The sequence below is a fragment of the Serratia sp. YWN4 genome (assembly GCF_055790845.1).
This window is the reverse complement of sequence record NZ_CM147696.1, coordinates 4,025,687-4,081,625: the sequence shown is the minus strand read 5'-3', so window position 1 is coordinate 4,081,625 and position 55,939 is coordinate 4,025,687. Positions and strand designations below refer to the sequence as shown.

The following is a 55,939-nucleotide window of genomic DNA, read 5'->3' as shown; positions in this document are numbered from 1 at the left end:
CATAAGGGCTTTGAGTACCATATCCGGGCGGCGGGGATGCAATTAAAGAGTGAACGCGTGGAGCAGCAGGAACGGAAAACGCAGCCAGCCTCGCCCTATGGATCGGATGAGCAACTTAACCTCTGGGTGCAACTGTTCAAGACCATGAAGCCAAGTTCACGCGATAGGCTGTTAAAACAGGCATTGGAGCAAGTAGCAGATGATCTGATGTTAACCAGCAGCGTAGAGCCAGAAGTGATGATGTTGGCCCGTCAGTTAATGACACTTTCAGAAGCACAGCGCCAACAACTTCTGGACACCCTTTCACCCGCCAGCTAATAAGGTCTGAATAACTATTTCAGACCCAACTCCAATCATTATTTAATTAATAGTTTCTCGGTGAAACTATTTGCCATGTATTATATTATTTGATAAAATGTCATTGTGGCAAAGTGACTATATTCAGCCAATCAACACGCACTCAATTTAATTAATCCTTAACGGGAGGAAGCACTGTATTTAAAAATCGGTCAACTGTTTATCCGTATTTAATTCAAAAGGAACGCTATGAGTAATATCATCCACCAGGAAGGCTATCGGCTTCCCGTTAATCAACAATTGATTGACCTGCTGTGTAAGGAAATGAGTGAAATACCGCCTATGCGTCATAAATTAATGGGCGTATGTATCATCTTTCGAGATGTGAGCTACACAGCGTATAGAGGTGGTTATCACCCCGTAGAAATAAGACTCTCGTATGATAATGAGCAGTGGTATTTCGATTACATTACCGATCTTGCCTATATGGGAAAAGTATATCCTGAGTTGGAAAAGGAAATTGATTTCTGCTGGCCGCAAAAGTATGCATTCCAAGCTGGATTAGGTGATCTCAATTATAAGGCCAGTTGCGAATTATTTACCCTGTGGCAATCCAACTTTATCAGTTATCACAGCATGGGCGTTTATGACGTAACCATCGTCTGGCAAAATTAAATAATTCGGAGAAGTATTGTGAGTCAAGAACGTGATGTTCGTCCGGCCATACAGGGCGAGTTAGACTGCCTATGCGGTGTTTATAGCGTGGTGAATATGATGAGCTACCTGTTTGATGGCAAAGTCAGGAGGGTGCCACTGGTGCGCACGTTGTTGCGGGAATATCACTGTGAATGGTCGCTGGAGGACTGGTTCGCTCACGGCCTTGACCAACCCCGAATGGATTACCTGATTGACCGGGTACTACGGCAGGGGTACTACCAGAAGCATTTCCCCATCCAAATCAGCCACCCCTTCCGAGAACGCAAGAGATTGACCACACAGCGCGTTCTCACCGAAATGACCGAATACCTTAACCGTCCTGACTTCTCCCGCCTTATCTTGATTAGCGACCAGCGCCATTGGTCAGTCATCACTCGCATCGATAGCCAATACCTCTACTTTTTTGATAGCAGTGGGTGGCAAAAATTAACCCGCAAAAGTTGGTCACTCAAAGCCGATACGGCGCACCAACTGTTACCCGACAGCATTTACTTTGTTGAACGGGAGTTCTGACATGACTCAGATTGACCGCTGCAATGAAGACTTCATTATTCAACAAGCGCAAACCATCATCGAAAACCGCTATATCCGGGGGCAACGTCTGCTCTCAGTACAAGAGGTACGGGATTACCTGATGCTTACACTGGCACCACTGGAGCATGAAGTGTTCGGCTGCATCCTGTTGGACAACCAGCAACACGTTCTCTCATACCAACAACTGTTCAGGGGCACTATCAACAGCGTTAGCGTCTATCCTCGTGAAGTAGTGAAGTTAAGCCTCGCTCATAACGCAGCAGCACTGATCCTCGTCCATAATCACCCCAGCGGCTCACCGGAACCCAGTCAGTCAGACTTGGCCATTACCGAAAGGCTAAAAACCGCACTTGAGTTGGTTGATGTGCGGGTTATCGACCACTTTATCGTTGCGGGTACGCAAACCGTCTCAATGGCCGAGCGTGGGCTGCTGTAGACGGCTCAGTTACTCAATATTATTGTCTGGCAAACTTGTAGTAATATTATCACATCGAATCCCTTGATAAGATGTGATAACATAAAATATGTCGTATGAAAATGTAGTACCAATTCTATCGAAAATTAAAAATGAGGAGAACTCATGTCTATTTCTGGATAGTACATCCTAATATAGGAAATCAGATCGCTATATGAACAAGAAAGTTCTAATTTTAAATTAGATATATCAATCTCTATCAAACTCGCTTTATCAAATGGCAATTCTTTTGTATTAAAATAACAGTAGTGTGCATCATTTGCACCACCGAATACTTCAATGCGAAAGCCATCGTATTCAATGTGTCCATTTAATATGAAAGAAATTTCATTATATGCAAATATGAATTTTTGAAAATAATCATTCAAATTTTTATCGTTCAGTGGATAACTGGATGGCAGGTCTTTTAATATATTTTCGAACTGATCCTCAAACGTAAGAAAATCAACATGAAATCTATTGGGAAGATCATCTAAATATGAACGAACTCGAAGGAATGGAGTGTAGTGGAAATACGAATTAAGAAAAAAGATGTCTGATTGTCTTTTAGTAAAAGCAAACGGAGAGAAATCCGTAGAGTCCGCTATAAATCTTTCGTGCTCATTCTTAATAGACTTTAGCTTTTCTACTGTATAAAAAGAAGGGTCATTGTCGACTCTGATGTGATCATTTGCACATAACAAGATAAGATTATCATAAGAATTGTTATTTGAATTTAATTCATCCCCTCTAGTACCACTGGGGCTTTTAGCAATAACGTGAGCCATCTGGCCAATATGCACTTCGCTTTCGAAAAGTATTATTTTACAAATATTACACTTTCCAGCCGATAAACCATACAATTTTTTAATAACAGTACTAGTAATATGATTACTCATTTGGCACCTCTTAAAAAATGTGTGCGAATAAAATACCATTGTTATATTTAAAAATCTATAGCCGATTAACTTGAAGATGCTTGCTTCAGCACCTGAAAATTATCATTAAGCCGGGATGATAAAGAGCCCGCCATCTCATGCCGTAAAAAAGTTAAAGATAGCCGCGCGAAAATCTCGCTTGTTGGCAAAGTAACGGTTATTCCTTGCACACTCGTGCATCAACTTCCATAACCGTTCGATGGGGTTCAGGTTGGGACTGTAAGGGGGCAAGTAGTGCAACGTGATATTGCAGATAAATGCCCAGTCTTTGACCAGGTTTGCTTTGTTATACCCTGCGCCATCCAGAATAATATGAATTGGCTGGCTATAATCCGGGTAAACCTTCCTTATCTCATTGAAAAACTGGCAAACACTGTAGTCATTAATTGTTTCATAATCATCAATGACCGGATGTGCAGCATCGTTCAGAGCCAGTGCACCCAGGAGGTTCATTCGGGTACGGCTGCCCGTTGTTTCAACAGCCTTTTTCTCACCTGTTCTTATCCAACCGAAGCTCAGTTTGGTTGCTTGAGTAGGATGCACCGCATCCAAAAAAAGAATAGGTTCATCGCCCGCATCCATCTTTAATTTTTCATAATATTCAATAAATTGTTGCTGCTTCTCTTCACTGAATTTATGAGGTACGCCAGAGGGTTTCTTATAGCTGAAGCCATGACGGTGCAGCCATTTATTCATCCCAGGGATACTGTATGTGATCCCCCAGGTTTGGGCGACATAAGCCACAATCTGGAGAGTGTGATGAAATAAATATTGAGAAAGATGGCGGATAAGTTGCTCGGTTTGTTCAGCGTTGAGCATTCCGTCAGAACCGCCATTTTCAGGCTTAAGCTTGCCTTTATTCAGGTATTCACGGATGTGGTGATCAACCGTTGTTTGGTGCAGGCGCAAAGCCTGAGCAATCATCACAGAACTCCAGCCTTCAGAAGCGAGAAGGACTGCTTTTATGCGATCACAAACGAGCTTATCCCTACTGGAATCATGTAGGCGTTCGAGTTCGATTTTCTGTTCCGCGGTGATAAATATCTTCATGGTAAAAAGCATGATCCTCGTAGCGAACAAAATCAAGCGTTTTCAATGATCACGGGTATATTCGGTATATATAGTACCATGCATTATATTATCTCTTCGTTATTTTTGGCCCAATATAAACGACTACCAACTTATCCATTTTAGCCGAAAATGGATATTGGAAATGAATTCTAAACTCTTGATGTTTTATTTTTCCATGCCACGAGCAAAGTTCAGGTTCACCATTTATATTAAATGTCATTTCCTTTCTAAAGTCATTTATATTTGTACTTGATTCATCAGTGAAAGGAGCCTTGTCGCCACTAAAAAAATCCCTTATTAATTCATTTGTGATATATGTCCTTCTTTTACTCTCATCATGACTTTCAACATATTTATTGAGTATGTTCATTAAGGCAATGACTCTGTCAGAAATAACAACGCTAAATGGATATCGAGATATGCAACCAATGATATCGTCATGAAAAAGTAAATTTTTGAATGTGTTTTTTAAATAGTCAATAAGCTCTGACCAACTTCCTGGCCTCCGAACCCAAGTATTGGCAATAGTGGAAATTTGATCCTCACTCCAGATGTTATCTATATGCAAGACATCTGAAGATACATTATCAGTATAGTTTATAATTAATGGAGTATAAGAAAAGTCAGGGTTGCTTTTATCGAAACTATAAGTTTTCGCCTCCTCATTTCTATATATTTTTGATGCTACGTTCTCTATTACGCAATCTTCTATTAATTCCCCATTAAACTCGCACAAGATTTTACCATAATCTTCATCATCATGTTCTAGAAATGGCCCCGCCTTGTCTAACCAATCAAGAACTTTATTTGTGAAGTCCCTGCTTTTATAATCTAATACGGTTTGACGCAAAGTTTTTCCATTACAAACTATTTTTTCAGATATGCCTCTCGGACAAACAAATCGATCACCAAAGTTCTCGTTTTGTTTTCTTAGCTTCATAAGGAAAATCAAATGTTTTATGAAATCAGTTGAACTATTAAATTGATTACTCATAGATAATTCGTTCACAAATATTCGCATAAATCACCATCCCATCAACGTACTTAAGTCTTTCTCTGATTGATCAAAAAAACCATCTGGCCATTCACTAAGAGAACCTTCATTATCAATTTTTGGTGATACTATTAATAACTTTTTCTTATTATCTCCATCATCAACTCTCTTAAAGAAATGAATAGATAAATCATTACTCTCGATTATTTTGCTACTTACAGAAATTCTCACACCGTTGAGTACGTGATCACTGTGCGTCTCAATGATCACCTGAACACCGGAAGCGCTCACATGAGCCAAAAACATTCCAATTCTAGATTGCCCCATCGGGTGAAGGTGAGCTTCAGGACTATCAATCACCAATATTTGTCCTGGCTTAGCTAGTAAACCAGCGACTATAATAGGAAATACGTAAGTCAGTCCATAACCAATATTAGCTGGTCGTCTCCATGCACTTACACTAGAATTTTTAAACTGTAATTGAATAAAACCCGTATTATCAACAGATAATGTATTCGCCTCAGCACCAGGGAAAATATAGCCTAACCATGCATTCATTTGACGCCGTAGAGTAACAGCTTCTTTTTCATCAGGGAAACGGCGGTTTTCTGGAATATCTTCATCACTGTAATTTTCAAACCACCACGGTGCATACTCACCTTGGCTACCAACATCTGAATGAGATATTTGCTCATCCTCTGGGGATGGAAATAGATCTTGGACACCTAGACGACTCGCGCCAATAAAAATTAGATTTTTTAATGCTAAGATTATGTCTAAAAAATCCCCTTTTATACCAGTAGGAATGATCCCACCAAAATCATCTTCATATAGCAGGTTTGCATTACAACCTTCTTGAGTAACTAAACGAACAACTTCCAAGTTATTTCTATTTTTTTTCATTGGTAAAAATGACCATTTAATAAATCCAGAGTTATACGACATCCCTAAACTTAACTCTTTCTTTTGATTTACCAACGACTCATCTGACTCATGTAATATATCGGTAGAGCTTCCTAACTTAACTAAGCATCCATTAATAGAGATATAGTTGCAGCTAATGTTTTTACGCAATGCTTGGGATAACAATAGTAAAGACTGCAAAACTGTTGACTTACCTGAGGCATTGAACCCAGTAAGTAATGTTAATTTATTCATAGGGAGAGTTAGTTCGTTAAAACATTTAAAATTGTCTATATGAATACTATTAATCATTGTATTACCTCCTTTAGGGTATCTTCTGCCATTAAAAATCTAGTTATAACTTTCTTCTTACTGTTAGTACTAATAGAGATACTATCATTAAATTGATAATCATTTATAAGAGTTGAGAAAGCATTAATTAATGCTTCCTTTTCTATTGAAATATCCGAGACGTTAATATCACAAAGAATAACAGAAAAAACATCAAATAATGAAACGTTAATGACTGACCTATTGGAATTAACTTGCTTGTTTGCCAGTGACTTCCTGAAGGAATGACCACCGAAAAGTAAGAAATTATTTTCCATTGCTCTAATAAATTTCTCTTCTAATAAATATAAATCACGTTCAGAGTAGCGATTCATCATCTCTAATGCTTTGGCTAGGAAATCATCCATATCACCACGATACTGATCGTGTCCTATGAGAAGAAAAGCACAGAACCTATTTATAACCTCTCTATCTCTCATTGTCTTTGAATCGAGCCCTTTTCCCGTAACCTTCAAAAACAAATCACTTTTTGCCATTTTAGCTAAAAAACGAGTACCTGCACCATTAAATAAACAATTTCTCATTTGTTGACGAGTAATAGATTCACCACCATTTACTCTATCAAAAATATCTAACTTTGCTCTTTCTGGTGCTTTTTCATCAAGTATGTACAATGTTAACTGTGTATCTTCAATTCTTTCTTGCAGTTTGATTGGTAATTGACTAAATTTCGCACCGTGAATAGTTGACTCACCATGAGGGTCACCTACTGCGGTCAATGCGAATTGATCGGTCAAATATCTATGAAAAGTAGTTAGCCTTTGCAAACCATCAACCACAATTATTCCGCCATCTTTTGCTTCGGCTACATAAAAGACAGGCAATGGTATTCTCATCAAGCAAGATTCAATAAGCTTCGACTGTTTATCGACGGGCCAGATAAAATCCCGCTGAAAATCAGGATCTAATTTATACCTCCCCTTCTCAATCCGTTTCACAACATCAATAATAGTACGCTGCTCAGTTCTTACAAGAACGGTATTTAGAGGATACTCATCGCCCCAACCCAGAGATCTTGAAACCTCTAAGCTTTCTTTTTCGTAACCTTCGAGTTCTAATTCCTCATCATGCAACTTTTCAATTAAATCAGGGGCATTAGTTGACAAGTCAAGTCTAAAGTTGGGGTAAATATTCCCTATAGCAGTTAATAAAGATGAAGTGTCCTCATCATTAGTCTCATTCACTCTCTGTATAGAGTTATTTCGTGAGCTATTTAGTCCAATTATAGGATAGTCACTAAAGTTGTTATAAAGGATTGGACTTTCCTCTAAAAAGTTTTTCCTATCAATACTTTCAGGAAATATTGACAACACCTCAATTAATAATGAACATTCCGATTGAAAGTTGACTCTATCATTTACTGCTTTAAGACGCCCAAGGGCTCTTAATCCTTTCTTCCACGCAGTAGGTATTCCCTTGTTATTATTAGAGCCGAGATAAATAAAACAATATACTTCGTGCTTATTCAGATCATCAATAATTGTCTCTTCTACCTGTTTACAGTAAAAATAAAACTCAAACGGCAACACAGTTTCTATAGTTGCTGAGTCTATCTTTTCAATTATATCAGTACTATCCTTACCTAATCGAATTACCACGAAGCTCATTTTATTTGTTCTCCTCAAGCTACATTTTTTTTCTTACTTAACTCTACCAATGCATCATGTAGTGGCGGGAATAATGTACGATTCTGATTGGACACTCGTCTCAATATTCCTTCCGCCGCATTAGAACTTATAAAATACCTATCTTCTACGACTTTTTTATCTATGATACTAATCAATTTTTTAAACTTTGGCTTAGCTGGAGCTTCAGATATGTTGATATCAACACAAAATCCATTATATACAACACCACCAGTCATCCATTTTAATCTATTTTTTGACTGTAACGCATCTAAATGCAATTCGGAAATATCTTGACATCTTAACTTATTAATATCGAAGTCTTCATATTCATTGCAAATAGAAAAAGCAATATCTTTATCAGTAGTGAATTTTATATCGGAAATATTTTCTTCTTTTGATAAGATGTGAGATTTTATTTTTTTTGCGATCCAATTAACTACAGGTACTGAGACAGCATTACCTAACGCGTGATATCTATCGCTATCAATATCTTTTGAACAATTAGAATCCAAGGGTAATGTCCACCCAAGTGGAAAACCTTGCACACCTTCACACTCATTAGGAGTCAATCGTCTTACGGCAGCATCATAGGACACATAGGTTCGACTCCAGTCAGTACCTGTATGACGACCAGATGTGGCCGCTAGGCAATAAGATATGTCAGCTACCCGTGCTCCGCTTACTTTGCACTCACTAACATTCATAAAAGCATTTCTCAATCCTTTTACTCTCGCTCCCTTTGCTTTTTCATAAAGCGCAGCAATGGCTAATGCAGGATCCTTTAAAGAGGCGCATATGAATACACGCGGCCTCGATTGAGGCGCACCGTAAAAACGACTATTCATAACACGCCAACAAACCGTGTAACCTATGCTTGACAAGCTTTCAATTATGACTCTAAAGTCCTGACCATTATGGGAACTTAACAACCCAGTAACATTTTCTATCAGTACCACTTCTGGCTGTTTAGCCTTAATCAACTCTAGATATGGATAAAACAGCCCTGAATTTTTGCCTTTAAGTCCCTGACGTCCCTTCGAGCCCCTTGCAACAGAAACATCTTGGCACGGAAACCCTCCACACCAAATAGTAGCATCGGGAATTTCATCCGGCATTAAACTCATAATATCAGTATGTTGTATGACATCTGGCCAATGCTGAGATAAAATAGAGAGGCAGAACTGGTTCACTTCACACTGAAAATTAGTTTTTATTCCTTCTTGTTCAAAAGCAAGGTCAAAGCCACCAATGCCTGCAAAAAAGGAATTCATAGTGAGTTTCGGACGATTTTTATTCATATGACATATCTGGGTTATTGTTTAATATCAAAACGATATATTCCACTTGTACAAAAAGTGATTGAATGGCAAATATCGACCATAAACGTTAGATCATAACACCTTCATCTGAAATTTGCAGTGTATAAATGAACAGTGAAATCTGGTTTAGCGGCTAACAGGTTAAAACTATAGGTCAATTGCCGTACTATTCTCCCCGAACTACTACAATTTCTAGTTTAACTATATATTTCATAAAGGCTTTTCGATGTCAGGTCGTTACACATAGTCGTCATATGAGATATCGGATATCACAACATTTATGAACTTACTCAGAAAAGTTACCCGTCTACACCATCAAAACCCCGCAACACCAGTATGGCTGCGGCCTGCGCAGGTGCTACCCTAAAAAAGCGACTACGGGGTAGCCCCACAGTGTTCAACTTGCCAAATGTCTCGGCAGCCCTTGGGGGACAAGGGATCACTGTTAATCAGCCCAATCCTCAGGATCTTTACCATCACTATCAGCAGCAGCTTGTGAGGAATATTGATAACCATCCTCATTCAGCTTTTTGATAGCCTGACTTATCACCTGACGCTTACGAAGTGCCTGGATCTCAGCGGTTGACCACTGATCTTCATCATCGCCATAGTCTGCCTCTTCAACATCATCATGAGCCAGATCCAACTCCAGATCTAGTGCCTGCTCCAGATCCCAGTCAGAGAACGCAATATTCGCCTTCACGTCATTAGTATGCGGGAAGTAAGGGACACCGCGCTTATCCGTATAGTTGAAATCATCAACGATATCCCCGGCATCACCAGCCTGCGCCATTTGGTAATAGCGATACAAACGCTGACCTTCTGGCATATTGACAAACCTCTACTTTCATGAACGTTGGTTAAGGTTTGTTTAGTCGTTGTCTGCATACAAACAATATTAGTGTCTGAGTGTGAATTTTTTAAGATATTAATCAATGAGTTAATGGATTTTTCCCGCAAAGTTACAACTGTTTTCGTAAAATTTCGATATTCAAAATTTTTTCTTAGATAATTAGCGCCACTCAGTAACGAAGAGAGGTAATTGATAATGACTAGCAAATATGGAATCAAGATTGTAACAATGAGTGAGGTGATGGAGATGTTGAATTATAAGACAAGGAACTCTATTTACTATCTGGAGACTAATGCCAATTTCCCGCCACGAATAAAGATAGGCATACGTCGTGTTGGGTATGACTTAGAGGCTGTTCAACAATGGTTAAAGTCTCGCACTATGTTATAAGTAGAGTTTAACAGAACCTTAGATAATATCGGTAATGATTTGCATCTATACCTTTTTATATTGGGGGAATTAAGGTCTGCCATGCGTTTTAAACTAAAGAGAAGGGGGGGAATAGCTCTGGACAGATGAGTTCATAATTATAAATAAGGGGTTTAATGAAGAAACACCGAAGAATACCCTTGGCAATATTGAGTAATGAGCTTGAGGAACTCGCTGAGACAATACCAAAATTTGAAACAGCAAAGGAGGTACGTGCCGAGAGGCTTTTCAGAATAAATGCATTACGGGAACTCAAAGACAAAATCTACCAAACACTATTTAAGAAACTGAACGCATGTGAACCACTCGATCCTTGTGGTAGTGCCGCATGTCCTGAATGTTATCGGCGTCATCGATTAATCATGATCAAGGAGGTATTAAATTTATGTAAGAAAAAAAAGAAATGGCGAAGCGTTACATTAATCTTCTATCAAGATGCGCTGAATGATAATGAACTGCTTGAATGGAGGCCAGACGCTTTAAAGGCACGTCTTCGACGCTGGTTAAAAGAAAGTGGTTTCAAAGGAATGGTCATCGGTGGGTTTGAAATGGACTTCCACACAGATATTAAAAAGTGGATGCCGCACTTTCATCTCATTATTCCTAATGATAAGGAGGCCATTAAGAAACTGCGCATTAAGATGAAAAATGCAAGAAACATGAATACACGCATTGGAGTAGTTAACCGCCCAATGCTGTCAAGTAAGTTGAAAGCGCTTGAACGTCAGATAAGTTACCGATTTAAAGCTATTTGGTGGCGGGTGGAATCTATTCAATATAATGACGTTTATATGCTAAATAACCGCGAGAGGAAAAGAAAACGACGGACTATAAAATACAGGCTATTGAAAAAACAACATGCTGATTCTCTGATTATGTTGAATGCCATAGGCATGACGAATTTAACCTTTATGTATAGGGTAAGGAGGTATGGTGACCATTTATTAATGCAATAAACGTCTAAAGGCAATCATCCCTATTCAGGTGAGCTATGCCTACTATTTAATTAAATAACCAGATATCACTACTCAGATTAACTGTGTAGATGACCTTTCACGCACTTAAACAATGAAAATGGTTGGGCAAGTGCGTGACTAATCCTTAAGGAATTAAAAATGAAAAAGATGGTAAAGAAATCAATTAAACCAAAAGCAATCAAACGTAAATCAGCTAAAAAGAAATCTACGGATAAGCCAGCGAATCAACCAAAGTTGTATGTTAAGTTGATCGCTATCGCTAAAATGATCTATTCGTCAGATATTGCTTATCGTCAAGTTGAAGTCTTTAGCGAGAACAGTGGCAAGTATATCTTCATCCTTATTCCCTCTACTGCACTGGCGAATAAGACTGAAACAAAGAAGCATCTGCTGAAAGCAGGACACCGTGCTGATATGCCAAAAGAGTACTGGGATCTGGCACAGGATGAAGTCACTAAACAAACTGATAATTTTATCGTGCTGCGTGATAAACCCGGTTTCTATAACGATGTTTATCTTTGCATTAATGATAAGGTGATTGGTGAAGTTAAAGTGGATAAGCCAGTATTGCACCCTAACGCCAAAAAACATTTGCCTGCTGAGACAACACAAGGAACGCTGGCAGAATGGAAACAACATGTCGCACCTTGTGCATTGCATAGTTCTCGCGTCATGTTGGCACTTTGCTGCTCATTCTCAGGGTTCATGCTTAACCTGTTGGGGATTGAAGGAGGTGGCTTCCATTTGTGGGGTACAAGCAGCATGGGTAAAAGCTCATCTGGCTATACCTTGGCATCGGTAGCGGGCTTCCCAAAATCAATATTCACTTATTGGAACAATACCGATAAAGGGCTTGAGGAAATTGCTGTTGCTCATAATGATGGCGCATTGATCCTTGATGAAAGTAAACTCTTGGATAAAGACCCCATTATTGCAGCCAAAACCATTCAGAGCCGTATTTATACGTTGTCAGGCGGTAAAGGTAAGGTTCGTGCTTCACTCTACGAAAACAACGTAGCAGAATGGCATTTGGTTGTTTTCAGCACAGGTGAGCTTAGCCTTGCCCAACATGCTGATGCCGGTAAGATTGAACGCTTGGAGGGTGAAAACGTGCGTGTTATCGATGTTCCTGCCGATGCCTTTTGTGGCATGGGAGTCTTCGAATCACTGCCTGAAGGTGTTAGTTCCAGCAATGAGTTGGCTACCACCATCAAAGATGTTACCCATCGCTATTACGGTTCTGCCAAACCTGCGTTCTTGAAGCGCTTGGTTGCTGATATTCAGGAAGACCGTGAAGGACTGAAAGCAAAGCTGGAAAAGAGCATGGAGTTTTTTCTGAAGAAGCATAAGGTCAACCGCAATTCTGGTATTGACGTGCGTATCGCCAAACGCTTTGCTTTGGCCTACGTAAGTGGCTGTCTAGCGATCAAATATGGCATTTTGCCTTTTGAGAAGAGTGATGTAATGCGCGGTATCTCGAAATGCTACCGTGACTCATTGAACATGCCATGTTCACCAGAGCCAACTCTTGCTGAAATGCTGCCCAAGGAAATTACTGACATTTTGCAATCAGATGATATCGTGAACATTCTTGATTCTGATAATTTGTCGGTGGATGATATCAAACAGGAAACCGCCATTATTTGCAAAGTTCAGAAAAAGAAAGTAGTGGCAATTAAAAAAGATTTTGTACACAACTGCTTGATTAGCAAGTCACGCAAGATCTTGCTGACGAAACTGACACAGCAAAAGATCCTGCTGGCTGATAATGATAAGGACTTCAGTACGGTTCAAATTCGCTATGATGGGGATGTAATTGATCGTCGTTACTGCTTTGTCTATGATAAATTGACCGATTTTCTGAATGACTAAATAATGAAATTAAGGCCTGATAATTTCAGGCCTTCTAATTTAATAACCGTTCTTTTCCCTGAACTGTCTAACGGCAGTGTTATAATTATCAATAAGCTCACTTAATAAATTCTCTATACTAATGTTCTCTTTATTTTTATTGTTTTCTTCAATAAACCGATTGAAAAAAGCTTGGAGCGAAGGCTCTAGGCTTTTGTGCTTTTTCGCAAGTAAATATTCCAATGTTTCACGAGGAACGCTGGAGAATTTAGCTTCTGTTGCGGAAATGGCGTTACCGATAGCTTCCTGCTTTTTTAAATCTTTTGTTCTGCCGAAATCTCTGAACATACGTTCAACACGCTCGGCAGAATATGCCACTTTTAAGTTATGCATTCGGGTTTGGGGAGTGGGCGTATCTGGGTAGTAAACCACAACGTTAGTAGCATCTGGGCCAAGAACTCTCTCTTTCCACTGCTTGAATGTTTCGCCTTCAACGACACCAGGTACTTTCTTGCGAGGGGGCGGCCCGTCAAAATCAACGATCACTGAGTGGGTCTTCAAAATTCGATAACAATAGCTGTCTTTCGCTGCCATATTCTTGCTTCCATAATGAGCTGATCCTGATGACATTCTGCCCATAACACTGTGTGTCTGCAACATGGTTTGTTAACGAGGTTTTAGCTAAGATCGGGTTAAAGAAGGGGTTAACTGCTATGTAGATTAGGCAAACCTACAGTTAGATAGCATCTGGCAGTACAAGGTAGATCAACACTACTCAGAGCTTGATACGCAACTACTTTGACGTTTTGGACACATCAAAAAAGTGATTGGGTGATTGGTGGATACCCTTAAACACGGTTCTGGTGGTTGAACACTCTGCTCTTACTTGAGGTTCTGCACTCAGAATCACTTTTGGCGCTCTGGGAAAACACGGTGCCTAAACTGCTGTGTATCGCCATCAACTCGTCTGTTAGACCGCTGAACAGGCAGTGTTATAGGGCGTAGATCTCACTCTCGTAAATACCCATTCAAAAACCGTTATCACCCGCCATCGGTAACCGATCAACTGAATATGTCACGTACCGCTAAAAACCGCTAACCCGCTATTTTCAGAAATCAATGCAAGGCTGCACCTGAAAAATAAACCCTCTTTTGAGGCATTAAACCGGCGAATTAACAGCGTCAATTCGCTGGTTAGACCGTTCAAATCGCCTGTATTTTGATGGCAAATCTGACTCTCGTACATTGGTAGGGGTAAACCTGAGGTCGCTTTTTTTAATTTCATCAGATATTCCACATATCCCCTGTAGATGCGTTAATTCGCGGTTTTGAGCGAAATAGCGAATTTACCGCATGAAACATCAGAAAATTAAGTATGTCTGTAGCCATTATTTAACGGTATTGATCTACATAACTCTACTGTATATGAGTCTATTAGTCGTATTGAGAGGGGTAATACCTAGTACCATTATAAGCTAGCTGTTATTAATCTGGTATATTCGTATAAACTGGGTTTATCTATCTATATATGTTCTATATGGCAGGTTATATAGTAGTTATACCCGTGATCATTGAAGATGCTTGATTTTGTTGATGAAGAGGATCATGCTTTCATCCCATGAAGATATTTATCACCGCTGAGCAAAAAATCGAACTCGAACGCCGGCATGATTCCAGCCGGGACAAACACGTTTGCGATCGTATTAAAGCCGTACTTCTCGCCTCCGAAGGTTGGAGTTCGGTCATGATTGCTCAGGCTCTGCGCCTGCATCAGACCACTGTTGACCACCATATCAGCGAATATCTGAATAAAGGGAAGTTGAAACCCGAAAATGGTGGCTCTGATGGCATGCTCAGCACAGAAAAAACCGAACAGCTTATCAGCCACTTAACTCAACATTTATTCCATCATACTGTCCAGATTGTGGCCTACGTGGCACAAAAATGGGGTGTCATATACAGCGTCCCAGGAATGAACAAATGGCTGCACCGGCATGGCTTCAGCTATAAGAAACCCTCAGGCGTACCCCATAAATTCAGTGAAGAGAAACAGCAACAGTTCATTGAATATTATGAAGAATTAAAAGTTGCCACGAGAGGTGAACCGATCCTTTTTCTGGATGCAGTGCATCCGACTCAGGCGACAAAACTGAGCTTCGGCTGGATAAAAAAAGGGGAAAAAAAGACTGTTGAAACAACAGGAAGCCGTACTCGGATGAACATTCTGGGCGCGCTGGATCTGAATGATGCTGCCCATCCAGTCATTCATGATTACGAAACGATTAATGAATACACTATCTGTCAATTTTTCAATGAGATAAGAACATGTTATCCCGACTATAAGCAGCCAATTCATATTATTCTGGATGGCGCGGGGTATAACAAAACAAACCTGGTCAAAGATTGGGCATTTGTCTGCAATATAAAATTGCATTCCCTGCCACCTTACAGCCCCAACTTGAATCCCATAGAACGGTTATGGAAGCTGATGCACGAATGTGCAAGGAACAACCGTTACTTTGCCAGTAAGCCTGATTTCCGAACGGCTATATTTAACTTTTTTACGACAACGCTCCCTGAGATGGCGGGTTCATTATCGTCCCGGCTGAATGACAATTTTCAGGTGCTAAAGCAAGCGTCTTCAAGTTAATCGGGTATAGATACGTATAACTCTATATAGTGTACGTATGGTTCCCCCCCTCTATAGCCATTATCCAGCATTAGCTATCATGAGGCTTAGCCTCTCTATCATTACCATCATTACCATCATTACCATCATTACCATCATAACTATCATCATTATTTTTTTTGCCTGCGTAATTACAACTGTAAATAAGTGGGGCTAGGTCATAGCCACATTGAACGATTAATCGCAGACTAAATAGGATAGTATATGAAAGCATATCTCACTAAGAATAATATTCTGGTGACAGAAGACACTCTCAAGGTATTTATGAAGCCTATATTCAGTATTCCTTTTGATGGGCCAAAACATTTACGGCGACCATTCTATGGTGATATAGCCCGATTCCTCGAACATCTTATTTGTTGTGCCACAGTCAGTCGGAATACCCGTAAAAGGGCACGTTTCAAAGGTAACAAAACGTGGACGTATTCTGTGCCCTTGCCGAAAGATCTCGGCAGAGAAAAGCTTCCTCATGTGTTTAAGAAAAATGGTGATTTACTGCATACTCGCGCTTTGGAGTTGATTGAGGACGCTGGGTTAATCAAGATCATCAAGCATATTCCCGAAAGTAAATGCAGGGAGTTTGCGGTATCTAAGCAGTTCCTGCGCGACTTATTCACCCGAGATCGTGCCAAGTATCTGCGCCGGACTGACCGCCTGACTTACCTAACAAACATCTTCAATAAACGTAAGTGCATGACCTTCGATGAATTAATCGGGCAGGCGATCAACCGTGGCAGCACAGTGGCTCACCACTGGTCTAAACGTGATATCCCGAACGAACCATTCAGAAACCTCTTGAAAGCCGTGTGGGGCAATCTGGAGCCATTACACATCAATCTTGATGAGTTGCGGCAATACGTGGACACTCACCACTCAGCTAAAAATATGATGTTCTACCGCAATTTCCTGTCTCATTTGGCAGAGGTGGGCGTAGACCTGATCTCAGACAGGCCTTTGGTTGTTGCGTACCGGCAATCGTATAAAGCGGCCAAGATTGGTGGTCGATCGTTCGAAATCGGTTGTGGCTTCCAAAGCTTGCCCTCCAAGATGAAATGGGAGTGTCTAGCCCGTGGTTACAACTACGACATTAAAGGGTGCCAACTTGAGATCCTTCGCCATGAACTACAGTCGATTGGAGTTTCAGACAGCAACCTCCGGCTTCTTGATACAGAAGTGATATGCAAGAAATTAGGGGTAAAAGCATCGTTGGTTAAGCAATTCCGCTACGCTAGTGTGTTCAACTCTGGATATGTTAGCCTTTCCTTCAAAAGTGCGACCACCCGCTTGCTAACAAAGGAGTTTGGACGCTCTAAAGCCCAACGTATTCTCCTGCGCTGGCGCGAGCACCTAGAGCCACTTAAAGATGACCTGGCTAGATTGCTGGACGTTTATGAAGCTACGGCACGGAAAAACCGCTATGGGCGCTGTGTTACAAACGCTGTGGGCCAGACCTTTAACTGCACTTACAAATGCGTAGTGACGGGCAAACATTGGAAGCGTGATGTCATGCGCCGCAAGCTACTGGCTCATATGCTTCAAGGTCTGGAAAGCTTGGCGGTCTACGAGTTTGTACGCGATCATCCAGGGCTGATATGCGCGTTAGAGCACGATGGTTTTGTTTCTTACCGCTTGATCAATGAAAGTGATTGGCAGCATCCATTTTTGAAGATCGTGCTGAAGCACTAATAGCGAAATAGGAATACCATAAGCATCCTTTGTATTTTTAGATAATATAATGTGGAAAAATGGAAAACCCTGTAATATTATGAGATTATTATTTCTTGAGGAGAGATGAGATTAATGTGTTCGCCTAAATTGTTCATTTCGTATAGCTGGTCAAGTATTGCCCATGAACAATGGGTTTTAAATTTAGCTATAGAGCTAAGGGAGTCAGGAGTTGATGTTATTCTGGATAAATGGGAGTTGAAAGAGGGGCACGATACAATATCATTTATGGAGAAAATGGTTTCAGATTCTAGTATTAACAAAGTTGCTATTATATCAGATGAGTTTTATGTCGAAAAAGCAAATGGACGCTCTGGTGGTGTTGGAACCGAAACACAAATTATTTCTAAAGAAATATATGAGCAACAACAACAGGAAAAATTCGTCGCAATTTTGCCAGTAAAGGATCAAAATGGAAAGCCATATCTACCAATATATTATAGTTCTCGAATGTATATTGATTTAAGTGAGCCTGATAAATATTCTGAGAGTTTTGAAAAATTACTTCGATGGATATTTGATAAACCATTGTATATTAAACCTGAATTGGGGAAGATACCAAGCTTTCTTTCTGATGATTCTGGAGTTAGTTTAGGGACGACAGCTTTATATAAACGATGTATTGATGCATTAAAAAATGATAAGTCGTATGCATATGGAGTATTTGATGAATATTGCTCAACCTTTTCCTCTAATTTGGAACGTTTTAGAATATCAAGCTATGAAGGTGAATATGACGAAGCTCTGATTAACAATATTGATTTGTTTATACCTTATAGAAATGAGGTTATCCAATTACTTATATGTGTTGCACAATACTCTCATTCAGAACAGTTCTCGTTGAGAACTCACAGATTCCTTGAGAGTCTTATTGCTTATAAAAATAGACCAGAAAAAATCTCTAGATATAGGCAGTATGATTTTGATAATTTTAGGTTTATAATTCATGAGATATTTATTTATTGTATTGCTATTTTTATAAAATACGAAAGATTTTCATTCGTAAACATTTTATTAGAACAACAATACTTCATTGCAGAGAATGAGGTTTTAGAAAGGAATAAGCTCTCAAGTTTTGGAGTGTTCAGAGAAAATTTAGCCTCTCTTGAAAGGAGAAATCAGCGATTAGGGCTGCGTAGGCTATCTCTGAGAGCGGATTTGCTTAAAGAGCGATGTGCAGGTACTGGCCTTGAATTTAGGCATTTAATGCAAGCAGATTTTATTGCATTTATCAGGGCTGACCTTCAAGCTGAGAGCATGTATGATAGAGATTGGTGGCCTGAAACATTATTGTACCTAGGACATTTTGACAGCTCTTTTGAAGTATTTTCTAGATCTGTATCGAAAAAATACTTCGAAAAATCAAAGCTATTATTAGGCATTGATGGTAAAGAAGAAATTGAAGTTTTATTAAAAAGATACAACAGTGGGGAGTTGAAAGTTCCTAGATGGGATTTTGAAAGTTTTACTCCTAAAAAACTATTGAACTATGATTTGTTAGCGACAAAACCGTGATTATTATCTAAGCTAGAGTATCGATTTATAATCGATACTCTAGTTGCAGTAAAAAAATTATTTTATTAACCAAATCTAATTGGTGAGGTAATTACTTTATAACCCATTAAAAGAGTCGCTTAAGTCGCTGAATAAAGCTCAAACCTTCGTAGTTGACTGATTCTAAATATACTATCTGTTCTTCTAAGTTTTTATTTATTTCTTTCTCTTTATTTAATTCATTTAAAATTGAATCTTTTTCTATTTTTACGTGATCAATGACTTGCCTTAGTTTAGGCAAACTTTCTCTGAAAATTGATAAGTTCTCTTCAAGTGATTCTATTTTTAGATTATGAGATTTGTTTTTATTTACTTCATTTTCTAATTTATTTCTATAGTAAATTTTCTCAGTACTTATCTCGGAAATTTCTTTGTTTTTTGATAAAAGAATGGAGTTATGCTCCTTTAGCATTACAGGGTTGGACAAAACTTTCATATAAACAATATTTGAAAATTTATTTTGCAAAAAATAATAATATCTTTCCATGTCAGACTCATCAATATCAGTATTATTGATTTCGGATCTTAAGCGTAACTTGTCAGATAATGACACTTCAATTATAGGTATATTGTGATCTTGAAAGTCATTTATTTTTTCATAACTACATTTGTGAGTCACTTTAACTTCTATAGCAACTTTCCCTCCCCATTTCTTAGCCAGTTCTTCAGGTTTACTAAAAAATCCCATCAAGTCAGGATAATAAGTCGCTCCATTCTCAAATCTAATTTTTAAATCATCCTTTTTTATCTGATCAAATTCAATTTCATACAATGTGTTACCATCTTGGAATTTTATTACATTCATTTCTGAAAGAACTAAAATTGTAGTTTCATGAGAAAACAGATCAGAATCAGCATCTTGGGGCTCACTGAAGGCTATCGACTCTGATTTATATCGAAAAAAAGCTGTTTTTGATTTTTTAACAGGAGTTAATTCCGAGCGTTTGTTTTTATTAAGCTGTGTGCTCATAAAGGTTAATGTGGAAAACTCTTGAGGGTTTTCTTTTCTAATTTTTAGAGCTTCCCATATAAAAAACAATCTTTCTTTATCAATCTTCTCACTCCAAACGTACTCCTTATCTCCTTTATAAGCATAAGACCATATTTTTCTTCTTGCCATAGCCCCTCCCTAAATTTTCAGCATGTACCCCACAGTTATAAAATAAAGTATATGTGGGGTAATTGTTATTAGACTATCCTAAAATTAACTCTTGACTATCTGATTAAATATCCTTAAGAAGATCATCAAATATGCCATTGTGATGTAAATATTCAATCCAGACAAGTTCAGGATTTATATCATTATACCCCCTGTCTTTATACATTTTCTCACAAATAGATTTAGGTACGCTCATTACAGCAGCATTATCTCGAATGTGCTCAACTTCATCTTGAGTGAGTAAAGTGCCTTTTTTGTCTTGCGCATTAATGAGTATCGCAATCAATGATGGCATAAAAACAAAACCCATTTCTTCTTCCATAACTCATCCAATGTTATTTTTCATATCCCAAAAGGATTTTGTCTATTTCCTTTTGGGAGTTAATTTACCAACGTAACTCTGAGGTAGGCATAAACGTGATGGACTTCACATGTTCCGTAAGATCATAAGACACCTGCATAGTTATTGGGATGTGGAAATCTTCAAGGGCATAAAGCTCCGTCCAGCCTAAAGCTCGCCTCATAACAATTTCAGGTGGAGCACTACGCATGGGGGAACCAAAATTCTCATGCATCCACTGTCGTGACATATTTTTCTGTAAAGGTGATGGTAGTTTGTTAGGTAACTCCCAATTTTTAACCTTGTCATTCTGAATCTTTATTGTCATTTCTTTAAGAATTCGACCATCACGTTTAAATGACAAGAAGACACCTTCTTTTGCCATATCAAGAAACACAAAAGGCTCACCAGAAGACGATTTCGGCTCTGTTTTATAGGGGATTAGCCCGATATCAAGTATATCTTTGTAGGCTTTACCTAAGCTACGTATCAGCGCTTCCACATTTACTGTCATTTGTACAACCCCATTCCACTGTTCAGTTCGTGCATTTTCGCCCTTGCAGCCTCTATCTGAGCTTCGGTAGCGCCATGCTCTTTTAACGCTGGTTTGATGACGTCCAGATTACGATCCACCGCAGATCGCAGATCTCGTGAGTCCAGCTCAACTTGCTCTGCACTATTGCGTCCACCATAGGTTTCACTGATTTTCTGATGTACTTCCTTCGGGATCACAATGGCGGCTACATCCTGTGATAGCTCCTCCAATGTAGTCTCATCAAGCTTTGGATTCATTCTCCTAAAATGAGCTTTAACCGCTGCCTTGGAAGGCATATGGTCAGCCTCATATTTCCCCTGCCGCGATCGGCGTTCAAAGTCGCTGTACAACTCCACATCCAAAAACTCTACCGGTGGCTTACTCAAGTAGATATAGACAGGTGGCATATCCGGGATTGGCAATATCAGGATATAATCCCTAAAACTCCTCTCTTCCGGGGCTGGGTAAACCTCGATATCACTTCCCACTTTTTCCGGTATCGGCAACACCGTAATCGTTGTAGGCAGATACGGCTCGTCTTGATTACCGGTGTGTGAAGGAACCTCCAGATCCAGCTTCGCCGGGTTCCAGTAGATGGTAATCGCATCGGGGCCGTCTGTGGTGAACTCATAGTTCCCAGTGTAGCTGTTGAACGTCATCTCACGCACTGGCACCTGATCTAACCCGCTGTCCTCGCTGGTATGATACCCCTTTGGCATCAGACGACCATTACCCGCATCTTCCCAGGCAAAACGTACTCGCGTCGGGGCGGTGCCTTTCGCACTGGCGATCTGCGACAGACGCATCTTGTCGATAAAATCCTGTTCACCTTCATTCAGCTTGCCCGGCATCATACCAACCAATGCGGCTGCTACTGGCGCACCCACACTCGCTGTCGCAACTTCACCAAAGGCCGTCACTGCACGAATAGCCCAACTGCCCTGCGTTACAAACCGACCACCAAGCCACTCCAGCGCCGCCGAACCGGACGGGAACACTTTGCTGGCAGGAACCGCTACTGTAGCCGCAACAGGGACCACATCATCACCTTCACCAAATAGCCAAGTATACCAGCCCGGTTTTGCTTTCTTCGCCACCTCTGGCGCTACGGGCGCGGGTTTTGCGAGTTTCGCCGCCTGTGCGTGTTGTTCCGGTTCGGGAAGCGGCACCGACCGGAAATAGCCTACTGGCGCAAAGTTGGTATGTGGCTCCTGCTGCTCTCCTGCATCGGTGCATCCCTCACCACGTTCACAAGATTTGGCAAACACCCGGTTACGCTCACGCGCTTCTGCCTGCTGCTGTTCCTCTGCGGCCTTTCGTTCGACCAGCAACGCGGCCTGCTTTTCCTGTGCCACTTTTTCAGGCGAAGGTCCCGCTCCCAGCCAGCTATTGACCGGGGCAATAATGCGGTTGCTGCCATCCGGGCAACCACAGATAACCTTGCAACGGTCTACTGCCGTGTTAATCCCCATGTAAGAACGCCGGGCGTGGGCACTCTCAACAACCCGCCCGGTTTTTCCACATTTCGGGCAGGGTGTGGTCTGGTCGCCCAACCTGATGACGCCAAAACCAAGAATATTCACCTGACTCAAGGGGATCGAAGAGATAAGGCGTGCGCCCGTCGTCGTTTTATCACAACTCAGCGCCTGCCCCAGCCCATCGATATTAGGACGATAGGCCATCATTCTCCCTCAGACACACGCAGAAAATCCTCCGGCATCGGCACACCGGCCCGACCGATCAGGACTGAAATATTCTGGGGGGTACTGATGATTTTATCCCCGTTATCCAGCACGCTTCCAACCAGCGCAATCCCTCTGCCATCCATGCTACACAGACTACCGGCACTGCTGACGATTCGAGCGCTTGTTCCGTCAGGATAAGAAACCGTACAGCCCTCCGTCAGTACACTCACCCATTGACCATTATCGAGACGAATTTTGTGGCCCAGATCCGGGGCCGGTTCGAATTCGTCACCGACACCGCCGCGATGTGTCAGGCACCCGGCCACGGCCAGCCGATAAATCGCTATAGGTGGGTGCTCTCGACAGTAAGCTTCTTGTTGGTGAACATGAGCGCGGGCATCTTCATGGAAAGTAGCTAATTGCTCATCGGTAAAGGCAGGCTTATCAATTCCAGATAGCAGCTCTGGCGTAGTATTATTGGTGTACAGGGCTGGTGCAGTGTCTTGCATGCTGATTATCCTTAATCAATTAACGAGAATAAGGTAATAGCATAAACACTGAGAGCGAACAATCCCACAGGAAAACTGATGGATGGCAGGTGTTAACACTATGTCGTCAATCACATTATTGAGCACTGACGACACATCAATCAAGAGTAAGCTTGGCTCATACAATCACTTTTGCTCAGTCAACGTATCGAGATAATCCGCCCATTTTTGCAGCCAAACTTTACACTCAGCCTCGTAGCGGTAAAGATCGTAGGTGCCCTCAATACCCTTACGGGAATGGCCTAAAACGGCTTCTGCGACCTCACTGGGGCATCCAAGACGTGCTAAGCCAGTGCGCACGGTTCGGCGTAGGTCGTACTGTGTCCAGTGGGAGAAAACTACCGGCAAGTACATCAGTGACACTTTGAACAGCAGTCACAATCTGAAGCTGATTTTTGATGAGCATTCCACAAACTCCCCCCACCAGTCCATCATTTCGCGCCGTTGTTCTAAATAGGTAGCCCTGTTGTATGCCCGTCTAACTTCATTGCTATCAATGTGGGCGAGGGCAGCTTCAATCACATCAGGCGGAAAGCCTTGTTCGTTTAATGCTGTTGATGCGATCGAACGGAATCCGTGTGCCACCAGGCGACCTGCAAAACCAACTCGTTTAATCGCTGCATTAACCGTCTGGCTGTTCATTGGTTTAGTGTGCGGTGATTTCATACTTGGGAATACATGTTCTCTATGCCCACTAATCGGTTCCATTACTTTCAAAATTGCTAACGCCTGTGGTGAGAGAGGAATTGCGTGTTCACGCTTCATCTTCATCCGTGAGGCAGGGATAGTCCAAAGCGCGTTTTCAACGTTTATCTCATCCCATGACGCTTCTGCTGCCTCTGCAGGGCGTGTCATGGTTAACAGTTGCCACTGTAGCAAGCAGTATGTCTGACGTTCGATATTGACACCTTGAAGTGCAGACATTAATTCTGGCAACTGTTCTGGGCGTAGTGCTGGGAGATTCTTTACAACTGGATTCTCAAATGCAGCAGTAATTTTTGCCGCTGGGTTGGCATCAACAAAACCGACGTTAACAGCGTAGTACATGATTTCGTTGATGCGCTGGGCTACTCGCTTAACTGACTCTAACTTACCTTGTGCCTTTAGCGGCTCAAGAGCGGTGATAAAGTGACGTGCTTTCAGTTCAGTGATTGCTATGTTGCCAACGGAAGGGAGGACGTGTAGTTCGAGAGAGCGCCAAATGTCTTTTAGGGTGTTTTCTTGCAGGTTTGATTTAGATTTTACTTTGAACCAATCAGTGGCGATTTTTTCGAAAGTATTGTTCTTTTCTTCTAAGCGACGCTGTTCTTCTGCTTGTTTGTATTCGTGAGGGTCGATCCCTTTAGCTATCAACTCTCTGGCGTTTTCTCTTTTTTGGCGGGCTTCTGCAAGGCTGACGGTGGGATAACTACCAAAACTTATCAATGCTCTTTTTTTCGTGATGGGGCGGTAGTAGTTAAATCGCCATATCTTAGAACCGGATGGTTTTATCAGAAGGTACAGGCCGTTGCCGTCTTGTAAGGTGAACTCTGTGTCAGTGGGCTTGGTCGTTTTGATTTTTGTATCAGTCAGTGGCGTAGTTGTACGCGCCATAGTTATACACCTTTTAGTTATATACTGTGCGTATAACTAATTATATAACTAAAAGCAGTGCTTGTCAGCGATTACAAATGAGTCTAAATGACCATAAAAAAAGCCTTCAGCGTTGATTCTGAAGGCTTTTTTACACTTAGGTACTCGTTACTACTTAAGAATTTGGTGGAGCTGGGGGGATTTGAACCCCCGTCCGAAATTACTACATTCTATTTTACGATAGGGAAATCAGTGTTTTATGTTTTAAATCAATTGGTTGGTGTGCGTCCCTGAACATTGGTTATCATCGCTTTTCATCCTTTGTCGCCACTTTGCCGCCACCTTTGATATACTGGTCTACAGGGCAGGTTTCGCTTATAGGATAAAATTCTGGGAAAATATAGTCATCACTATTAATATATGTAATTATATGATCCATATCCTCTGGTGATGAATATAGGAAGTCATAATTTACATCCAAGAAACTATAGAGGTTGATTATTGTTTTTCTTATTCCTTTAATCATTTCCTTTATTTCATTTTCGGATGAAAAACTTGTTTGAAATGATTCTTCCGTTTCCAAGTCTGATACTTTGAAAATATGTCCATCGCCATCATAATTTAAACTAAGGCTGTTGATGATCATTAGTATTCTAATATACAATGATTGGGCGTATTCTAAGCGCTCTGCTGAGTTTTTGCTTGTATACGCATTGGATATTACATCATTTAATTTTATGTATCTACTGTGTATAGTCTCAATGAAATTTATATTGACTTTAGGGTTGTATCCATCTTTAATGTTTGATTTGTTAAATATCTTCTTATATAAAGGATACGGATACTTTATTGATATTTCTTTTTTTTCACCATTGACTCTTGATATTTTAAAGCTTGGTATTGACGTGATTGCTTCTGTTACTGATTTAACATGTGCGTGGTAAGAATCAGGTTTGTTTTTTTCTTCAAGTAATGCTATCTGTTTTTGAGAGTTTTCAATTTGTCTTTGAGTATGTGCTATTTGTTTTTCTGTTTGAATTGTCCTGTGAATATGCGCAACAATAGCTACTAGAGGAACCGATAAGGAAAGAAACAAAAAAGGAAGTTTGCTTATGGCCATGAATTTATCATAAGACTCTTTGCTAAATTCGATGTTATAATCTTTCCATACGAATGCTCCTAAAGTAAAAAAGCCTAGGCATGGTATAGCCATTGCACACCAGAATAAATACTGTCTTGCTAGGTTTTTATCATTTAGCAAAAATCTCTTCATCTTTTTTATTCCAATTTAGATTGGCTAATGGATTCTTTGTGATAGCATCTTCTAAATGCGTTGGTGCAAAATGGGCATATCGCATAGTCTGTTTTATATCTGTATGGCCAAGAATATCACGCAAGACTAATATATTGCCGCCTTTCATCATGAAGTGACTTGCAAAAGTATGCCGTAAAACGTGTGTGGCTTGCCCCTTGGGTAGTTCAATACCAGCCCTTTTAAGTGCTCGTTCAAATGTCTTACGGCAAGGAGTAAATAGATCACCGCGATTCTTCGGTATCGCATCGTAAAGTTCTGGAGTAATAGGAACAGTGCGATTTTTTTTACCTTTAGTTTTTGTAAACGTGATTCGATACTTTGTGACCTGGTAGCCTTGCAACCCTTCGGCCTCACCCCAGCGTGCCCCTGTTGATAAGCATATTCTTGCAACCATAACCAAATGAGGATTAGTAGATTCTGCGCAAGCATCAAGTAGTCGCTTAATTTCCAGTGACTCCAAAAATGCTAACTCGCTGTCATCAATTTTGAACATGGGAAGCCCCGTCATTGGGTTTGGTGCATCCCAATGGCCTAGCTTTTTCAACGTGCTGAATACTGCGGATAGATTCATTTGCTCTAGATTTACCGTTCTGGGCATGACTTTTGCCAATGTCTTACCCTCTCTATCAACTATCTCGCCATTTAGCCGCTTTTCCCTATAGATAGAAAAATCAGTTGCTGTTAGTTCACTTGCTATAGGGTTGCCTAAACCATCGCTGATTATTTGTAACTTGGCCAGCATCCGTTTAGGATCTGCCAATGTCTGACCATGCAAAGAATTCCATAGTGTTACCAGTTCAGATAGTTTGCGCTTATCTGCTTTTTCACCTAACCAAGGTTTATTATTAACCTCGCTCATGGTGAAGTTTTCAAAAGCTAGTGCTTCACCTTTGGTGGCAAACTGTTTTCTTACTCGCTTGCCTTCTCTCCCGCTTGGGTAACACTCGCAAATCCACTTGCCAGTCGGCAATTTTCTGACAGTCATGCCTTAGCCCTTGGCAATAGTTAATTCAACACGACCTGTTAGCTTTATTTCATCAATTGAACAATCAAAAGAAATATCGTCACCGGTCACTCGTACTTTCCCTGCTGGAATTCGTGTTAGTTTTTTAATACTGGCGGTATCTTCGATCTCAATCAGCCATAACCCGTCAGTTAGAGTTTGCGTATCCAGTTCAACAATATGTGATATATCCCCGTCAAGTACGACGCGAGGGTTATTAATTTCATTTGGTAATAATGCCTTATCGAACATTATGAAATTCGATGGATGAAGCTTGCCGTGGATAAGTTTCAGGCGGTCGATAGCGACTAAATCGCTACTCTGATCCAAATAAATTGGGCCTTCACCAGTCGTCAACCAGCGCAGAGATACGCCAGTTTCCAAGGCACAATCAATTATCCAATCAGCCGGGAAAGTATCTCTCACATAGCGGTTAGCAAGAGTGCTTTTGGAAACACCAAGGCGATCACACAAAGCCTGTCTAGTGGAGAAGCCATAAGCTTCAACCAGCCTTTCGATAGCCATTTTTCCGCCAGATGATAGATCTACCCTGGTCGCATTTGGGGACTTCACTGTTGACATATCTCCTTTGGGGTCTTAACATTCGCCAAGTTCCACATTGGGAACATTTTGAATTTTATTGTATACAGATGGGAACTTTCGTTAACCGATGGGAACCCCAAGGGAGATATTGCCTTATGAGTACTCAAATTTCAATCCGAATTCCCCGCGCTGTAGTCAGCCCAACAGAGTTTGCCGAACTGGAAGGCATCAAGCGCCGCACTGTCTATTCATGGTGCGGGAAAGGATTGTTACCTATCGAACCAAAGAAAACAGCCCGATGCCCGACCAAAATTTATTACCTGAAATACAAACAGGGCCAGACTTTGCAGGCATTGGGACATTCCGACTTTCAGATCGTTGTTGGTGTGTGAGTAGCCTACTTGATGCCAAGGTGATTACTAATGTTTGACTTTGTGAACTCCATACATTCACACCTTTATTACGTATGTCACCGCTTTACCTTGGCCCAATTGCGTTTCCAATCTACGCCCATGCTGGCGGTGGCTGCTGATGTGTTCAACACCTGCGTCCCGGCATTGGGAATACGTTGAGGTAACTATATGCAAGTCTTTGCGCAATACCTGAAACAACAATCACCTGCACCGCAGTTAGCCAACTATGGCCACGGATGGATTGAGCTACCAAACGGCCAGCGCTGGCAACCTCTTCTAGGGGATTCTGTACACGGTAAACAAGCGAAACGCCGCCCCTGGTGGTGCCGTTTAGTGGGATTGAGGGGGTAACGATGGCCAATCATGAGCACTGGTTAAAAGTCATTCGTGAGCAGGTTGGGGAAGGTCACTCAACAGCCGGGAATTACTGGAACAGTCTTTCTGTTGAATGGCGTGGGGTTGTTCTCCATGCCGCCTCTATCAACCAGCTTACGCCGCTGAAAAATGAGTTGTGCCACTACGCCTGGAACGAATTAACCGAAGCCCAGATGCGCCAACTACGCCGGGGTATTCAAAAGGCAAAAAACATCTTTGCGGGGTTCGGTTCGCTGCGCGAAGCGGATTTTCGCAAGGCCAATGCAAACAGTGGCACCCGGCCCCCGAGGGCCAGAGGTTTTCACGCCGGGCCGGAAATGGTCATTGCCAGGGATTTGGTTGCACGTCTGGCTAGTCAAGATTCATCAAATTCAAATCATTAAGGATCACACTTTGAAAACTATCATGGTAGAGAAACGCGGCTTACTGGAAGATTTTGCCGCGTGGGGCGTTGCACCGAATTATGCCCGCTTTTTCCTGACAAAGTGCCGGGAGTTTAACGGCCTCATCGCTCTAGAGCCTTTTGTGTTTAATGACTCCATGCACCTGACCAATCCACACCAGTGGTTCGCCGCCAATACCGCATTCTGGTGCCGTGCTTATCGCGAGGCCGAGAGCAGTAAGGAGCAGGCGGAAACGTTGGCCTCTATCCGCGCCATTCTCTTTGTTGCCGGGATGCTGGGCCAAGGCAGTATTACTGCGCTGATCCTCCAGTGGTGGCAGGCAACGTTTGATCTCCACGGCTTGCCCGCCCCTAACCATATCACTGCTGAAAAACCGCACGCCAAGCGTTTCCACTAATACCCATATAACCCGAACGCTCACGGCTTCCACTTGGTAGCCGGGGATTTCTTTTGCCTGAATCGGAGTAAACGCCATGCCAGCCATCGGCCAAAACATGACTCACCGTGCTGCCGCAGCGTCGTTTGAGTACGCCCTTAATCAAGCCCGTCGCGAAGCCCAGGCGGATGCCGCCATAAAGTTTTCTGGTCACCTGGATCGCCTGGCCACGGATGTGTCCACCAAAGAGTTATCCGCCGTGGAGATTGTGGAACTGTTGCGCCAGGACGCCGAGAACTGGAAAAACCAGGGGTTGGCGTGCCCTGGGGGCTGCTGATTGGAGAAATGAGATGGCAGTGACAACCGACCAACTACACCAAGCCATTGCAGAGTGCTTGCGCCAGCGCCCGCAGGGGCAGCGCGTGGTGTTTGAAAGCCACTTTATTGAACCCTTATGCCGTGAGCTTTTAGCAAGGCGTGAGGCTGATGCCCGTGTGTTATCTCAAACGGATGTTGAGGGGATGGGGTGATTCAACCAGCAACCACAGAAAAAAACGGTGATTATTACGCTGCCCAACGTTGGCAGCGTGAACAGTTTGCCCCTGGCGCACCGGATGAGATCAGCATCACCGAGCGCCAGTTATGGCACCTGGACAACACCGATCACGCGTGGCGCAGCCAGTATTTGGGCGGAATGCCGGATTACCTGGCGGGCTATTTTGGTCGCCGCTACGAGCAACTTTTCAAAAAAGGTGAGGCGGGCCGACGCCGTGCCAATGCATTTTTGCGCACTACGGTGGGCGAAAATATATTGCCGCGTCTACAGCACGTTACCGCGCAATATCAAACCCGCTTCCATACGGCGGGTTTTCTGCCTTTCCCCTTCAATGACGACCTGGCGCGTTTGCCTACCCTGGGCCGTGATGAACTGCGAAATCTCTCCCACCGCGTGGCGGATTTTATGACAGCCAGCTTTGCCGACTATATCGATCGCAATTACACCGAGCAGGCCAGTGATAACCAAGAGATTGCCCAGCGTGCCTATGCTGCGTATCACAACCTGGCGGGGCTATGCCAGGAAGTGGGCACCGAGCCGCCTTACTGGCAGGCATTCCAGAGCCGCCGTGGTATTTCGGTGCGACAACGGGAATCAGGGCTGTTGCGCATGATGGCCCCGGAGTGGTGGCGCGGGCGGTTGAAGCGTCGCCGTGATCTGATCCGTGAACATATGGCCATTGCCGTGGGCCAGGTACAAAAGGCGGCATCTCCTTATGTCAGCCGTGCCACCCTGGGCGAATGGATAGAGCAGAAGAAGCGTAACCGCGAATTTTTCAAAGCGTTTGAACTGGAAAACGAGGACGGCGATCGGGTATCGCTGGCCGAGATGGTGAACGGCAGCAATGCCAATCCTGCAATAAGGCGGTGTGAACTGATGGTAAGAATGCGCGGTTTTGAAGATTTGGCCAAGGAAATGGGCTGTGTGGGGGATTTTTACACGATAACGGCCCCGTCAAAATACCATGCTGTACATAGCAGTGGCGGCTTTGTGTCGCAGTGGAACGGCGCAAGCCCACGGCAAACACAACAGTATTTGTGCGGCGTGTGGGCCAAGGTGCGGGCGGCGATCTCCCGTGCCGGTATTCATGTTTTCGGCTTCCGCGTGGTGGAGCCGCATCACGATGGCACCCCGCATTGGCACCTGCTGTTATTTATGCTGCCGCAAGACGTTGATCAGGTGCGTGATATTCTTTGCTATTACGCCCGCCAGGAGGATCCCGAAGAACTCCAGAGCGCCAAGGCGTTGAAAGCCCGTTTTCATGTTGAGCCTATCGATCCGGCTAAAGGCAGTGCAACGGGGTACATTGCAAAGTATATCTCGAAGAACATCGATGGCTTTGCGCTGGAGGGGGAAACAGACGACGAAACGGGCGAGAGCGTGAAGAACATGGCCAAGGCGGTGAACGCCTGGGCCAGCCGCTGGCGTATCCGGCAATTTCAGCAGATTGGTGGCGCACCGGTCACCGTTTGGCGGGAACTGCGCCGCCTGCCAGGGGAAGGGCAAATCCTGCCCGATAAGGATATGGATAACGTGCGTTTTGCCGCTGATGTGGGCAACTGGTCTGCTTATACCGAGTTCCAGGGCGGGCCATTGGTGGAACGGAAAAACCTGACCGTGCGCCTGGCGTATGAAATCACCGAGCAGGGCAATCAGTACGCTGAGGACGTGCAGCGGATCACCGGTATTTATTCACCACGTTTGGGTGAAGCGTCAGCGGTATGTACCCGGTTGGTGAAATGGGCGATTGTGCCGAAGTTGGCCGAAAGCGCAGCGCAGGCCGGTTTACCTGGCGGCACCGCCGCCGCTTGGAGTTCTGTCAATAACTGTACGCCAGCCGACTGGCGACGATTATCGAGGGAGTTACAGCGCCGTGGCTTTGCGGGTGATGAGTATGAAATGTCAATACTGGCCCGTGGCAGTGCCCTGGTAATTTACGGCGAACGCCGGTTAAAGCTCCGCAATGGACGCCTGGAGGAAGTCGGGCACGATCCGGCGTGTGAATTGTGGCCGGGTTGGAATTTTTAACGTCTAAGTTGCTAATTTTGGAGAGAATTATGTATACTGTATTTATAATCAGTACCTGGGCTGATTAAGCGTCAATAATAATAAAGAGGGGGGAATTTTGCCGGATTTTTTCTTTGAATCACTGGCTATACAGCGTATTGAGTTAGTGGCGCGACTCGTCGCGAACGAACGTTGCAGCAGCGACGATCGGACGTTGGCGTTATCTTGGATTTCTGAAATGACCACTACACTGGCGGCAGATGTTGAGCGACAGATAAAAAAATGCCCAATAACAGAATGATACTCTTCGGTTAGGCGCATTATATGAATATAAATTCATTTCTTATGCTTTAAAAAATAATCACGGGATCTGGCTTACAGCCCTGTTTGCTCTCGTCAAAAGCCCAAATTATCGGGCTTTTGTTCATTGATGGACTCGTCCCCGAAATAGAGGCGTTAACTCAGGCAGCGGAAGCGGCCCCTTGCAGTAAATCCAACATGATTTGCCGTTGTTTCGGGTTCATCCCTTCAACAACCGTTTTCAATAACGTATCCCCTGTTTTGGCGCTGGGGCTAAGGGTATGCGAAAACGTCACATTCATCACAAAGGTGTGACCACACTCCACGTCAGTACAGGCGCAATATAAATCAGCAATCTGCCGGTGCTTACGGGCGGTCTTTCTGATGATCGCATTAGCGCCGCATTCCGTGCATAGAACTTTCATCACGCGCATGTTTCTGGCTCCAAAAGTGGAAAACTTAGGGGATTTTAACGTTTCCCAGGTCATAGCGCACTTGTTCGAGGCGATTCTATTGCAAAATCAAGGTGTAAGTGGGCTGGCACGTCCGGGTCACCGTTAACGGCATCCATAATCATGCGCTGTACCGGGATCACTTCATCCTGGCGGTAAGTTTCCCGCGCTTTGCCAGGGTCGCCCAGGCCCGCCGTATTGCCCGGAATAATCCCAGCCAGGCCAGCAGGGAACCGGTGCGCCGCCAAAATATCTTGAGCGCTGATGTTTTTCACGTTGGCGAACTCGTCTTTTGCGCTAATGTCACCTATCGGAATAAATTTAATCCCGTCCGGGTCACCTTTGGGGATGTTCACAAACAGCGTGCTGAAATTGCCGATCCCCTTGCTGTGCTCCAGGCTTTGGATGATGTCATCTTCTACCTCCGTGCTTAAATTTGGGTCGTTGGTATAAATGATGCCGCCCGTGTGTGCGCCGTTGTGATAGTAGCGGCGGCGAAATATGGTGGCTTCACTGTTCAGCAAGGCGGAATGGATACCGCCAATATAGTCGGGCAGGCCGTAAACCTGTTGTTGCGGATCGTACATGCGCAAAAAAATCACGTCCTCCGGGGGGAACACCAGCGGTTCCCCCTTTTGCAGTACCACAAAGGCATCATCCTTGCGAATCCGGGTATAGAGTGATGGCAGCGGGGCCAGGGCAATGACTTCTCCCCACCCGTTACGCACCTTGGCAATCGCCAGATCGCCAAAGGTGAGATAGTCGAATACGCCGCCTTTTAATGCCTGGTGTGACAGCCCACCCCCCTGGTAATCCGCGCAAACCATATTATGCCGGGCATAGAGCACGCCACCGTGCTGGCCGTTCATATTGACCAACTGCGCCAGTGCCAGGCGGTCAATGGGTTGCGTGTAGTGATCTGTATCGTTGTCGTACCAGATTTCGCGGTAGTCTGTGCCGGTGGTCAATACCGGTTCTGGCTTGCCGAGGCGGGCAATACTCATTTTGCGCGCTGGGCTGGCCTGGGTGGTGCGTTGGCGGTTTGCCACCGCACTGCCCCGGCGCTGCTTGTTCTTTCTCATGCGGCTTTTTTTGTTTTCCAAGTTGATTTGCGTGGGTTTTCAAAATTGAGGGGTTCGTTATCTACCGCGTGCGCGATGGCAAAAAAGACATCGGCGTGCCCGGTTTCCTGGGTGCGATCGGCAACAAAGGTCATGCTGTTGCCTTTGGCGGTACTGGTGCGCCGGATGGCCAGGAAACTGGCGGGGATCTCTTTCTGTTCGCTGTCCCACTCGATGCGCTGGCTTTCCACCACATCCACCATTTTCAACACCAGGCGGGTTTTGCTTTCGAGGCCGTAATGAATGGCCACCGCCTGGCGCAGGGCAAAGCTTTGCACCATCTCAAACACGCCGCTGCCGATGCCGGTAATGTCGATCCCGATGTGTGTCATGTTGTAGCGCGTAAACAGCGCCTTTATCTGGTTGGCCTGGTGCTTCCAGTTCATCCCTTGCCAGTAGAAGGTGGCCAGGACGCGAAAGCGTTCGCCGTCATAGAGTGGCGGGGCCACAATCACAAACGTGGAGGTATCACCGGAGCGGGCAGGGTCAAAACCGGCCCACACTTCCCGGTTGCCGAACGGACGTCCGGCGGTGGGGTCATGGTCTTGCCATAGCGATATTTCGACGGCGCAACGTTCCAACTCGTTGAAACGAAAAACGCTGTCGCCGCTGTCCACAAACACGCACATATAGAGCATGTTGAACGTGTCGCGGTTGTATTTGTTGCGCAGCTTGTCGAGGCTGGCCAGGTTAAACCCGCCAGCGATAGCATCTTCCATCGTAATGACGTAGCGCCACTGCGCATCGGGGCACAGTCGCCCGCCGTTGCGCAGGTCATCAAAGGCCGGGAACGCCACCTTTTTGCGCTTGGCGTCGCCGCGCCTCCACTCTTCCCCTGTCCAAAACGAATACGCTTGATGTGTCTTGCTGCTGGGCGTCGAAAAGTACGTGGTGCGCCAACGGTCGTGCGTGGCCATGGCGCTGGCCACCTCATTCAACCGGGCAAAGTTCTGGATCCAGAAATATTCATCCACATACAGGTGACCGCTGTAGGATTGCGCCGTATTGGAATTGGTGGACAGAAAACGCAATTCCGCGCCGTTGCTCAAGCGGATCGGGTTGCCGGTCAGCGTCACACCGAAATACTGTTCTGCAATGTTGACGATGTACGAGCGAAACACCTCCGCTTGCGGGCGTGAGGCGGAAAGGAAAATCTGTGGTTCGCCCGTCAAGACGGCGTTTTCGAAGGCTTCAAAAGCAAAAAACCAGGTCGCGCCGATTTGGCGGCTTTTCAGAATATTGCGGATTTGCTGGGTCAGGTTCAGGCGCAGGTGTTTTTGATAGCCGAACAGGTGTTCATCTGCGAAAGCGTCAAAGTCAGCCTGGCTAAGGGCCGAAATATCATTCTTGCGGTATTTGCGTTTCTTTTGTCCTTTCTCCTGGTCGTTGCCCTCGTTTCCGCCCACGGTTGAATCATCCCCGACTCCTTGAGCGGCGATTGTTGCGAGTTTTTCAGCGTGTTTACTGGCTTGAATACGCAATTTGCAGTGATGCGCAATCAGGTTATCCAGTTCTTTTAATTCCACGTCGGTTTTATTGTCGCGGTGAGTTAATACCTGGATGCGGCGGCTAATCACCTCTTCAATACTTTCATGGCTGAGCATATCCGCCCAATGCCATTTATCTGCCCAATAGTAAATAATCCGCGCATTGGGCAGATTAAGTTCGTTGGCGATCTCTTTAGGCGTCCAATGCTTGAGATAAAGTGAACGCGCAACGCCGATTAAATCCAGTGAGTATTTAGCCATGGGGTAATTATGCGGGCTTTATTATACGTTGACGCTGGGTGAATATCGGGTCGGGTCGGTTAATGGCGCTTATCCGAATAAAGGGGAAATTAAGGCCGTGCGAGGGGGTAATTAATTGGTGATACTGGCCCTGTCGAAACAAGCACAAAATAAAATCAGGAAATATGTCAGATTCACAATTAATGACGAATTGGCTTTGTGTTTGCGCAGAAGGTAAGACCGTTGACGGGCGTGATATTAAAAGAGAATGGATCACTGACGCCGCAGAACTCTATAACCCTAATTTGTATACGGCACTGTTATGGCCGGAGCATTCCCGCAATTACGGGAATCGGGGGGAGGTGTTGGCGTTGATGTGCCAGGAAGGTGATGATGGGGTGATGCGGTTGTATGCCCGGCTATGCCCGAATCTCTCACTGATACAGGCCAATGTCGACGGGCAATTACTCTTTTGTTCCGCCGAGTTTACGCCCGATGGCAATTTTCGCGGGACAGGGAAAAGCTACCTGGAAGGGCTGGGCGTCACGGATGAACCAGCCAGTGTTTACACCGAGCGGATGCGTTTTCGTCAGCGTAATAAAAATAAGCGTTATGGCGCATTAAAGCCGATGGTTTTTGATGAGGTTAAAGAAATAAATAAGGAACGAGTTATGGCAGGAAATAAAAAGAAAGGCTGGCGCAGTATGTTTTCGATTGATGATGAATTGCCTGACGAAAATACCCCTGCCGAGGATGATAAATTACAGGCGTTGGCCGAAGCGTTAGCCGCATTGGAAACACGCGTTACCGCCCTGGAAGGAAAAACAGAAGAAACTGACGCTGCGGTGGAAGAAGTGCAGGCCGATGTGGAAACTGTAAAGGAAGTGGTGGATACCCAGGAATTTAAAACCCTGCGCGATAATATCAGCGGTATTGTAAGCAATTTCAGCAAGCTGGATAAAACCATCACGAAATTGCCGAGCCGTAATCCTAAAGGGGATGGCCGAAAGCCGTTTACCTTCCTGTAATTTACCGGGTTAATTATCGTTAATCTTTATTCATCTTTTTGATGAAGGATATTTATGTTTTTAAATCAACGTGCGCGAGAAATGCTAATACATTACAGCGCAGGTTTGGCTGCGGAATATGGGCAGCAAAGTACCGAGCGCTATTTTGCGCTAACCGATCCAAAAGAAACACAATTACGTTCTGCCTTGCTGGATTCCGTGGATTTTCTTTCCATGATTAATTGTGCTGACGTTGATCAACTCGTTGGCCAGGTGGTCAATGTGGGTAATCCGGGCATCTTCACCGGGCGGTCATCAAGTGGGCGTTTTATTCGCCAAACTGGAGTTGACGGCCTGGAATACAAATTATCGGAAACGGATTCTGGCGCGGCACTGAAATGGTCAACCTTATCCGCATGGGCTAATGCCGGTGATGAAGATGAGTTTTTCCGGCGTATGCAGGAATTTACCAACCAGTCTTTTGCTCTGGATATGCTGCGCATTGGTTTTAATGGCGTTTTTGCGACGAAAGATACCGATCCAGTAAAATTCCCGAACGGTGAGGATGTCAACATCGGTTGGCAACACTTTGTGAAGAACTACAACAAAAACCAGATCATCACCGATACCGTGTTGCTGGGAGAGGGTGGGGATTATGCCTCACTGGATGCGATGGCCTCTGATCTGATCAACAGCAAAATTCCGGCGCAGTACCGTAACGATCCCCGTTTAACGGTCTTGGTGGGGGCGGATTTGGTGGCAGCGGAACAACATCGATTGTACCAGGCGGCAGACCGCCCCACGGAAAAAATCGCTGCTCAGATGTTAGGCACCTCCATTGCAGGGCGTCCGGCCATTATTCCGCCGTTTATGCCGGGCAAGCGAATGATTGTGACGCCATTGAGCAACTTGCACATCTACACCCAGCGCAACACCCGTCAGCGTAAAGCGGAGTTTGTGGAAGATCGCAAACAGTACGAAAACAAGTACCTGCGCAATGAGGGTTATGCCGTGGAATACCCGGAAATGTATGCCGCTTTTGATGAAGCAGCGGTTCACATTGGTAAAGTGGTTGCACCTCCCATGAACCCCGTACCGCTTTAATCCATATGGCGTTATCACCTGCGCAACGTCATACGGCCAGGATCCAGGCCGAGCGAAAATTGAATGATCAGCAGGCGTTAATCGGTTGGGACAGTTTGCACCTTCAGGTGCGGGCGATGGAAAAGGATGTGGGCAGGTTGCGCGAACAACCGTGTACGGCTGACCGTATCGCCATGAAGCGTGATGAATTGTTGCCGCGTTGGTTGCCCACGGTGGAAACGTACCTGGCGGAAGGTGAGGTGTACGCCAATCCCATTTTTGCCTGGTGTGTGATCTGGCTGTTTGATGTGGGGGATTTTGACAGGGCGCTGGATTGGGCAGACCTGGCGATCGCCCAGCGTCAGCAGACGCCGGATCGGTTGAAGCGCAGCTTTGCTGCGTTCGTCGCAGATACGGTGTTGGCGTGGGCCGAGGAAGAGGCCAGCCGAGGCAACAGCGTGGAGCCGTATTTTTCCCGTACCTTTGCCAATGTGCGGGAGCATTGGCGGTTGCATGAGGAAATCAGTGCCAAATGGTTCAAGTTCGCGGGGTTGATGCTCTTGCGTGCGAGTGACGGCCAGCCGCTGGCCAGCGCGGTGGAGGATGCGGATACGCTGCGCCAGGCCGATGAATTGCTGGCTCAGGCCCATGCCTTTAACCCGAGAGGGGCAGGCGTCAAAACGCAGCGGCAGCGGATTGCGGCCCGACTGCGGGCACTGGAAAAAGAGTAAAAGACTACCGTAAGCCAAAGCGGGCGCGGTGGAGGCAAGGCACTGCGGTGCGATGTGCTGTGGAAACCGGTCTGCCCGCTTTTTTCGGAGTAATAACCATGTTTAACGGCAAACCTACGGATTATCAGGATGCAGTGTTAACCAATGATGGATTCTGGCCAGATTTGAACCTGGCCGATTTTCAGGAACGGCGCAGCATCCCACCTGATATTGATGCGGATACCTTGGGCGCGGCCCTGGTGGCGAGCGTAACAGAAATCAATCTCGACCTGTCCACACTGGCGGGCCAGCTTAAGGCGACAGGTTACACCGCTGCCTGCCAGGTGCCAGGGGTGAAGATTGGCGAGAAAACCGCGTTGGTTGCCCAATACGAAAAGGTGGTGTTTGCCAGGGCCAAGGCGGATTTGTTGGGAGAATACTCGACGCAGTTTAGCCGGGCACCTAACGCCGGGCAGGAAAACCCGGAAACCCGCAGCCGGTTGCTGGCCGAAGCGGCCACCGTACTGCGCAACATGAAGGGGGCGCGGCGTTCATCGGCGCGGTTGGTATGAGCAAGCTGGAGAGTTTGACCGCTTTTCTCCAGGCCAACTTACCCGCACGGGTGGCCAGCCTGGAGTTTAACAGCGATATGGATGAGTTGCGTTTTATCCCGGCGCAACGGGATTTGGGCCTGGATCAGTATCAACTGGCAGTCATGCAGTTTGACGCCGTGCTGTCCTGGGGGCGTTTTCCTTATCGCCAGTACGATCCGCGCAACCTGTGTGCCCTGCTGATGGCCTGGCTGATTGAAAACGCCGATCAGGGATTAATGGCAACGGGGGGCGGCGTCGAGATGCCGGAATTGGCCATTGTGGTGATCGACGATAAGACCGCCCTGGTTGAGGTCACGCTCAACATGGTGGAGTCGTTGACGGTGATCCGGGATGAGAAAGGGGAAATTCCGTTTGATGGCCAGCGTTGGCGGCTGGCAGATCCCGAAATCTGGTGGGCACTGGAGGGCACCGTTTACGGGGCTGACCGTACCGGGGCACCGATTGGGCAAGGGACTGCACCGTGATTATCCACGGGGAATTGAGCAAAACCCAATTGCGGGCATTGCGCGGCGAACTGGCCAGGCTGGAGATGCCGAAAGCCAAGCGGCAACGCCTGCTGTGGCGTATGGCGAAATACGGGGTTATCACTGCGGCTAAGCGCAATGTGCGTCAGCAGCAGCAACCGGACGGCACACCCTGGCCAGAGCGCAAGACAATGCGACGCGGCAAGATGCTGCGCCAACTGCCCACGTTGTTGCATATCAGGGAAATGCCAGAGATTGAGGCGGTGCGGCTTTATCTTCAAGGCGGTGGCTACCGTAACGGGAATAAAGCGGTTCCGGCTGGCGTAGTGGGGTACGGGCAATCGGCAGGTATGCGTGTTGAGATCACGCGTAGCCAGGTGACCAGCAGGAAAACCGATCCCGATCGCGAAGCGACGCTACGGCAGGCCAAAAAATTGCGGGCGTTGGGTTATCAGGTCAAACGTGGCAAGCGGTGGCGCAAGCCGCCACTAAAAGAGATTGCAGGGAATATGTCATTTGCGCAGGCCGGTTTGCTGATCAAGACATTGAGCGGCAAGGCGGCAAAAACGGCCTGGTCGGTCGATGTACCGGCCCGCCCGTTCCTGGGGATGAGTGATGAAGATTTTAACAACGCGTTAGCGCGTCAGCTCCAGGCGATCGGGTTTGGTTGGGATGTGAAAGCGCAAAACATAAAGGGGAAGCAATGAGTTGGCCAACGATCCAGGTTAACCAAGTAAACCGGCTGCAAGGGGAAACCAAAGAGATTGAGCGGGTTTTGCTGTATATCGGCACCGGTAAGACCAATGTGAGCAAGACACTGCCTGTCAATACGCAAAGCGATTTAAACACGTTGTTGGGGGCCGGTGACTCGGTGCTGAAAAGCACGGTTAATGCGGCGATGCTCAATGCGGGGCAGAACTGGAGTGGGTTTGTTCACGTTCTGGATGAAAGAGAGAGCGAAACTGAGTGGGTTGGGGCGGTACGCCGTGCCCAGCAGGTGGCCAGTGTGGAAGGGGTGGTGAATACCTTACCGACCACGGCGGCAGTGCTCCAGAGTGCGGCCAACTTACGGGCGGAGATGATCGCTAAATTTGGGCGTTGGCAGTGGTTCATTCTGTCGGTGGACGGCCCGAAGGATAAAGAAACCTGGGCGGGGTATCTCACCCGCCTTACGGCCTTGCAGAAAAACATTGCCGAACCGGGTATTCAACTGGTGCCTCGCCTGTGGGGGAACGAACCGGGGGTGTTGGCCGGGCGGTTGTGTAACCGTCTGGTGACGATTGCCGACAGCCCGGCCCGTGTGGCAACCGGTGCCCTGGTGGCAATGGGGGCAACGTCCCAGCCTGTTGATGGTGTTGGGGAATTGCTAGAACTGGCGACGCTCCAGGCGTTGGAGGCTCAGCGTTTCAGCGTGCCACTGTGGTATCCAGACTATGACGGTTTGTATTGGTCAGACGGTCGCACGCTGGATGTGGAAGGCGGGGATTTTCAGGCGATCGAAAGCCTGCGCGTGGTGGATAAGGTGGCGCGGCGTGTTCGGCTCCAGGCCATTGCCAAGGTTGCGGATCGTTCGTTGAACAGTACACCCGGCAGCATTGCGGCGCACCAGGCGTATTTTGCCAAAACATTGCGCGAGATGGCCCGCAGTACGCAGATTAACGGCATCACGTTCCCTGGTGAAGTGAAATCCCCGCAGGAGGGCGATGTACAAATCACCTGGCGTACCCCCACCAAGGTGGAGATTTACTTGGTGATCCGTACCTATGAATGCCCGAAAGGCATCACGGTGAGCCTGATGCTAGACACCTCGCTGGAGGGCACAGCATGACACAACGGATTTCAGGTCAATCGGTTGATTTCAATATGGACGGTGACCTGGTACACGCGGAAAAGGTCAACCTCAGTATTACCGACAATACCGCCGCCGCGCAGACCAAAGGGGTGCCAGATGGGTGGGTCAGTGGTGACGTGGCCGGAGAGGGTGAGATTGAACTCAGTACCCAATCCCTGGCTCAGGTGAAAGCGCGGGCACGCACCGCACGCTCCTGGCGTGGCATTCCGCCTGTCGATTTGATGTGGTATGCCAAGGCGGGCCGCGAAGAATTAAAGGTGGAGGCGTTCGGGTGCAAACTGATTTTGAGTGACATTCTCGACGTGGATCCAAAGGGCGGTAGTGTCATCACGCACAAAGTGAAATTTATTGTGACATCGCCGGATTTTGTTCATATCGACGGTATTCCGTATCTCGAGGCCGGGATCACGCAAGACCTGATCGGGTAAGGGGCAGGATGCAGGAACATGAAAAAACCTTGTGGTGGCTGGTACTGCTGGGTGCCTTGATCGCGATCGGTAAGGTGTTGGCCAGTGATGAATTGATCACCCCGCGCCTGTTCTTTGGGCGGGTGGTATTGGGTACGGCCACCTCGATGGTAGCCGGGGTGGCACTGGTCTGGATCCCTGATTTACCGGTGCTGGCCCTGTTGGGAATGGGGGCCGTGTTGGGGATAACCGGTCACCAATTGGTTGAACTGTGGTTAAAACGCAAAGGCAGCAGCTTGTTGACGGGAAAAGTAAAGAAATGACGTTAAGTGAAAAGCAGCAGTTATTTACGGCATTAATCGGCCAGTTGATCACCTGGGCGGGCGATCGGGGTTATCGGCTGACATTTGGGGAGGCTTATCGTACACCGGAGCAAGCGGCCCGCAATGCGCAAACCGGTGCCGGTATCAGTAACAGCTTGCATACCCAGCGTTTGGCGGTGGATTTCAATCTGTTTATCAATGGTCAATACCAGACCAAGACCGAAGCCTATTTGCCCCTGGGGGAGTTTTGGGAAAGCCTGGGTGGTGCATGGGGCGGTCGCTTCACTTCTCGCCCAGATGGTAATCACTTTAGTTTGGCTCACAACGGGGTTCGCTAAACGGGTGACACAATCAATTGATGATATTAATAAACGCAAGGAATTAATTAAATGAGTAAAGAGAATACAAGCAATAAAATCATTTTGACTATTCAGGGTAAAAACTTTGCCTTTGAACCTAACCCGACCGCCTATAACAATCTGATTAATGATATGGCGATGGATAATAAAGTGGCTCCGAATGTCACTTATTTACGCCGTGTGGTGTGTGCGGAAAATAAAGCTGACCTGGATGAGCTATTGAAAAAACCCGGTGCAGCATTACAAATTTCCGAAGCGGTCAATAGCCATTATGCGCCTAAATTGGAAATCGAAGTAAAAAACTAACCCACCGGTTACGGGCGATTGACAGAAATTTCATTGAACAGGCATTGACATTGCGCCGCCATTATTTACCGCATGAAAATGATATGAGTGAAAGCCTGGCCCGTGCTATTTGGCTGGATAATAAATATTGGGAAAATATGCGTATTGCCGTGGCTAACGGTATTTCACTCTCTCTGAAAGGCGAATAATGAAACAGCTTGATTTTACCTTGAGCCTTATCGACAAATTGACGCGCCCATTAAAACAGGCGAAAGCGTCAGTGACCGGGTTTGCGGAAACCTCGCAGGCGGCTTTCGGGAAAATCGCGGTGGGCGGTGCGGCCCTGGTGGGGGTTGGGATGTCAATCAAAGGCGCGCTAGGGCCAGCTATCGCCATCACCGACGCGCTGAATTCTGCGGCCACCAAAGGGATTGACGACCGCACCTTGCAAAAGGTCGCCGGTAATGCGTTGGCGTTCAGTGCCCAATACGGCAAATCCGCCGTGGAGTTCATCGGTTCTACTGAGGCGATCCGTGCCCAGGTGGGGTTACTGACCAACGACGAACTGCCGAGGTTCGCAATGGCCACCAATACGCTGGCCGCTGCCGTGAAAGGCAGTGCCGGAGAGGCGGCGGCGTACATGGGCAGCATGTACAACAAGTTTGCCCGCCATGCCGAAAAGATGGGCCGTGTGGATTTTGCCGAACAGGTGGCCGGTAAAACGGCCTATATGGCCCAGGCATTTGGCACCGATATGGCAACGATTTCCGACCTGATGGAAGGGGCCAAAGGGGTCGGCTCTCACTACGGTGTGGGCATGGATGAACAATTTGCCGTGCTGGGGCAGTTGGAAAAAACCCTGGGCACCGAGGCCAGCGGCAGTTATGAAACGTTCTATAAAGGGGCGGCGGCAGGGGCTAAACAGCTTGGCCTGAGCTTTGTTAACGCCTCCGGGCAGATGTTGACCATGCCGGAAATGCTGGAGAAGTTGCAAGCCCGCTATGGAGACAGTATTGAGGGCAACCTCAAGGCCCAGACCGAGTTAGATAAGGCGTTTGGCGATGGGGCCAATGTGATTAAACAGCTTTATGGCAACGTTGAGGTATTGAAAAAGCACATTAACGCGTTAGGCAGCAGCGATGGCATGAAGCGGGCCACTGATATGGCGCAGAAGATGGCCAGCCCGTGGGAGCGCTTGATGGCCATTTGGACGGGGATCCGTGCTGCCATGGGCCTGGCGCTGTTACCGGTACTGTATCCCCTGATCAACAAGATGGCGGATGCCGGGCAAACTTTTCTGCGCTGGATGAAGATGTTCCCCAATATCGCCAGGGTGATCGGTTATGTGGTGCTGGCGTTCCTCAGCCTGGCCGCAGCCGGAGCGCTAGTGAATGTCGTGCTGGGTGTTTCCATGTTTATCATGGTGGGTTTGCGGGGGCTGTGGGCGGGGTTGACGGCTATCCTGAAAATCCATGTTGCCGCTATCTGGCTGTATCAAAAAGCCGTGCTGGCCTGGGCGGCGGTCATGCGCATGATGCGCGGCGTGCTGTTGGCGGTGCGTATGGCGGCGGTATTAACCGGCATTGCCTTTAATGTGATGTCCTGGCCTATCCTGTTGATCATCGGTGCGGTGGCGTTGCTGGCGGCGGGCTTTTACCTGTTGATGACACATTGGGATGGCGTGACAGCCGCGATCACCCAAACGGCAGTGTTTCAACAGTTGGCCGCTGTGGTGGCCTGGGTGGGTGAGATTTTCGCGGGCGTCTGGGCCTGGGTCGCCCAGGGATGGGCGGGGTTGTGCGCCTACTTTACCGGTTTTTCCCTGGCAGACAGTTTTCAGGGCATGGTGGACGGGGTGGGCAATCTGTTCAGCGGGCTGTGGGATGCCGTGAAAGGGGCGTTTACAGGGACGTATAACTGGATTATTGAAAAACTGAATCATATTCCCGGTATCAATCTGGAACTGGCGGAAACCCCCGGAGCAAAAACACCGGGCACAGTAGTGGCCAATCCGGTGACTGCGCCCCCGCCCCTGTCCGGTAATCACCTGATCACGGGCGGAAATATGAAAGGCATTGCCCCCGGTGGATTAAGCAGGGAAATAAACTCAAACAGCCGAACCGTGACCGATAACAGTAAGCGAATTGAAAATGTGACCGTCAATGTTAACCAGGGAATGACACCCGATAAATTAATGGAATGGCAGGAAATGCAGTAATGATCAATGAACTCTATTTTGATCTGCTTATTAACCATGGCGATTTTACGTTGAATTCCGGTAATGAACCGCAACGCTGTTATAACCGGGCCAGTATTGCGCAAGATTGTGTTCATGCCATTTTAGAAAGCGGATTGGTCACGCAATTGGTTGCCGAACGCAGCCCGACATTGCGCGCAGATATTATTATGCAAATGATCCTGTTGATTGAAGATGATGAACGCATTATTCCTGGCACAGTGACGGCGACCGAGGAAACACAAAAACGGATTTGGCTCACAGCGGAAACCTATGACTTTGGAAAAATTGACGTGAGCGCGAATTATAATGAACAAGCCGCAAATTGATTATGAGCAAGCGTTAAAAGAAAGTGGAATGCCGACCACGGAAGCGGAAATTAATCAGCAATTTACTGCGCTGGTGAAAGCCGAAGGGTTAATTACTAACAACTCATCAATGTCGCCGTTTTGGCGTCTTATCCAGGTGATGGTGACCACGCCGGTACTGTGGCTAAAAGAAGCCTTGGTGTCGGTGGTGATGGGCAATATGTACCTGGCCACCGCCGCAGGGGCTTTCTTGGATCTGTTCGCCTGGGGCGTGAACGTGCAACGCAAACCGGCCACGGCGGCGGGTGGGGTGATCCGTTTTTTCAAAGAGAGCGCCAGCGCGCTGGTCACGGTGCCTATGGGCACGCTGATCCAGACCGAGCGTATTAATGGCAGTATTTACGGCGTGGTGGTCACGGCAGAAACCACGATTGAACCCGGCCAGGCCAGTGGCCTGGTCAGTGTGACCGCCAGTGCGTCCGGGGGGGCGTTTAACCTGGCCCCCGGTTATTACCGGATATTGCCGCAGGCCGTGCCAGGCATTGTGCGGGTTGAAAACGAGGACGGTTGGCTACTGACGCCGGGGGCTGATAAAGAATCAGATGATGATCTGCGTGATCGGTGCCGCAATCAGTTTAATTTGACCGGCAATTACCACACCGATGCTGTGTACCGCAGCATGATCGCGAGCGTGGCCGGGTTGAGCATTGACCGGATTTTCTTTCAGCATGATGCGCCGCGTGGGCCAGGAACAGCGAATGCCTTTTTGTTGTTGGATTCGGGGGTGATTTCGCAGCCGTTCGTTGAGGCCGTGAACGATTACATCACCCGTCAGGGCCACCATGGCCACGGCGATGATATGCAATGTTTTGCCTTGCCAGAAACGCAGCATGATGTGGTGGTGACAGTGTATGTCGAGAATAAAGCGAACTTCACCGCAGACGAACTGCGCCAGCTTTCCAGCGGGTGCGAAAACCTGATCCGGTGTGCGTTTCGTGAAAATGCCGAGTTTGAGGTGAAAAAGACCTGGCCCTATACGCGCTTTTCCTTTTCCAACCTGGGGCGGGAGCTTCACCGCACGTTTCCGGTGATCGAATCCCTGTCTTTCTCACTGGCTGACATTGTGAGTCAACTCACCGTGCCACGCCTGAAAACGTTATCTGTGGTGGTTAACGATGCCTGATTTTAAAGTGCAATTAACCGGGCTGCGCCTGCCATCTTGGATGAGTAAGGGTGAACCGGCCACATTACTGCGGGCCTGTCGGCAATTTTGGTTGTGGGTTTATGGCTGGCTGACCTGGCCGCTAAGGCAACTGGATGCGGCTACCTGCACCGTGCCGTTACTGAATGTGCTGGCGTATCAGCGGGATATTGCCCGCTTTAACGGGGAGCCGTTGGCGCTGTTTCGCAAGCGGGTGCAATACGCGTTTGTGAATGCCAGAGATGCGGGATCGGTGGCCGGGTTTATTGCCATCTTTGAACGCCTGGGCGTGGGGAGCGTGGAGATTATGGAGCGTCAGCCGGAGATACCGTGGGATGTGATTATTGTCCGTGTTACCGATGGCCAGTTAGCCAGTAATCCCGATCTGTTGATGCAAGTCATTCGGCAATACGGGCGCACCTGTCGCCGCTATCAATTTGAAATCATCACCAGTACGGCACTGTACTTTCGGGCCGGTTGGGTGGGGGGTGAATACGTGTGTTTCAGTGCGGCCAGCAGCGTGGCCCGTCAGCGAGTCAAGACCAGTGCCACCGTGGCCGTCGCGTCGTTAAAGGAGAATAAATAATGTCACAAACGGCTATTACGACGGCCTTTGAACAATGGAAAGCCCAGGAAGCGGCCACGGGGCAGGTGGTACTGCTGGATGAGTTTGTGTTTGCCAACGTGCCTGGATTGGATCCTGATGCGCCGATTGCCCGAGACAAGGGCGTGCCGCCAGCGGGGCAAATCGTACACCGCCAGGCAGTGAACAGAGCAGGCGTAGTGAACAGTAATGCGGTGGCGTATTCCGTTACGTTGGGCACTGAGGTGGGAGATTTTGATTTTAACTGGATTGGCTTGATCAACAAGGCCAGCGGCACGCTAGCGATGGTGGTTCATGCCCCGGTTCAGCGCAAGATTGCCACGGCCAACGGCCAGCAGGGCAATGCGATCACCCGCTCTTTCCTGATGGAATTTGACGGGGCGGCGACGGAAACCGGCATCACTACCCCGGCAGAAACCTGGCAGATTGATTTTACTGCCCGGCTGGCGGGCATGGATGAAATGCAACGCCTGATTAATCGCGATCACTATGGCCCTGGTGCATTCTTGGGTGAGGGTTTTCTGGTGGGCAAGACGGGTGCCCAATATTTTGTGACGGCGGGCACCGGCTACATTGGCGGCTTGCGTGCGGTATTGGCGAAAAATCAGAATATCACTGTTGCGGGCCTGCCGGTCAAGGTCTGGGCCGATGTGAGCTATCAGGGCAATGTGGTGAGCCAGTGGGAAACTCTGGTGGCGTTCACGTTGGCCACCGATCACGCCGATTATACGGACGCCAGCGGTTTCAGGCACTACGTGCTTGCGGTGGCCAGTATTGCCGCCAATGGCACGATCACCGACCTGCGCCCGAAAGGGTCTTTGGAGGGGCAGCAAGGTAACAGCGAGTTTTTACGCAAAGACGACAACCTGGCGGCATTGAAAGACAAGGTAAAAAGTCGGGACAACCTGGGGCTGAAAGCGGCGGCACTTTATGATGTCGGCATCACCCCAGGCCAGTTGATGGAGGTCGGGGCTTTTGGGCTAGGGGGGAACGGCACTATTTTTAACGCCAAGACAGATGGCGAATTGATGGTAGCGGCTAAAGCCAACGGGAGTGGTTTTGTTCGTAATAATGGTACAGGCACCAGCGTGCCGTTGTATGGTGCCGGTTTTTTCTCCTGCACGGCAGACACCAATACATTGATCGTGTCTGATTATACCTCGGGCAAAACGGCGGTGTTGACGTCAAGTGACGCCAACATTAATAACCCCAAAGTGAATGTTCTGTACGGGACGGCCAACAAACCTAGCGCCGCAGATGTGGGCGCTTATAGCAAAACTGAATCTGATGGGCGATTCCTTAATTTAGCGGGCGGTGTCTTATCAGGCACGGTTGAGGCGAAGGGGGTTGTCGCCAAGGATAATGGTTTACAACTTTATAGCGACATGAATGCATCTCAAATTGTGTTTGGCAACGCTACAGGAAATATAACGAAAGGGCGTCTTTATACAGAGGTGACGAATGGCAGTCACCGCATGGTTATTCATGCTGGTGCGAATGCTGGCGGCGGGAAATACTGGTTATTTCAACCAGATGGTGTCACTTACGTGCCGAATAGTATTGTCTGGGCGGCGAACAATGGAAGTTCGGGCGATATTGAGGCTATCAATCACGGTGTTGGTTCGCGTCTTTCTATTCTTCAATGGAATATGCAAACAGCGGGTAACTGGGGAATGTATTTAGACCATGACAGAAACACCGGGATCAGTTTTGGTGTGAATGGCACGTTAAGGGCGTCTAATAACATTACATGGGCCAACGGGGCTTGTTTTGTGGGTAATGATGCCAACCTCTATGGCTCAATATGGGGTGGGTATTTAAGTACCTGGTTGAATAACAATACCATCAGCCGGGTGTCGCGTGGTGCTCAAGGTTCAATGACGATGGACGGCGGACTGGTTGAGGTTCCCGTTGGTTGTGTTATGACGGGCGGTAACGGTAACGAAGGCAATCAGATAGGGGTGGCTTTATATCGCCCGTTGCAGATTTGGCGCAGTGGCGGCTGGGTCACGATCGAAGGATAAAATGATGAAACTGGTTAATTTGCAGCGGTATACGCCTGGTGAGTATTTCAACGGTGAAGGTATTCAGTATTTCAAGGATGAAACCGGGAAAGACTGGTTTCAGTCTCTCCCAGACTTTACCAAAAAGTACAGTCTTGCAATAGACAATGAAACGGGTGTGATCCGCAGTATCAGTGAAGATGTTTCCCGCCTTTACCCTGTTGGCCTCACGGTTGTTGATGTCAATGTTCTACCTGAGGGGTGCGATATTTTTGGTGAATGGGTATTTGATGGGAAAAAAGTGATTTCCCGTCCTCAAACCGTTGAGGAAATTATGGCCCTGGCGCAGCAGACGAAAGACAGGTTGCTCGACATGGCGACAAAAGTAATCAGCCCGCTACAAGATGCGAAAACGTTGGGTATTGCCACGGAGGAAGAAGAGATTACGCTAAAAGAATGGATGCTTTTTCGTATCCAGGTTAATCGTATTGATGTGAGAACATCAGACGGTATTGCGTGGCCAGGGGTGCCGGATGTGGCGTAAATCATCACTCAGGATTGCCGATAACATGCCGATGCTGACCTGTTCCATGGTGCCGGTGCATCCCTGGGTTTATGGCGTGGGTCGGGCCGAACCGTCTGGCCACTATCTTAGCCCGCAGAATGCGATCGCTTACTTGGCCGGGAAATTGGGCCGTGACGGCGCAGAGATTAGCGCGGTGGTGTTGATGGTTTGTGCCACTGCGCACGCGGAGTTTATGCCGTTGTTAGGGGCATTTTCCAGCGTGCTACCGTTGCCCGTCTTGGGCCAGGTCACGCGCATGGCCAAGACGGCGGCCACGCAGGCGGTAACGAAAATGCAGTTGCCGGGTAAGGCGGGCAACGGCTTACCGGCACCACAACCACTGTCAACCACCACTCACCGCCAGGCATTAAAGGCGCAACGGATCGCCCAGGCAAAAGCGCAAGCGGCTACCGGTGCCAATATCGGTGATTTGCAATCGGCGTTAACCGCTTTTGCTGATGCCCGTAAAACGGCACTGGATAATGTGGCCAACGCGTTGGGGGAGTTACAGGGCAAAAGCGCCTCCGCGTGGGTATTCACGGCGAAGGGAAACGCCGCCACGGTTGCGGCTGAGATGCAAAAGCGTGTGCCGCAGCCGGATGCGGTGTATACCCTGGCCACGTTGTTTGTGGGGGATGACTTATCGACGCTGGAGGCGATGATCCATGACGATAGTCACGCTGGCGCTTAGCGGTGAAGCCATTCCGCTCAAGGGGTTGATGGTCACACCCACGATGCAGTTTCAGGAAAAAGACCAATCCGGGCAAACGTCCAGCACGGCCAATGCGGAGCAGGGGATCAAACCCAAGGAATTGCGTGTTTCCGGCATGATCCCGTTTAGTGAGGCCAAAGTATTAACCCGGATTTTTGCCCTGGCGGAAGCCACCGAGGGCGGCAAGTTGAAGCAATACCGTGTGGCCAACGCGACGGCCCAGGCTATCAACTTTCGCCTGGCCACCTTTACCGGTTCGATTGATGCGCCTAAACAGGACGGAAAACAAGCCTGGTTAGTGACCTTTACCTTGCGTGAGCATTTGAGCGTGCCGGAGAAGAAAGACGCCAGGGAGGGCAGCAAAATTGCTGCCCAAAAACAAACGCCAGGCGGCAAAGGGAAAGGCGGCAGCGCTGCCGAGAACGACGAGAAATTAAGCTGGTTTGAGCGCAAGGTATTGAAACCGGTTAATGATGCATTGGAATAAGAAACATGAAACCGATTAAACGGCTGATGCTGTCCGGCGACGTGGTGCCGCTGGTTGACGTTAATCTGGTGCTGGAATTAAGTGCCTGTGGCCGGGGTTTTATCACGGCCAAAACCGATCGGGACTATACCGGCAAACTGGTGCGCCTGGATGCAGGGTATACCGACAGTGTGCTGCGGTGGTTTACCGGTTATGTGGAACGCTCGCAGCCGTCTGCAAACGGTTATCAGCGGTTGTTTGTGCGGGAGTTGGCGGGCGTTTTCGAAAGAGTGTGGCCGTGCTCCTTCCAACACCCGACTTTGCGCCAGGTGGTGGCCTGGCTGGAAGAGAACAGCGGTTTATCCTTCGTTTTGCCTGAGTCGGTGGCGTATACCGATCAGCCGATCCCCCATTTTACGCACAACGGCAGCGGCTACCAGCTATTAGCCAATCTTGGCCCGGCGTTTGGTATTGCGGATTATGTATGGCAACCGTTGCCGGATGGTGGCATATCTCTGGGCAACTGGTCGCATTCCATGTTTGCAGGCCGACCGGTGGAGATCCCCGCCGAGTTTAGTCAGGCCCAGGCGGCGGGCAACAGCATGACGCTGCCCCTGGTGCAATCGGTGCGCCCTGGTGTGGTAGTGAATGGCCAGCGCCTGGCATCAGTTCGCCTGGATAATGACGATATGACGATCACCTGGGTGCCGGTCAATCGGCTGACAGGCCAGGCCGTGGTCAAATCCCCCGCACAGCGTCAGATTGATGCCGCTTACCCCGAATTGTCGGCGGGGTTGCATCTGCCCAAATTTGCCAGGGTGGAAGCGCCTACGGAAGCCGTGACCAGTGGGGATTTGGCCGATCCCTTTCGGCCACGCTACGCCGTGGATTTACAACTGTTGGACGCTGACGGCCACCCGGCCAAAGATACCCCGATTTATCCCGCCGTACCGCTGCCCCTCCCGATGGCCGGGGGCGAATCGGGCCTGTTCCAGTTCCCGCCTGCGGGCACGTTGGTGGAGGTGGGCTTTACCGGAGGCAGGCCGGATAAGCCCTTTGTGCGCCAAACTCTGGCGGAAGGGAACACGCTGCCGGATGTAAAGCCGGGTGAACAACTCCAGCAACAACGTGCGGAAGTCTTGCAACGGGTCACCCAGGCTGGTGATTGGGAACGGAAAACCGACCAGGCAATTCGTGAAAACTCCATGAGCCGCACTATTGTGGCTGATGAAGAAAGCCGCACCCTTGTGGCCAGAACCACCCTGGTACAAGCCACGGATAACACCACGGTGCTGGGCACCGCCACGCTGATGGCTGGGGCTATTGTGCAGATTGCCGAGGGGGATTACAGCCTAGGCACCCAAGCCAATTATGTGGCCAGCGTTGGGAAGAATGCGACTTTCAATATAGCCGGTGGCCTGGTTGAGAAGGTGGGCAAAATCCGCAGCAGTATCGCGATGTTACGCCAGGAAGTGATTGCCCCGGTTGTCTGGGTGGGGAGTCAGCAGATCAACGTGTTGGCGTTGATGCTGGAAACGCTGGATGTGGTCAACCAACTGGCGCAACAGACTGCCGAGCATACGCACAGCAATACCGGTGCCCCGCAGAACGCCGGAGCCATTAGCGCCACGGGTGCCCGTTCGGTGGCGTTGAATAGCCGCTATGCGCCTGTCATTGGTTAGCCCGTATTGTGATTGATCGCTGATACCGATCAATAATGAAGAATTGATCTGCATAAACAATTATCAATTTCCACAATAACCGTGTAAAAATCGCGTCGCTGTATAGTAGTAATAACACCAGGGAAGTACCCCCCAGCCCGCCTAGTGCGGGCTTTTTCTTATCTGCGATTTGGCTCTGTTGCACGCCCCTTTACGCAGTCCCATGCCAGAACAGTAGCCCCCCTAGCAATAAATGGATCCGCGCCGCAGTAAGCCGCTAGCGCGGCAGAAACGCCACGAAATCAACGTATCCATCACGAAAACGGCACTACACCGCACCCGCCTGCACGATTTGGATCAGAGAATTTTTTCAGTTTTCTTTTTCTACAAACCACCCCGCCAGGACGTGCCTGTCCTGGGGCTTTACGTGCGATGGTCAATTGAAAAGGTTGATAGGGATTTCAGTTTTTTTCACTGTGTGGATCTCGACGGGTTCCTGTACGCAAATACAACGCAATGAAAAATAAAGAATAAATATGAATTACGTGAGGCATGGGCTGTTGTGCGTGGATCGCGACGGGAAAGCGGCGGAACCGGCAAAGCCAGAGGCGCAAAGGCTGAGCGGCAATAGTGGCGTGGCTGACAAACTGAAAAATATGCTACGGGTTCGGCAACCATCTTTGGCAGCAGATACCCTGTTGACCCTTGTTTTTTGAGTGACGTTGCAAAAAAAATCGTTTATGTAATAGTAAGTTTGATTGAACTATCGCCAAAACAGGCTAGGTGAAAAAAAGCGGTTTTGGTTTAGCTCCCGTGATGAATGGAATTTTTGAGCATTTCAACGATAAGGATATGGCATGGAAAAGCAATATACCAACGTTCTGACAGAGGAATTACTGGCTTCGATGGCGTGTTCCCCTTTTTCTGCGGAACAACTGGCCAACATGGACGAGGAAGCCCGGAGGGTGACAGAGGAACAAGCCGCGTTTGCCCGTCAGCATCCGGTCACCGCGATTTACCGTGTGGCTACAGTTGGTAGCCAGACCCGTAACGGTGGGGTTATTCGTACCGCTTCCAGCATGATGACCCTTCGGTTAGCTGATGGCCAGGAGGTTCGAGCAGCCAAGACGGGTGACCAGGTTGTGTATTCCGATGGCACCACGGCAGAGATTATCACTGGCGCAGGCAAGTCTTTGAATGTCGGCGCATCAGTGGCACTGGTTGGCAGCGTACTGAGTAATGGTGATGAGATTATCACTACACCCCAGGGACATGCCTGGTTGGCGCGACGTGATGGTGTCCCAATGGCCGACGATTTCTTGCCAGTCCTTGGAGCGTAGAGTATGGGATATCGTTCCAATGTTCATGGCAAGGGGCAAGGGTTGCATGGTGATAAAACCACTACCGGCGCGGTCTGTATCGGAAGCATCCCTAATGCGATCGAACACGGCCTGATGGTGCTGAGGCTTGGAGATAAAACCACACCGTGCAAACGATGTGGCAAGCCGGGAACCATTATTCAGGGGGACAGCCGCATGATATGGCACGGAGTGGCGACGGCAGTAGATGGTGCCGTAGTCCTCTGTGATTGTCCTTCGGGCAGCAACCGACTGATAGCGCCACTTAATCAGTGGATAGGGGGCGGGAAATCCCCGACGCAGGAAGCTCAGGAAAAGCAGGCCGCGTTGCTGGTTGAGCGGAAAGCCAAACAGGAGGCGGAGGAACAGCGGTTGGCGGAAAAGCGTGACAGTCAGCGGGTGTTTGCCAAATCCTGCGAGCGCGGGGAGGGTTGCACCGATGCTGGAGAGCAGCAGGAGCCGCATACCAACTTTGCGGCAGTGGGCTATTTCCGGGCGGTGCCGCTTCCAGAGCCGGAGCAGCACGCGCAGGCAGCGAAACGCGCCAAATCCGCGCCATCCGCCCCCGCTAAGAAAGAGAAACCGGGCTGGTATACCTGGCTGTTTGGTGAGGGTGAGAGTGCGGCCCCAGCCCCAGCCCCGGCAGCGGTTGCGGCGAGTACGGTGTTTCCGTCCGGTTCGGCTGCACTGGAGTGGCTCGGCGGTCGGTTTGCGACGCAGGGCAGTTGGGCCATTCGCGCAGCGGCGTTTGGCGAGATAGCGGCTGCGGGCGTAGGCGCATCGCTCGCGGCTGGCTTCGTCGGCATGATGCCGGGCAAGTTGAACGAGGGGGAACAGGATTTTCTTGATAAAATGCGGCTGTCGCAGATAGCGAGTGCGGGAGGAACAGCACCCACGCGGGTGCGCTTTGCCTGGGAGGATGCCGGGAATGGCCGTATGCAGCCGAAGGGTTATCACACGTCAGCGGAAAGTGGCTTAGATCAGGTGCCAGTGCGGCAGATGACGTTCAACAGCTATACCGGTAACTATGAGTTCACCACGGACGGCCCCGATCCGGTTACCATCTACTGGAACCCGGCGAAGCTGGATCTTGAAATCCCGTCGCACACTGGCCACCAGGATGAACCCTATCTGCCGACGACGATCACGGTGTTGCCAATACCGGAAAAAGTCGGGAGTGATATCGAGGTTTACCCGGCCCCGGAAGAGAGGAGTTTTAGGGACTATATTCTGATCCTGCCGATTCCAGATATGCCGCCTGTTTATATCTACCTGAGCAAGCCGCCAGTGAAACTGTTGGACGTGGATTTATACAGTAATCTGAACGGACGACCTCGCCAGGGTATGCATGCGGATCACATGCCATCGGCGGCGGCTGTGCGGGCCAAAATGAAACGGATGTATCCAGATGCCAAACCGTCAGAAATTGACTCTATGGCTAAAGATGTTGCCGCTATTGTGATCCCTGCGGATATTCACCAAAAGCTGAGCGCCACGTATGGCGGTAGGAATAAACCAGAGCAGATAGAACAGGACTCCAGAGACTTACGGGCTGCATTAGAGCGTGATATTGAAGCCATTCGGCCAGCACTTAAAGAACGTGGCGTAACAGATGAGCAGATCGACGAGGCTAAGGTCAAGATGCACCAACTTAACCAGGAACAGGGATTATACGAATGACCGTCAACATTGAAGCGCTGATCAACAGCCTGGGTAAATCCTATCAGGATATTTTTGACGCTGGGCTTATACCCTACAAAAGTAAACCTACTGGATACCCTGGAGATCCAGACCTTACTTTAAGCATGATGAATGAAGGTATCTATTTGGCATTTAAAAGGGAAGGTAATATTCTTTTTTCCATTGAGCTTTTCTTGAAAAATGAGAAAAAGACAAACTACCGTTTCCCTAACGAACTGCCATCACCGCTAATACCTGAAATGTCGCGCTCATGGGTTCATACTCAGTTTGGTGATCCTGATAAGTTTTTGCCGCCAAGGAAAAGA

At 47.3% G+C, this 55,939-nt stretch carries 62 protein-coding genes and 2 pseudogenes (2 of these 64 cut by a window edge); 42 read left to right on the top strand and 22 right to left on the bottom strand.

The genetic code is table 11. The features are described from left to right. The 4 genes from ACX9GT_RS19175 to radC all read left to right on the top strand — a co-directional run. Window positions 1-318: the 3' portion of a hypothetical protein gene (locus tag ACX9GT_RS19175; RefSeq protein WP_473188247.1), read on the top strand. Its footprint begins 168 nt before the window's first position; 318 of the gene's 486 nt are visible here — the last part of the coding sequence; its start codon lies beyond the left edge, outside the window; it ends in the stop codon at window positions 316-318. 228 nt (window positions 319-546) lie between these two features. Further along, window positions 547-972, top strand: a complete 426-nt coding sequence (locus ACX9GT_RS19170; protein WP_473188246.1) for a DUF2787 family protein — start codon at window positions 547-549, stop codon at window positions 970-972. An 18-nt stretch (window positions 973-990) separates the two neighbouring features. Beyond that, window positions 991-1,527 carry a hypothetical protein gene (locus ACX9GT_RS19165; protein WP_241679980.1) on the top strand — a complete coding sequence of 179 codons (537 nt, stop codon included), beginning with the start codon at window positions 991-993 and terminating at the stop codon, window positions 1,525-1,527. 1 nt (window position 1,528) lies between these two features. Continuing rightward, a complete protein-coding gene (gene radC, locus ACX9GT_RS19160; RefSeq protein WP_473188245.1) occupies window positions 1,529-1,984 on the top strand; it encodes a RadC family protein in 456 nt (151 codons plus the stop codon). 125 nt (window positions 1,985-2,109) lie between these two features. Here the strand turns inward: radC and ACX9GT_RS19155 are convergent, their stop codons facing one another. The 7 genes and pseudogenes from ACX9GT_RS19155 to ACX9GT_RS19125 all read right to left on the bottom strand — a co-directional run bounded on the left by ACX9GT_RS19155 (window position 2,110) and on the right by ACX9GT_RS19125 (window position 10,035). Next, window positions 2,110-2,901, bottom strand: coding sequence for an HNH endonuclease signature motif containing protein (locus tag ACX9GT_RS19155; RefSeq protein WP_473188244.1), 792 nt, complete (start codon window positions 2,899-2,901; stop codon window positions 2,110-2,112). 65 nt (window positions 2,902-2,966) lie between these two features. Next, window positions 2,967-3,990 (bottom strand): annotated as a pseudogene (locus tag ACX9GT_RS19150) (IS630 family transposase). A gap of 88 nt (window positions 3,991-4,078) precedes the next feature. Then, window positions 4,079-5,005 carry a hypothetical protein gene (locus ACX9GT_RS19145; RefSeq protein ID WP_473188243.1) on the bottom strand — a complete coding sequence of 309 codons (927 nt, stop codon included), beginning with the start codon at window positions 5,003-5,005 and terminating at the stop codon, window positions 4,079-4,081. A gap of 30 nt (window positions 5,006-5,035) precedes the next feature. Continuing rightward, window positions 5,036-6,220, bottom strand: coding sequence for an AAA family ATPase (locus ACX9GT_RS19140; RefSeq protein ID WP_473188242.1), 1,185 nt, complete (start codon window positions 6,218-6,220; stop codon window positions 5,036-5,038). Next, on the bottom strand, window positions 6,217-7,866 hold the full coding sequence (locus tag ACX9GT_RS19135; RefSeq protein ID WP_473188241.1) for a DUF262 domain-containing protein: 1,650 nt from the start codon (window positions 7,864-7,866) through the stop codon (window positions 6,217-6,219). The genes ACX9GT_RS19140 and ACX9GT_RS19135 overlap by 4 nt, the downstream gene beginning before the upstream one ends. A 14-nt stretch (window positions 7,867-7,880) precedes the next feature. Next, window positions 7,881-9,185: a DNA cytosine methyltransferase gene (locus tag ACX9GT_RS19130; RefSeq protein WP_473188240.1), complete on the bottom strand. Its 1,305-nt coding sequence runs from the start codon at window positions 9,183-9,185 to the stop codon at window positions 7,881-7,883. A 466-nt stretch (window positions 9,186-9,651) separates the two neighbouring features. After that, the gene (locus ACX9GT_RS19125) at window positions 9,652-10,035 is read right to left on the bottom strand and encodes a hypothetical protein (RefSeq protein ID WP_473188239.1); all 384 of its coding nucleotides are present in this window, start codon (window positions 10,033-10,035) and stop codon (window positions 9,652-9,654) included. A gap of 219 nt (window positions 10,036-10,254) precedes the next feature. On the opposite strand from ACX9GT_RS19125, the gene ACX9GT_RS19120 reads away from it, so the two are divergent. The 3 genes from ACX9GT_RS19120 (at window position 10,255) to ACX9GT_RS19110 (ending at window position 13,337) form a co-directional block, all read left to right on the top strand. Further along, a complete protein-coding gene (locus ACX9GT_RS19120; RefSeq protein ID WP_473188238.1) occupies window positions 10,255-10,449 on the top strand; it encodes a helix-turn-helix transcriptional regulator in 195 nt (64 codons plus the stop codon). Between the two features lie 155 nt (window positions 10,450-10,604). Continuing rightward, on the top strand, window positions 10,605-11,444 hold the full coding sequence (locus ACX9GT_RS19115; RefSeq protein ID WP_473188237.1) for a hypothetical protein: 840 nt from the start codon (window positions 10,605-10,607) through the stop codon (window positions 11,442-11,444). 159 nt (window positions 11,445-11,603) lie between these two features. Beyond that, entirely contained in the window at window positions 11,604-13,337 is a 1,734-nt protein-coding gene (locus tag ACX9GT_RS19110; RefSeq protein WP_473188236.1) for a DUF927 domain-containing protein, read from the top strand. 39 nt (window positions 13,338-13,376) lie between these two features. Here the strand turns inward: ACX9GT_RS19110 and ACX9GT_RS19105 are convergent, their stop codons facing one another. Continuing rightward, entirely contained in the window at window positions 13,377-13,910 is a 534-nt protein-coding gene (locus tag ACX9GT_RS19105) for a hypothetical protein (RefSeq protein WP_473188235.1), read from the bottom strand. A gap of 481 nt (window positions 13,911-14,391) precedes the next feature. Beyond that, window positions 14,392-14,601 carry a hypothetical protein gene (locus ACX9GT_RS19100; RefSeq protein ID WP_473188234.1) on the bottom strand — a complete coding sequence of 70 codons (210 nt, stop codon included), beginning with the start codon at window positions 14,599-14,601 and terminating at the stop codon, window positions 14,392-14,394. Window positions 14,602-14,934: 333 nt separating this feature from the next. Here ACX9GT_RS19100 and ACX9GT_RS19095 point away from each other — a divergent pair, with 333 nt between their 5' ends. From ACX9GT_RS19095 to ACX9GT_RS19085, 3 genes are all read left to right on the top strand, one after another. Then, window positions 14,935-15,966 carry an IS630 family transposase gene (locus ACX9GT_RS19095; RefSeq protein WP_473187389.1) on the top strand — a complete coding sequence of 344 codons (1,032 nt, stop codon included), beginning with the start codon at window positions 14,935-14,937 and terminating at the stop codon, window positions 15,964-15,966. 243 nt (window positions 15,967-16,209) lie between these two features. Further along, a complete protein-coding gene (locus ACX9GT_RS19090) occupies window positions 16,210-17,691 on the top strand; it encodes a hypothetical protein (protein WP_473188233.1) in 1,482 nt (493 codons plus the stop codon). Between the two features lie 114 nt (window positions 17,692-17,805). Next, window positions 17,806-19,245, top strand: coding sequence for a toll/interleukin-1 receptor domain-containing protein (locus ACX9GT_RS19085; RefSeq protein ID WP_473188232.1), 1,440 nt, complete (start codon window positions 17,806-17,808; stop codon window positions 19,243-19,245). 106 nt (window positions 19,246-19,351) lie between these two features. On the opposite strand, the gene ACX9GT_RS19080 is transcribed toward ACX9GT_RS19085, so the two are convergent. The 10 genes and pseudogenes from ACX9GT_RS19080 to ACX9GT_RS19035 all read right to left on the bottom strand — a co-directional run bounded on the left by ACX9GT_RS19080 (window position 19,352) and on the right by ACX9GT_RS19035 (window position 28,023). Then, entirely contained in the window at window positions 19,352-20,404 is a 1,053-nt protein-coding gene (locus ACX9GT_RS19080; protein ID WP_473188231.1) for a hypothetical protein, read from the bottom strand. A 103-nt stretch (window positions 20,405-20,507) separates the two neighbouring features. Then, on the bottom strand, window positions 20,508-20,765 hold the full coding sequence (locus ACX9GT_RS19075) for a hypothetical protein (protein ID WP_473188230.1): 258 nt from the start codon (window positions 20,763-20,765) through the stop codon (window positions 20,508-20,510). A gap of 64 nt (window positions 20,766-20,829) precedes the next feature. Continuing rightward, window positions 20,830-21,297, bottom strand: a complete 468-nt coding sequence (locus ACX9GT_RS19070) for a DUF6392 family protein (RefSeq protein ID WP_473188229.1) — start codon at window positions 21,295-21,297, stop codon at window positions 20,830-20,832. Next, entirely contained in the window at window positions 21,294-23,000 is a 1,707-nt protein-coding gene (locus ACX9GT_RS19065) for an S-type pyocin domain-containing protein (protein WP_473188228.1), read from the bottom strand. Before ACX9GT_RS19065 ends, ACX9GT_RS19070 begins: the two co-directional genes overlap by 4 nt. Next, on the bottom strand, window positions 23,000-23,512 hold the full coding sequence (locus tag ACX9GT_RS19060) for a hypothetical protein (protein ID WP_473188227.1): 513 nt from the start codon (window positions 23,510-23,512) through the stop codon (window positions 23,000-23,002). The genes ACX9GT_RS19065 and ACX9GT_RS19060 overlap by 1 nt, the downstream gene beginning before the upstream one ends. A 165-nt stretch (window positions 23,513-23,677) precedes the next feature. Then, window positions 23,678-23,881, bottom strand: a pseudogene (locus ACX9GT_RS19055) (tyrosine-type recombinase/integrase); the annotation flags it as partial. Between the two features lie 45 nt (window positions 23,882-23,926). Beyond that, window positions 23,927-25,144, bottom strand: coding sequence for an integrase domain-containing protein (locus ACX9GT_RS19050; protein ID WP_473188226.1), 1,218 nt, complete (start codon window positions 25,142-25,144; stop codon window positions 23,927-23,929). A 283-nt stretch (window positions 25,145-25,427) separates the two neighbouring features. Continuing rightward, on the bottom strand, window positions 25,428-26,396 hold the full coding sequence (locus ACX9GT_RS19045; RefSeq protein ID WP_473188225.1) for a hypothetical protein: 969 nt from the start codon (window positions 26,394-26,396) through the stop codon (window positions 25,428-25,430). After that, window positions 26,374-27,423, bottom strand: a complete 1,050-nt coding sequence (locus ACX9GT_RS19040) for a site-specific integrase (RefSeq protein WP_473188224.1) — start codon at window positions 27,421-27,423, stop codon at window positions 26,374-26,376. Before ACX9GT_RS19040 ends, ACX9GT_RS19045 begins: the two co-directional genes overlap by 23 nt. A 3-nt stretch (window positions 27,424-27,426) precedes the next feature. Next, a complete protein-coding gene (locus tag ACX9GT_RS19035; RefSeq protein ID WP_473188223.1) occupies window positions 27,427-28,023 on the bottom strand; it encodes a phage repressor protein CI in 597 nt (198 codons plus the stop codon). A gap of 116 nt (window positions 28,024-28,139) precedes the next feature. Here ACX9GT_RS19035 and ACX9GT_RS19030 point away from each other — a divergent pair, with 116 nt between their 5' ends. The 7 genes from ACX9GT_RS19030 (at window position 28,140) to ACX9GT_RS19000 (ending at window position 32,136) form a co-directional block, all read left to right on the top strand. Continuing rightward, window positions 28,140-28,376, top strand: coding sequence for a Rha family transcriptional regulator (locus tag ACX9GT_RS19030; RefSeq protein ID WP_473188222.1), 237 nt, complete (start codon window positions 28,140-28,142; stop codon window positions 28,374-28,376). A 189-nt stretch (window positions 28,377-28,565) separates the two neighbouring features. Next, window positions 28,566-28,748: a phage filamentation protein Fil family protein gene (locus ACX9GT_RS19025; protein ID WP_473188221.1), complete on the top strand. Its 183-nt coding sequence runs from the start codon at window positions 28,566-28,568 to the stop codon at window positions 28,746-28,748. A gap of 2 nt (window positions 28,749-28,750) precedes the next feature. Beyond that, the gene (locus ACX9GT_RS19020; protein ID WP_473188220.1) at window positions 28,751-29,155 is read left to right on the top strand and encodes a hypothetical protein; all 405 of its coding nucleotides are present in this window, start codon (window positions 28,751-28,753) and stop codon (window positions 29,153-29,155) included. 10 nt (window positions 29,156-29,165) lie between these two features. Beyond that, window positions 29,166-29,573: a hypothetical protein gene (locus ACX9GT_RS19015; protein ID WP_473188219.1), complete on the top strand. Its 408-nt coding sequence runs from the start codon at window positions 29,166-29,168 to the stop codon at window positions 29,571-29,573. Window positions 29,574-29,649: 76 nt separating this feature from the next. Next, the gene (locus tag ACX9GT_RS19010) at window positions 29,650-29,889 is read left to right on the top strand and encodes a DUF2732 family protein (protein WP_473188218.1); all 240 of its coding nucleotides are present in this window, start codon (window positions 29,650-29,652) and stop codon (window positions 29,887-29,889) included. A gap of 13 nt (window positions 29,890-29,902) precedes the next feature. Then, entirely contained in the window at window positions 29,903-30,082 is a 180-nt protein-coding gene (locus ACX9GT_RS19005) for a hypothetical protein (protein WP_473188217.1), read from the top strand. Further along, the gene (locus ACX9GT_RS19000) at window positions 30,079-32,136 is read left to right on the top strand and encodes a replication endonuclease (protein ID WP_473188216.1); all 2,058 of its coding nucleotides are present in this window, start codon (window positions 30,079-30,081) and stop codon (window positions 32,134-32,136) included. The genes ACX9GT_RS19005 and ACX9GT_RS19000 overlap by 4 nt, the downstream gene beginning before the upstream one ends. A gap of 440 nt (window positions 32,137-32,576) precedes the next feature. Here the strand turns inward: ACX9GT_RS19000 and ACX9GT_RS18995 are convergent, their stop codons facing one another. The 3 genes from ACX9GT_RS18995 to ACX9GT_RS18985 all read right to left on the bottom strand — a co-directional run bounded on the left by ACX9GT_RS18995 (window position 32,577) and on the right by ACX9GT_RS18985 (window position 35,736). Beyond that, window positions 32,577-32,849, bottom strand: coding sequence for an Ogr/Delta-like zinc finger protein (locus tag ACX9GT_RS18995; protein ID WP_473188215.1), 273 nt, complete (start codon window positions 32,847-32,849; stop codon window positions 32,577-32,579). 50 nt (window positions 32,850-32,899) lie between these two features. Continuing rightward, window positions 32,900-33,871, bottom strand: a complete 972-nt coding sequence (locus ACX9GT_RS18990) for a phage portal protein (RefSeq protein ID WP_473191639.1) — start codon at window positions 33,869-33,871, stop codon at window positions 32,900-32,902. Between the two features lie 74 nt (window positions 33,872-33,945). Next, window positions 33,946-35,736: a terminase large subunit domain-containing protein gene (locus tag ACX9GT_RS18985; RefSeq protein WP_473188214.1), complete on the bottom strand. Its 1,791-nt coding sequence runs from the start codon at window positions 35,734-35,736 to the stop codon at window positions 33,946-33,948. Between the two features lie 164 nt (window positions 35,737-35,900). Here ACX9GT_RS18985 and ACX9GT_RS18980 point away from each other — a divergent pair, with 164 nt between their 5' ends. The 25 genes from ACX9GT_RS18980 to ACX9GT_RS18860 all read left to right on the top strand — a co-directional run. Beyond that, window positions 35,901-36,743 carry a GPO family capsid scaffolding protein gene (locus ACX9GT_RS18980; protein ID WP_473188213.1) on the top strand — a complete coding sequence of 281 codons (843 nt, stop codon included), beginning with the start codon at window positions 35,901-35,903 and terminating at the stop codon, window positions 36,741-36,743. A gap of 54 nt (window positions 36,744-36,797) precedes the next feature. Next, window positions 36,798-37,826, top strand: coding sequence for a phage major capsid protein, P2 family (locus ACX9GT_RS18975; RefSeq protein ID WP_473188212.1), 1,029 nt, complete (start codon window positions 36,798-36,800; stop codon window positions 37,824-37,826). A gap of 5 nt (window positions 37,827-37,831) precedes the next feature. Further along, window positions 37,832-38,536 (top strand): phage terminase small subunit, encoded by a 705-nt coding sequence (gene gpM, locus ACX9GT_RS18970; protein ID WP_473188211.1) that lies wholly within the window; start codon window positions 37,832-37,834, stop codon window positions 38,534-38,536. A gap of 98 nt (window positions 38,537-38,634) precedes the next feature. Next, on the top strand, window positions 38,635-39,087 hold the full coding sequence (locus ACX9GT_RS18965) for a head completion/stabilization protein (RefSeq protein ID WP_473188210.1): 453 nt from the start codon (window positions 38,635-38,637) through the stop codon (window positions 39,085-39,087). Then, on the top strand, window positions 39,084-39,593 hold the full coding sequence (locus ACX9GT_RS18960) for a phage tail protein (RefSeq protein WP_473188209.1): 510 nt from the start codon (window positions 39,084-39,086) through the stop codon (window positions 39,591-39,593). Before ACX9GT_RS18965 ends, ACX9GT_RS18960 begins: the two co-directional genes overlap by 4 nt. Further along, complete coding sequence (locus ACX9GT_RS18955; RefSeq protein WP_473188208.1) at window positions 39,590-40,300, top strand: hypothetical protein; 711 nt, start codon at window positions 39,590-39,592, stop codon at window positions 40,298-40,300. The genes ACX9GT_RS18960 and ACX9GT_RS18955 overlap by 4 nt, the downstream gene beginning before the upstream one ends. Beyond that, window positions 40,297-41,421 carry a DUF2586 domain-containing protein gene (locus ACX9GT_RS18950; RefSeq protein ID WP_473188207.1) on the top strand — a complete coding sequence of 375 codons (1,125 nt, stop codon included), beginning with the start codon at window positions 40,297-40,299 and terminating at the stop codon, window positions 41,419-41,421. Before ACX9GT_RS18955 ends, ACX9GT_RS18950 begins: the two co-directional genes overlap by 4 nt. Further along, window positions 41,418-41,873 carry a phage protein gene (locus tag ACX9GT_RS18945; RefSeq protein ID WP_473188206.1) on the top strand — a complete coding sequence of 152 codons (456 nt, stop codon included), beginning with the start codon at window positions 41,418-41,420 and terminating at the stop codon, window positions 41,871-41,873. Before ACX9GT_RS18950 ends, ACX9GT_RS18945 begins: the two co-directional genes overlap by 4 nt. Before the next feature lie 8 nt (window positions 41,874-41,881). Further along, the gene (locus ACX9GT_RS18940) at window positions 41,882-42,175 is read left to right on the top strand and encodes a phage holin family protein (protein WP_473188205.1); all 294 of its coding nucleotides are present in this window, start codon (window positions 41,882-41,884) and stop codon (window positions 42,173-42,175) included. Further along, complete coding sequence (locus ACX9GT_RS18935; RefSeq protein ID WP_473188204.1) at window positions 42,172-42,513, top strand: M15 family metallopeptidase; 342 nt, start codon at window positions 42,172-42,174, stop codon at window positions 42,511-42,513. The genes ACX9GT_RS18940 and ACX9GT_RS18935 overlap by 4 nt, the downstream gene beginning before the upstream one ends. Window positions 42,514-42,564: 51 nt before the next feature. Beyond that, entirely contained in the window at window positions 42,565-42,840 is a 276-nt protein-coding gene (locus ACX9GT_RS18930) for a putative phage tail assembly chaperone (protein WP_473188203.1), read from the top strand. A gap of 83 nt (window positions 42,841-42,923) precedes the next feature. Next, window positions 42,924-43,028, top strand: a complete 105-nt coding sequence (locus tag ACX9GT_RS18925) for a DUF6890 family protein (RefSeq protein WP_473188202.1) — start codon at window positions 42,924-42,926, stop codon at window positions 43,026-43,028. Then, complete coding sequence (locus tag ACX9GT_RS18920) at window positions 43,028-45,037, top strand: phage tail tape measure protein (protein ID WP_473188201.1); 2,010 nt, start codon at window positions 43,028-43,030, stop codon at window positions 45,035-45,037. Before ACX9GT_RS18925 ends, ACX9GT_RS18920 begins: the two co-directional genes overlap by 1 nt. Next, on the top strand, window positions 45,037-45,384 hold the full coding sequence (locus ACX9GT_RS18915) for a DUF2590 family protein (RefSeq protein ID WP_473188200.1): 348 nt from the start codon (window positions 45,037-45,039) through the stop codon (window positions 45,382-45,384). The genes ACX9GT_RS18920 and ACX9GT_RS18915 overlap by 1 nt, the downstream gene beginning before the upstream one ends. Beyond that, complete coding sequence (locus ACX9GT_RS18910; protein WP_473191638.1) at window positions 45,362-46,546, top strand: baseplate J/gp47 family protein; 1,185 nt, start codon at window positions 45,362-45,364, stop codon at window positions 46,544-46,546. The genes ACX9GT_RS18915 and ACX9GT_RS18910 overlap by 23 nt, the downstream gene beginning before the upstream one ends. After that, window positions 46,539-47,150: a phage tail protein gene (locus tag ACX9GT_RS18905; RefSeq protein WP_473188199.1), complete on the top strand. Its 612-nt coding sequence runs from the start codon at window positions 46,539-46,541 to the stop codon at window positions 47,148-47,150. The genes ACX9GT_RS18910 and ACX9GT_RS18905 overlap by 8 nt, the downstream gene beginning before the upstream one ends. Continuing rightward, the gene (locus ACX9GT_RS18900; protein ID WP_473188198.1) at window positions 47,150-49,192 is read left to right on the top strand and encodes a phage tail protein; all 2,043 of its coding nucleotides are present in this window, start codon (window positions 47,150-47,152) and stop codon (window positions 49,190-49,192) included. Before ACX9GT_RS18905 ends, ACX9GT_RS18900 begins: the two co-directional genes overlap by 1 nt. A gap of 1 nt (window position 49,193) precedes the next feature. Then, window positions 49,194-49,715, top strand: a complete 522-nt coding sequence (locus ACX9GT_RS18895; RefSeq protein ID WP_473188197.1) for a tail fiber assembly protein — start codon at window positions 49,194-49,196, stop codon at window positions 49,713-49,715. Continuing rightward, on the top strand, window positions 49,705-50,427 hold the full coding sequence (locus ACX9GT_RS18890; protein WP_473188196.1) for a hypothetical protein: 723 nt from the start codon (window positions 49,705-49,707) through the stop codon (window positions 50,425-50,427). Before ACX9GT_RS18895 ends, ACX9GT_RS18890 begins: the two co-directional genes overlap by 11 nt. Then, complete coding sequence (locus tag ACX9GT_RS18885; RefSeq protein ID WP_473188195.1) at window positions 50,402-50,935, top strand: baseplate complex protein; 534 nt, start codon at window positions 50,402-50,404, stop codon at window positions 50,933-50,935. The genes ACX9GT_RS18890 and ACX9GT_RS18885 overlap by 26 nt, the downstream gene beginning before the upstream one ends. Before the next feature lie 5 nt (window positions 50,936-50,940). Further along, the gene (locus tag ACX9GT_RS18880) at window positions 50,941-52,596 is read left to right on the top strand and encodes a hypothetical protein (protein WP_473188194.1); all 1,656 of its coding nucleotides are present in this window, start codon (window positions 50,941-50,943) and stop codon (window positions 52,594-52,596) included. A gap of 515 nt (window positions 52,597-53,111) precedes the next feature. Further along, entirely contained in the window at window positions 53,112-53,291 is a 180-nt protein-coding gene (locus ACX9GT_RS18875; protein WP_473188193.1) for a hypothetical protein, read from the top strand. Window positions 53,292-53,480: 189 nt separating this feature from the next. Next, complete coding sequence (locus ACX9GT_RS18870; RefSeq protein ID WP_473188192.1) at window positions 53,481-53,915, top strand: PAAR domain-containing protein; 435 nt, start codon at window positions 53,481-53,483, stop codon at window positions 53,913-53,915. A 3-nt stretch (window positions 53,916-53,918) separates the two neighbouring features. Further along, window positions 53,919-55,613 carry an S-type pyocin domain-containing protein gene (locus ACX9GT_RS18865; RefSeq protein WP_473188191.1) on the top strand — a complete coding sequence of 565 codons (1,695 nt, stop codon included), beginning with the start codon at window positions 53,919-53,921 and terminating at the stop codon, window positions 55,611-55,613. Then, window positions 55,610-55,939 carry the 5' portion of a DUF6392 family protein gene (locus ACX9GT_RS18860; RefSeq protein WP_473188190.1) on the top strand. It continues 138 nt past the right edge of the window, so 330 of the gene's 468 nt are visible here — the first part of the coding sequence; its start codon is at window positions 55,610-55,612; the stop codon falls past the right edge of the window. The genes ACX9GT_RS18865 and ACX9GT_RS18860 overlap by 4 nt, the downstream gene beginning before the upstream one ends.

Coding starts and splice junctions, on each gene's coding strand:
- ACX9GT_RS19020 (WP_473188220.1), top strand. CDS start 28,751: ATGGCCAATCATGAGCACTGGTTAAAAGTCATTCGTGAGCAGGTTGGG.
- ACX9GT_RS19135 (WP_473188241.1), bottom strand. CDS start 7,866: ATGAGCTTCGTGGTAATTCGATTAGGTAAGGATAGTACTGATATAATT.
- ACX9GT_RS18925 (WP_473188202.1), top strand. CDS start 42,924: ATGAGTGAAAGCCTGGCCCGTGCTATTTGGCTGGATAATAAATATTGG.
- ACX9GT_RS19125 (WP_473188239.1), bottom strand. CDS start 10,035: ATGCCAGAAGGTCAGCGTTTGTATCGCTATTACCAAATGGCGCAGGCT.
- radC (WP_473188245.1), top strand. CDS start 1,529: ATGACTCAGATTGACCGCTGCAATGAAGACTTCATTATTCAACAAGCG.
- ACX9GT_RS18975 (WP_473188212.1), top strand. CDS start 36,798: ATGTTTTTAAATCAACGTGCGCGAGAAATGCTAATACATTACAGCGCA.
- ACX9GT_RS19130 (WP_473188240.1), bottom strand. CDS start 9,185: ATGAATAAAAATCGTCCGAAACTCACTATGAATTCCTTTTTTGCAGGC.
- ACX9GT_RS19035 (WP_473188223.1), bottom strand. CDS start 28,023: ATGTCAACAGTGAAGTCCCCAAATGCGACCAGGGTAGATCTATCATCT.
- ACX9GT_RS19065 (WP_473188228.1), bottom strand. CDS start 23,000: ATGGCCTATCGTCCTAATATCGATGGGCTGGGGCAGGCGCTGAGTTGT.
- ACX9GT_RS19090 (WP_473188233.1), top strand. CDS start 16,210: ATGAAAGCATATCTCACTAAGAATAATATTCTGGTGACAGAAGACACT.
- ACX9GT_RS19120 (WP_473188238.1), top strand. CDS start 10,255: ATGACTAGCAAATATGGAATCAAGATTGTAACAATGAGTGAGGTGATG.
- ACX9GT_RS19040 (WP_473188224.1), bottom strand. CDS start 27,423: ATGACTGTCAGAAAATTGCCGACTGGCAAGTGGATTTGCGAGTGTTAC.
- ACX9GT_RS19070 (WP_473188229.1), bottom strand. CDS start 21,297: ATGACAGTAAATGTGGAAGCGCTGATACGTAGCTTAGGTAAAGCCTAC.
- ACX9GT_RS19075 (WP_473188230.1), bottom strand. CDS start 20,765: ATGGAAGAAGAAATGGGTTTTGTTTTTATGCCATCATTGATTGCGATA.
- ACX9GT_RS18935 (WP_473188204.1), top strand. CDS start 42,172: ATGACGTTAAGTGAAAAGCAGCAGTTATTTACGGCATTAATCGGCCAG.
- ACX9GT_RS18965 (WP_473188210.1), top strand. CDS start 38,635: ATGTTTAACGGCAAACCTACGGATTATCAGGATGCAGTGTTAACCAAT.
- ACX9GT_RS19115 (WP_473188237.1), top strand. CDS start 10,605: ATGAAGAAACACCGAAGAATACCCTTGGCAATATTGAGTAATGAGCTT.
- ACX9GT_RS18990 (WP_473191639.1), bottom strand. CDS start 33,871: ATGAGTATTGCCCGCCTCGGCAAGCCAGAACCGGTATTGACCACCGGC.
- ACX9GT_RS19155 (WP_473188244.1), bottom strand. CDS start 2,901: ATGAGTAATCATATTACTAGTACTGTTATTAAAAAATTGTATGGTTTA.
- ACX9GT_RS19060 (WP_473188227.1), bottom strand. CDS start 23,512: ATGCAAGACACTGCACCAGCCCTGTACACCAATAATACTACGCCAGAG.
- gpM (WP_473188211.1), top strand. CDS start 37,832: ATGGCGTTATCACCTGCGCAACGTCATACGGCCAGGATCCAGGCCGAG.
- ACX9GT_RS19005 (WP_473188217.1), top strand. CDS start 29,903: ATGGCAGTGACAACCGACCAACTACACCAAGCCATTGCAGAGTGCTTG.
- ACX9GT_RS18865 (WP_473188191.1), top strand. CDS start 53,919: ATGGGATATCGTTCCAATGTTCATGGCAAGGGGCAAGGGTTGCATGGT.
- ACX9GT_RS18915 (WP_473188200.1), top strand. CDS start 45,037: ATGATCAATGAACTCTATTTTGATCTGCTTATTAACCATGGCGATTTT.
- ACX9GT_RS19025 (WP_473188221.1), top strand. CDS start 28,566: ATGCAAGTCTTTGCGCAATACCTGAAACAACAATCACCTGCACCGCAG.
- ACX9GT_RS18985 (WP_473188214.1), bottom strand. CDS start 35,736: ATGGCTAAATACTCACTGGATTTAATCGGCGTTGCGCGTTCACTTTAT.
- ACX9GT_RS19140 (WP_473188242.1), bottom strand. CDS start 6,220: ATGATTAATAGTATTCATATAGACAATTTTAAATGTTTTAACGAACTA.
- ACX9GT_RS19170 (WP_473188246.1), top strand. CDS start 547: ATGAGTAATATCATCCACCAGGAAGGCTATCGGCTTCCCGTTAATCAA.
- ACX9GT_RS19145 (WP_473188243.1), bottom strand. CDS start 5,005: ATGAGTAATCAATTTAATAGTTCAACTGATTTCATAAAACATTTGATT.
- ACX9GT_RS19080 (WP_473188231.1), bottom strand. CDS start 20,404: ATGGCAAGAAGAAAAATATGGTCTTATGCTTATAAAGGAGATAAGGAG.
- ACX9GT_RS19030 (WP_473188222.1), top strand. CDS start 28,140: ATGAGTACTCAAATTTCAATCCGAATTCCCCGCGCTGTAGTCAGCCCA.
- ACX9GT_RS18895 (WP_473188197.1), top strand. CDS start 49,194: ATGATGAAACTGGTTAATTTGCAGCGGTATACGCCTGGTGAGTATTTC.
- ACX9GT_RS18930 (WP_473188203.1), top strand. CDS start 42,565: ATGAGTAAAGAGAATACAAGCAATAAAATCATTTTGACTATTCAGGGT.
- ACX9GT_RS18890 (WP_473188196.1), top strand. CDS start 49,705: ATGTGGCGTAAATCATCACTCAGGATTGCCGATAACATGCCGATGCTG.
- ACX9GT_RS18900 (WP_473188198.1), top strand. CDS start 47,150: ATGTCACAAACGGCTATTACGACGGCCTTTGAACAATGGAAAGCCCAG.
- ACX9GT_RS18980 (WP_473188213.1), top strand. CDS start 35,901: ATGTCAGATTCACAATTAATGACGAATTGGCTTTGTGTTTGCGCAGAA.
- ACX9GT_RS18880 (WP_473188194.1), top strand. CDS start 50,941: ATGAAACCGATTAAACGGCTGATGCTGTCCGGCGACGTGGTGCCGCTG.
- ACX9GT_RS18870 (WP_473188192.1), top strand. CDS start 53,481: ATGGCGTGTTCCCCTTTTTCTGCGGAACAACTGGCCAACATGGACGAG.
- ACX9GT_RS19085 (WP_473188232.1), top strand. CDS start 17,806: ATGTGTTCGCCTAAATTGTTCATTTCGTATAGCTGGTCAAGTATTGCC.
- ACX9GT_RS18950 (WP_473188207.1), top strand. CDS start 40,297: ATGAGTTGGCCAACGATCCAGGTTAACCAAGTAAACCGGCTGCAAGGG.
- ACX9GT_RS18995 (WP_473188215.1), bottom strand. CDS start 32,849: ATGCGCGTGATGAAAGTTCTATGCACGGAATGCGGCGCTAATGCGATC.
- ACX9GT_RS19095 (WP_473187389.1), top strand. CDS start 14,935: ATGAAGATATTTATCACCGCTGAGCAAAAAATCGAACTCGAACGCCGG.
- ACX9GT_RS19045 (WP_473188225.1), bottom strand. CDS start 26,396: ATGAAGAGATTTTTGCTAAATGATAAAAACCTAGCAAGACAGTATTTA.
- ACX9GT_RS18945 (WP_473188206.1), top strand. CDS start 41,418: ATGACACAACGGATTTCAGGTCAATCGGTTGATTTCAATATGGACGGT.
- ACX9GT_RS19110 (WP_473188236.1), top strand. CDS start 11,604: ATGAAAAAGATGGTAAAGAAATCAATTAAACCAAAAGCAATCAAACGT.
- ACX9GT_RS18920 (WP_473188201.1), top strand. CDS start 43,028: ATGAAACAGCTTGATTTTACCTTGAGCCTTATCGACAAATTGACGCGC.
- ACX9GT_RS18960 (WP_473188209.1), top strand. CDS start 39,084: ATGAGCAAGCTGGAGAGTTTGACCGCTTTTCTCCAGGCCAACTTACCC.
- ACX9GT_RS18940 (WP_473188205.1), top strand. CDS start 41,882: ATGCAGGAACATGAAAAAACCTTGTGGTGGCTGGTACTGCTGGGTGCC.
- ACX9GT_RS19105 (WP_473188235.1), bottom strand. CDS start 13,910: ATGGCAGCGAAAGACAGCTATTGTTATCGAATTTTGAAGACCCACTCA.
- ACX9GT_RS19100 (WP_473188234.1), bottom strand. CDS start 14,601: ATGAAATTAAAAAAAGCGACCTCAGGTTTACCCCTACCAATGTACGAG.
- ACX9GT_RS19010 (WP_473188218.1), top strand. CDS start 29,650: ATGCCAGCCATCGGCCAAAACATGACTCACCGTGCTGCCGCAGCGTCG.
- ACX9GT_RS18875 (WP_473188193.1), top strand. CDS start 53,112: ATGAATTACGTGAGGCATGGGCTGTTGTGCGTGGATCGCGACGGGAAA.
- ACX9GT_RS18885 (WP_473188195.1), top strand. CDS start 50,402: ATGACGATAGTCACGCTGGCGCTTAGCGGTGAAGCCATTCCGCTCAAG.
- ACX9GT_RS18905 (WP_473188199.1), top strand. CDS start 46,539: ATGCCTGATTTTAAAGTGCAATTAACCGGGCTGCGCCTGCCATCTTGG.
- ACX9GT_RS19050 (WP_473188226.1), bottom strand. CDS start 25,144: ATGGCGCGTACAACTACGCCACTGACTGATACAAAAATCAAAACGACC.